The following is a 52,715-nucleotide window of genomic DNA, read 5'->3' as shown; positions in this document are numbered from 1 at the left end:
GCCGATGTCCAGAACCCTGATTCGCGGCCATTGACCAGAGCTTCCGGATCATTGGCGGCGCTCCGACGTACGTGCTGACCGATAATGAAAAGACGGTCACCACCATGCATATCGCCGGGATCCCGGTACGCAACCAGCAAACCGTTACCTTCGCCAAGTACTACTCGGTGAGCCTGTTGACGTGCGAACCGGCAGATCCAGCCAGCAAAGGCGGGGTGGAGAACGCGGTGAAAGTCGCCAAAGCCGACCTGGTTCCCAAGGACACGAACCTGCGCGCAGAATATGACTGCTTCGCGCAGCTCGAACAGGCCTGTGATGAGTTCATGGCGATGATCAATGACCGCGTGCACCGCACCACCAAGCGTCAGCCAGCGGTGATGCTCGCCGAGGAACGCGCGCAGTTGCACACGCTGCCGGCACAGCCTTTCACCATTGCGTTCGGAGTGAGCCGTATGGTTCCGGCAAAGTCGCCGATGATTTCTTATGAAAACGTCCAGTACTCAGTTCCATACCGGTTGCTCGGCGAACAGGTGTGGGTGCGCACCCGCGGGATGGGTGCGAGCGCCGAAGTGATTATCGTGCACCTTGGTGCAGATGGGCCGACCGAAGTTGCTCGGCATGCTCAAGGAAGCCCGGGAGTGATGCAAGTGAACGGGTCGCACTTCCCTGACCGCGAAGAGAAAGTCCCAGGCGTGAAGCGTCCCAAGGCCCGAAGCCAGGCTGAGAAGGAATTCCTCGCCTTGGGCGAAGGCGCCCATCAGTGGTTGATGGCCGCCGCTGCCGCCGGTGCTGAACGGGTGAATTTGAAGATGGCTGAAGCAGTGACGTTGGCCAAACTCCAAGGATCAGCCCCGGTGGACCGCGCGCTGGGTTTGGCTGCGGCGAATGGGAGGTTCGGGCACAGGGATCTGCTTTCCATTCTTGAATCAGCTGCACCCGGGCAGCTGCGCCGTCAAGCTCCCGAACAGCAGTCGTTGAGCCAGGGAGCCTCGCCGTGGGCTGACTACGGCTCCTTATTGAAGGAGGCGAACTAGCTGATGATTGCCACGAATGCCGGTGCACCGCCGTTGGCTGAAGAGTTGGAACAGCTGATGCGGCAGTTGAAGATGCCTCACGCCAGAGCTTTAGCGCCAGAGCTGCTGGCCACGGCGAAGTCGCAGCGGTGGGACCCGGCGGAGGTGCTCAAATCCTTGTTGGAGGAAGAAATCAGTGGCCGGGCACGCTCGATGCTCGCTACCCGACGCAAAGCCGCAGGCTTCCCTACGGGGAAGAGCTTCGGGTCGTGGGATCCGTCGCTTTCGACGGTCCCGTTGCCGACGCAGCAGGCGTTGCGCACGTTGGAATGGGTGCACCGCAAGGAGAATCTGGTGGTTTGCGGTCCGTCGGGCACGGGCAAGACGTTTTTTCTTGAGGCTCTGGGACAGCAGGCTGTTGAGGAAGGTCGGCAGGTCGCGTGGTTCACGTTGGAGCAGCTGGGCGGGATTGTTCGTTCGCATCGGGTTGATGACAGCGTGAACAAGGCGATCGCGAAGGTTCTGCGTGCTGACTTGATCATTATTGATGATATCGGCTTGCTGGCGGTGCCTGATGATGCGGCTGAAGCGCTTTATCGGGTGGTTGATGCCGCGTATGAGAAGCGTTCCATTGCGTTGTCTTCGAATCTGCATCCGGCGGGGTTTGACGCGTTGATGCCCAAGACGTTGGCTACTGCCATGGTGGACAGGTTGTTGCACCATGCTCATATTTGCCAGACCAGTGGTGAATCGGTGAGGCTTACGCAGGCCATGGCGGGTCAAGGGGTGAGTGCGTTGAGCTAGCTTTTTCTTGGACGGTGGTGAGCGCTATTTCTGGAATTGATCAGTGGGCAGGAATAGTGGCCGCCAGTGGGCATTTTAGTTGGCCATGCATGGGCATTTTTGCTGGCCGCCGGTGGGCAGAAAGTATTGGCCGTTGACAATCATCCAGATGATGTCTGGACAATTGGCCAGGAGCCACCGTGCCTCTTTTCTCCACAAGCTCAGCGATCAAGGACTACGCGAACATCATACGATTATCTGCTACTGGAACGTCTGCGTCCTGTAATTAGTACGTCGTTTGAATCATGTTTGCATGATGCCTCTTTTGTTCTAAAAATCAGGCTCTTGGAACACCTCCAGTAGTCACCCTCGACCGGTCCATGGTCGTCTGTTTGATGAGGATTTGCCGCGATTCCCGGGATTACAGCGCCTTTTTCTGATCAGGATGCTCTTAGTTGGGCCAACTCTGATGGATGACATGCTTTCCTGCATTGGCGGCTGCGGGTTTCTTGCCCCGCTAAGGGCATCAGTCTGGTTCCATCTGAAATAAATGGTGAATCGGCTGGTTTAACGGCTGGCCGATGCTCTCAGCGAGGAGGCCACAGCTGCCACACTGATGTCGAATATCAGCCCGAAAAACGTTGCGAGTAAAGTACTTCAAGACCTTAGCTATGTAGTCGATGGCTTGTGCCCTCGGACGAGGCTAGTTTAGTAAGTCGGGCGCATCGGGCGCATCGGGCGGAGCGTCTACATGCAAATAATTTGTAGCTAGAAATTCTATCTAGTGAGATATACAATGTAGATATGGGAATCAGACAATGGAGGAATGACTTTGCGAGAAGCGCGCTCCCTTATGCAGCGCTAGCCGTAATCTCTAACGAAGATATACATGGCTACGAATTAATAGTGCGGCTCAAGGAGTATGGGTTTGGGCATGTCAAAGGTGGAGTAATGTATCCGATCCTTCGTCGCTTTGAAGATGATGGGCTTCTTGAACATTACTGGGATACGACGTCACATGGTCCGGCAAAAAAGATGCTTCGGCTAACAGATGAAGGTCGGAATGAGTTGTCAGGCGCGGAGAATGCTTGGCAAGACATATCGCGGAGTTTATCGATGATCAGCAAAAGGGGAAAATGATGCTTGACTATGAAACGCGTTTGAAAGCAGCTTTGCGATCTTTGGGTGCTTCTCCGGAAGTGGTCCAGGATGCGCTTTTGAGTCTGCAAAGTTATGGCTCGAAGGAGGACCAGCTCGTTGAAGAATTCGGAGAGCCGGAGGAATACGCCAATGCTTTGATGCCTGATGCAAAAGTTCGTTCCAAGGCTGGTTTCATTATTTCCGGGGTCGTGTTGGCTGTCCTGATATGGCTAGTCCTTCGTCTGGCCAAGGAAGCTGAGTGGATGGCGTTTGAGCCGTATTGGAACTTTAGTTTGCTATTTAGTCTCGGGGCTGTGGTCCTCGGTATTGGTATTGAGTTCATCAGATATTTACGCTCAGGCAAGTAACAAAGGCTCGACTTCCTGATTTTCTAGGAAGTCGAGCCTTTTGTTTGATGGCTAAAAACCAAATACCCAAAGCAATGCATCATAGAGAGCGTTGCCGCTCAATCCACCTGTCGTCACGTAAAGGACGTTTTTTACGTTCGCTGGTACCGAAGTATTCCACCAGTTAACGAATACCGTGCGTCCCTTATTCAGTTGGGACCTGATGGCGTTGTACCATTTGACGTTGGTTCGTTTGAGTACTTGCATGCCTGCTTTGACGGCTAGGCGTATCGCGATTGGTACGGCTGCTGGAGCAGCGACGTTGGTCTGGGTGGATGCGTTTCCGGCGACGCTTTTGCGTTCGGTCGAAGTGAGCTTGCCGGTTGATGCGGTTCCCGACAATGTGGTGCTTTGGGTCGAGGAAACGCTTGTCAGGGTAGTTGCGGATGTGGCGGGTGCGGTTACTGCTGGTGCTGCTGCGTGTGCTCCGGCTGCACCACCCAAAGTCATTGCACTGACGATCGAAATTGACACCAGCGATTTAGTCATCTTTTTCATTGATGGTTCTCCCTATCTAACTTTGACATAAACGGATCTGATTTGTTTCACCTATGGTGCAAGCCTTTTGGTCTTCAACTTGTAGCTGGAGAGCGCTTAGTTGAACCCGAGCACCCATAAAAGAGCGTCGTAGAGTGCATTGATTCCGACCCCGCCCGTGGCGCCGTAGACGATCGTTTTGATTGGACCTGGAACTGTCGTGTTCCACCAGTTTGCGAAGGCGGTCCGCCCTTTGCCGAGTTGGGCTTTGATGGCGTTGTACCATTTGACGTTGGTTCGTTTGAGTACTTGCATGCCTGCTTTGACGGCTAGGCGTATCGCGATTGGTACGGCTGCTGGAGCAGCGACGTTGGTCTGGGTGGATGCGTTTCCGGCGACGCTTTTGCGTTCGGTCGAAGTGAGCTTGCCGGTTGATGCGGTTCCCGACAATGTGGTGCTTTGGGTCGAGGAAACGCTTGTCAGGGTAGTTGCGGATGTGGCGGGTGCGGTTACTGCTGGTGCTGCTGCGTGTGCTCCGGCTGCACCACCCAACGTCATTGCTGCAACGATTGAGATGGATGTTGCGGATTTCAGGAGAGTCTTCTTGATCATGTTTACTCCGCCGATGGGCGGATTCGTTCCGCTTCTCAGAACGATTGATATATGAATCTTTACACGCCTTAAGAGTAAAGTCACGAGTTTTATATAAAAATTTTGGAAAACGATGGTTTGCGATGTCTGGCCATCTTCTTGTTTCAAATACGTTCATATTCGCGTGTAAGTTTGGCCATGAGAATTTTATAGACCGTTTGACTAAGGTGAAGATATTCATTTAGTCGAGAGAACGTATCCCTGGGCTGTAAGTGTCTTTTTCTCGAACGTGCTATGAAGAGTTAGTCGCCGAGGGTAGGTCGATTATGTCGCGGACGAACTCTTGCGTTTGCGGGTAAGTGAGTTCCTAAATATTCGTTGGCTCTGGTTCGACCAGCACGGATGGGTGTCCTGAGAATGGAGAGCTTTGGCATGTTGTTGCTACTTTTCAAAAATCCATAAAACGGGCGTCCGCTGGCGCGGCCGGCTGTTGCCCGGACTGCGTCCGGTCTTTTCCTGTTTTTTGCTGCTGTCCTTCGGCTCAATGATATTGAACTCACTGGCCAGAATTTAACTTCAATCAACGTACATACAACTCCGACAGACAGCTGCTCACGCCGGCCCTGAGCAATAAACTTTGCAATATAAGCCGTTCTGCCGCGGCGAATCCGAATCAATAAACTCGGCGTTGACGCAGCGCATATGGCAGCAATCGATACGCGCTCGGCGGTCTGCACGCATGTCCTGTACCGGCTCAGGAGTCGGAGGGCGGGCAGTGTCTATCAGCTGCACAGGCTGCAACCGAATTGTATTTAGTGTGGCGAAGGGCACCGTCGGATAGGAGCCTATCGATTGGCCCTTAGAAGCCTGGCCCTGTTATAGTTATTGAGTTATCGCAACTGCGAATGACACTGTAATTTTCCCACGGTTTGACCGTGAGGGTTAGAGTTACGGCGATCATAGCGTGGGGGAAACGCCCGGTCCCATACCGAACCCGGAAGCTAAGACCCACTGCGCCGATGGTACTGCACTCGGGAGGGTGTGGGAGAGTAGGTCATCGCCGGGCATATTTTGCCGAAGGTCCCGAGAAATATCTCGGGACCTTCGATGTTTAACCACCGTTCCACGTCCTCCCGTACGGACCGCAAAAGACCGGTTGTGAAACTCTAACGAGTCCTACAACCGGTCTTATTGCTTTCGGAGACTAATCAGCTAGACGCAGGCCCGAGGCGGTGTCGAAGAGGTGCACGTGCTGCCCTAGCGGCAGGATATGCAGTTTCTGGCCGCGGGCAGGCGGGGTGCGGCCGTTGACTCGGACCACGATGGTTTGGCTCTTGCCGCCTAGCTGGGCCGTGCCATAGACATAAGCATCTGCACCCAACTCCTCGACCACATCCACCATCAGCTCTGCACCCTCGCCTGGGGTGGCGAGAGTCAGATCCTCCGGTCGGATGCCCATGGTGGTTGCACCCTGCGCGCCAGGAGCGGGCAAGGAAGTGTTGCCAAAGGCGACCTGACCGTTAGAGGCTTCCAATTCAATGAGATTCATTGCCGGAGATCCGATGAATCCGGCCACGAAAACATTGCGTGGGCGGTCGTAGAGGTCACGGGGAGTGCCAACCTGTTGGATTTCGCCGTCCTTGAGCACCGCCACGCGGTCACCCATGGTCAACGCTTCCACCTGGTCGTGGGTGACATACACGGTGGTGACACCGAGTCGGCGGGTCAGCGATGCGATCTGTGTGCGGGTCTGCACGCGAAGTTTGGCGTCCAAGTTCGACAGCGGCTCGTCCATCAGGAAGACCTGAGGCGAGCGAACGATTGCTCGTCCCATGGCGACGCGCTGGCGCTGGCCGCCGGAGAGCGCCTTCGGCTTGCGGCTTAGATAATTTTCTAGATCCAGCAGCTTTGCAGCTTCGAGGACGCGCTTATTGCGTTCTTCCTTATCGACGCCGGCGATCTTCAGGGCGAAGCCCATGTTTTCAGCGACCGTCATGTGCGGGTAAAGAGCATAGTTCTGGAAGACCATGGCGATATCGCGGTCTTTTGGCGGAACGTTAGTCACGTCCTTATCGCCAATGAGAATTCGCCCGGAGTCGACTTCCTCGAGACCAGCTAGCATGCGCAAGGTAGTCGATTTGCCGCAGCCCGATGGGCCAACTAGAACAAGGAATTCCCCGTCTTCAATCTGCAAATCAATTGCGTCGACTGAAGGCACAAGTGCGCCCGGGTAAATTCGGGTGGCCTTTTCAAAGGTCACAGTTGCCATGATGACAATCCTTTCACGGGCAGGTACGTGCCCGACGATCCGTAGTGAAAGTGATATGGGACACCTTAGTCTCGCATAGAAAGCAGCAATTCCAAAAGTTCGGACAGTATCTCCGGCCCAGAAATGCGGTGCGCGGCCAGTGTAGGGCCTGGACCTACCTTGATTCCGAGGTCCTCACGGGTGAGGATCCGGAAGCCATCCTCGTCGGTGACGTCATCTCCGACGAAGAGCAGCGCATCAACATCGAGAACCTGGCGCAACCATTGCAAAGCCTGTCCCTTGTCGCCTGCATGGACCGAGGCCTCTAGCACGGCCTTTCCTGCCATGAGGCGCACTTCCGGCAAGTGTGCGAGGGCGTGGTTCCCCTCGGCCAAGGCGGCCTCGGCAATGCCAGGACTTTGGGCTTGGCGTACGTGCAGGACGGTAGCCGAGGGTTTGTGCTCCAGATTGACTCCCTCATGCCGCTGCGCGACTTCGCTCAATCGGGCGGTGATTTCCGTGAGGTTCTCCCGCTGGGCATCGGTGAGTTCCCGTTGTTCTGGCGCATCCGGGGTTACGGACGGAACGCGCCGTTCGGCTCCGTGGGAACCGATCAAGTTATCCGGTCTGGGGGCCGGATACACCGCCGTGAGCGATTCAAGGTTCCGGCCGGAGACCACCGCCGTGTGCACGCCGGATTGTCGCGCAAGTTCGTCAAAGGCTTGTGCGGCCCGCGTGGAAGGCCTGGCGTCTTGGGGGCGGTCCACGAGCGGCGAGAGCGTACCGTCGAAGTCCAAAGCAACCAGGATTCGCCGGTGCCCGGCGAAGGTGGAGAGATCGGCGCGTAATTCGGGCGCGAGATTCGGCACTGTCGTTCCGTTCAGACTAGGCGATGTTATTAATGGCTGGCTACGGCGTTGATTTGGTTCGCTCGCGAATTGATTTCGGCGAGTTCTTCCAAGAAGCGAGCGGACCAACGGGTCACGTCATGTTCCAGCAGATGGCGATTCATTCGACGCATGCGTCGTGCCTGTTCGGATTGGTCCATGTTGACCGCCTCGACGATCCTTGCCTTCATGCCATCGATGTCATGAGGGTTGACCAGCACCGCCTGGGTCAACTGATCGGCCGCACCGGTATATTCGGAAAGCACAAGGACTCCACGACCATCCTGATGGGATGCCACGAACTCCTTGGCCACTAGGTTCATCCCATCGCGCAGGGCTGTCACCAGTAGCACATCGGCGGCTAGGTATAGGGCGATCATCTCGCGCAGCGGATAGGAGTGGTGTAAGTAGCGAAGCGTGGTGTGGCTCAGCGTGTCGTGTTGGCCGGTGATCTGGCCGACCATCAGTTCCACCTGATCGCGCAGCTCCATATAGGAATCTACGTTTTCACGGCTTGGGCTGGCTACCTGGATCAGACAGACATCTCCGGCGCGAAGTGCCTGATCGTTGAGCAGCTCGCCATAGGCTTTCAGCCGGTGCCTGATGCCCTTGGTGTAGTCCAGCCGGTCCACGCCAAGCATGATTGTCTTCGGATTGCCCAATTCCAAACGAATCTGTGCAGCGCGGGCAATGATCTGCGGATCACGCGACAGCTTGGCGATTTCTTCGGTGTCGATTGAGATCGGATGGGCCACAGCGCGGCACAGATTCTGAATCTTATGCGTCGACGACGGGGTAGCTTCGTGCCCCTTGGTCGAATAGTCGGTGAACCGTCGCAGGCAGCGTAGAAAATTGGACGCATCGGTCTCGCGCTGGAAGCCGACTAGATCGGCTCCGGCCAGACCTTCCAGGATTTGGGTGCGCCAAGGCAGCTGAGAAAACAGGCTGGCGGCGGGGAAAGGGATGTGCAGGAAGAAGCCGATCTTCAGATCGGGGCGTGCCATCCGCAGCATCTGTGGAACCAGCTGCAGCTGGTAGTCGTGGACCCACACGGTGGCATTGTGCGCGGCGGTTCGCACCACCGCGTCAGCGAAACGTTGGTTGACCTTCTTGTAACGGTCCCACCAGGTGCGGTGGTACTCCGGAGGTATGATCACGTCGTGATAGAGCGGCCAGAGGGTGGAATTCGAAAATCCGCCGTAGTAGAGGCTTAGGTCCTGTTCACTGAGCGGGACCGGAACGAGGTGGATGCTGTCCTTGTCGAACTCTTCGAGCTCTTCGTCGATTCCGCCATGCCAGCCGACCCATGCGCCATCCGCGGCAGCCATGATCGGTTCGAGCGCGGTGACCAGACCGCCAGGAGAACGCTGGAACCCTTGGGTGCCATCCGGAAGCGTGATCCGATCCACCGGCAACCGGTTAGCCACCACTACAAAGTCATGGGAATTGCTTTCCGCTACGCCTGCTAGTTCATTACCCACCGTAAACCTCCTGGCCACGTACTTACTGCGAGAAGAAAACCTCGCAGCTTTGTCGGTTGTAAGTGAATGACCTCTTTGTCAGCTCAACTTCACTGTCATCCCGGATTCCGGATGCTAGCCGGAAGCGGAAGGAAACTGTGTTCCATCACTCAATGTACGTGAGAAGCGGCGCGGATGGGCTTTTAACGCCGAATGAGGCCCAAAGATGAACTTATCCGGCATGACTTGGTTGAAGTCTCAAATAACCCCAAAATGGGGCTTTGCATCATGTTGGCGAATGTTATGCGCAACCTGTGAAGGTTGGGGAATCTGGCAATTACGGGGGAGGGCGGCCATTCCATTGGCTAAGCTTGGAAGCAGATTACAGTATTTCCGTTGAGCCAAGGAACATTCGAACTTATGTCTACAAACAACTCGCGTCCGTCCAAAGCGGAGCGCAACGCTAGCGCCCGTGAAAAGGCCGCGCAGCTGCAGGCTGCTCAGGCCTCGGCCCAGAAACGCAAGTCGCTCTTCGTCAAGCTTGGCGTGCTGGCTGCTGTCGTTTTGGTCGTGGTCCTGGTGGTTGTGCTCATCGTGCAGAATAACAACGCCAAGGTTCCGGACGCCGGAGCCGCGCCTCAGGGCGGCAACGCCGCTGGCGGTATTCTGTTGACGTCGCCGACCACCGTTGCAAATACCTCGGGTGTGAAGATCGACAACACCAAACTTGTCGCTCCCGATTCGAAGCCGGCGACTCCCGAACCACGCGATCTGACCGTGGGCGCCAAGGGCGAGCCGATCAACGTGACCTTGTTTGTTGATGCGAACTGCGTCCACTGTGCTGAATTTGAAAGCAAGTATGGGCCGCAGATGAAGCAGTGGTTGGCGGACGGCAAGATCTCCTTGGAATACCGCAACGTCGGCTTCCTCGATGGAAACTCGCCAACGAACTTCTCCTCGCGTGGGGCCAACGCGCTGGCCTGTGTAGCTGACCAGAGCCCAGCAGCCTACTTGGACTTTGCCAGCGCTCTGTGGGGGCACTACGATCAGGGCGAAATGAAGAATGCTGAGATCTCCGAAATGGCGATTGCCGCCGGCGCTTCAGACTCGGTGAAGTCCTGCATCGACAAGGGAACCTACCGTCCGTTCGTGGAAACTGCAACACTAGCTGCCGGCTACGACGGTGTTTTGGGCACTCCGAGCATCTTCATCCAGGGCGAGGTTATGGACCTTGCCAATCAGGACTTTGTCGAAGCAGTTGAGGCGGCCATCAAGGCCAACGCCTAGACTGCCTAAAGCTGCGTGAACTGTGGTCGATAATTTTCTGCCGCTCTGACACGATTCCCGTGGGGAGTGCATCGCTAGCGGTGCGCTCCCCACGGGTGGTTAACGCCGCCAAAGTCTCGATTCGCAGTCGGGCGCAGTCTTCGGATATTCTTATGCAGTACGCCTCCTTAGCTCAGCTGGCCAGAGCAACGCTCTTGTAAAGCGTAGGTCATCGGTTCGAATCCGATAGGGGGCTCGGATGGCCCTCGCCGATGTTCAAGCTTGAACATCGGCGAGGGTCTTTTATTTCCCAACCGCATCTGCGGATCGACCGTGGCTTGCCCCGAAAAATTCGCATTCTTTTGGTGTCTCACAGTTTCTGGGCAACTCAGGGCGCTAAACTTCAGGTGTATTTCCTTGTCGATTCTGGCGCCTGTACGGTGGCACCAAAACGACCGAACAATATCTCAAGGAGTTTTGGCATGGCCGGTGGACTCGTGGCTCTTCTGGATGACGTCGCAGCCCTCGTAAAGGTCACGGCGGCGTCACTCGACGACATCGCTATGGGAGCTGCGAAGGCAAGCACCAAGTCGCTTGGAGTCGTCATCGACGATGCGGCTGTCACCCCGCAATACGTGGCCGGGCTATCGCCCAAGCGGGAGCTTCCGATCATTTGGAAGATCGCCGTTGGGTCAATCCGGAACAAGATGCTGTTCATCCTTCCGGTGGCTCTGATCCTTTCGCAGTTCGCTCCGTGGGCGCTCACCCCGATCCTGATGCTCGGAGGTGCCTATCTTGTTTTTGAAGGGGCCGAAAAGCTGCTTGAAGCGATGGGCGTGGTCAAGCACCACACACCGGGCGGCAAGGAGGGAGTGCGCGACGAAAAAGCGATCATCGGCGCGGCGGTGCGGACAGACCTCGTGCTCTCAGCGGAGATCATGGTCATCTCGCTGAACGAAGTGTCCCACGAACCATTCTTGAATCGCGCGCTAATCCTGATTGTGATCGCTATCCTGATGACCGTGGTGGTCTATGGTGCGGTGGGGCTGATCGTGAAGATGGATGACATTGGACTGCACATGGCGCAGAAGGCATCCAAGCTGTCGCAGAAGGTTGGCCGTGGCCTGGTCAAGGCCATGCCGATCGTGATGTCGATCCTCGGCAAGGTAGGTGTGGTGGCGATGCTCTGGGTCGGCGGCCACCTAATTCTGGTCGGGATGGACGAGCTGGGCTGGCACGCCCCCTACGGTTTTGTGCATCATATGGAACTGCTGGTGCACGAGGCTACCGGTTCGGCCGGGGCGATCTTGGGCTGGGTGACGAATACCGCCTTTTCTTGCATCGCCGGATTCTTGATTGGTTGCGTGGTTGCCGCCGCTGTCGTGGGCATCAACAAGCTGCGTGCCAAGCACTAACGAGCTTTGCAGGCCGGCCACGTAGAATAGGCAGATAAGAAACTTGCCCCGCCGTAAAACCTGCCAGTCGCGAAGTCTGCCGGTGTTTCGCACGGTGTGCGGCGATCGTCTTGGCCCTGCCAAAACGTCTGGTGGCCATGGAAAGATCGATGTGTGTTGAAGAGCAAGATAAATATTGTAGGGAGCGCCGCTCGGCATGAGCGGGGCGCCTACTTCACCCCCGAGCCGGTAGCCCGGTTCATGACCGAGTGGGCGCTAGGCGAACAGGGTCGTCGTGTGCTTGAACCCTCATGTGGCGAAGCCCAATTCTTGGCGACCGCTGCCCAAGTCACCAACGATGGGCGCGGCGCCAGCGAATTATTCGGGGTGGAGCTTCACGAGCCTTCGGTGCTGGCGGCACGCGCAATCCTCGCGGAACAAGGCGCACAGGCTAGGATCCAGCACGCAAATTTCTTTGATATCCCAGGCACCGCGGATATGGATGCGGTGATTGGCAACCCCCCGTACGTGCGTTATCAGCTGCACCGCGGAGCCCAGCGCAAGATCTCGCGCGAAGCCGCACGGCGCTCCGGAGTCGAGCTGAACGAGCTTGCCTCCGTGTGGGCGGCCTTCGTCGTGCACGCCACCAGCTTCCTGAAGGTCGGCGGTCGTCTGGCCCTAGTGCTCCCGGCAGAGCTGATGTTCGTGAACTATGCGGGGCCCGTGCGTGCAATGCTGCTTGAACGTTTCGCCAAGGTGCATCTCGCGGTCTTCGAACAGCGGCTATTCGTCGACGCGCAGGAAGAAGTGGTGCTGTTGCTTGCGGAGGGTTATCAGACCGGTTCCAGCGACTCCTTCAGCCTGCACCAATTTCGTAATGCCAAGGATCTGATTGGACTCGGCGAGGGAGCAATCCACACTCCGAAGCGTCCAAGTGACCGTTGGACCGGGTCCTTGGTGACTTTTGAAGCTCAGGGGATACTCAACCAGGCGCATGCTACCGGCGGGTTTATTGATCTGCAGGGCTGGGGAGAGACCTCGCTGGGCGCGGTGACCGGCAACAATAAATGGTTTACGCTCAGCCCGGCGCGGGCCGAGGAATTAGGTTTGGACGCGAGCGACCTGGTGGAAATATCGCCTCCCGGTTCTAGGCATCTTCGCGGCTTGGAACTAGACGCTAAGCAATGGCAGCGACTCGGGGAGCACGGCTTGGCGACCTTGATGTTCCGGCCCCAGGGTGGCGCCTCCACCGCGGGAGAGCGCTTAATTGGCCGCGGCGAGCTGGAGTCGGTGGACCAAGCCTATAAGTGCCGGATGCGTACTCCCTGGTGGCGGGTCCCGTTGTTGTCGGTGCCTGATCTGTTCATGACCTATATGAATGCTGACACTCCCCGGCTGACGACTAACCATGCAGGTGTGCATCACATCAATTCAATCCATGGGGTATACCTCGGGGCCGATGTGCGTGAGCTGGGACGTGAGCTGCTGCCTCTGGCTTCGTTTAATACCTTGACTATGCTGGGTGCCGAAATGGTGGGACGCTCCTACGGGGGAGGCATCTTGAAGCTGGAACCCGGCGAGGCGGATAAGCTTCCAGTGCCCTCAACCCAGTTGGTCGCCGAGCATGCAATACCGCTGCGATCCATCAAAAACGAGGTCCGCGAACATCTGCTGCATGGCCGTAAGCAAGAAGCTACGGAGCTGGTAGACGAAATAGTGTTGGGAATGATGCTGGAGCTAGACGCTGCCGCGATCGGTGCGCTACGCGGCGCACGCCAAGACATGCTGGAACGACGCAAGTCCCGAGCTAAGGCAGTGGAGAACTAATCATGGGATCAGGCACAGTCGAGAAATCCCTGGCCTTCGCCGAATACGACGCGACGTTGATATCTGCGCTCAAAGATTCGCCGTGGATCCTTAACGGCGCCGTCACCGAGGAGTTCAACCCTTCTTTCGACGTCCTCGAGCGGTTGCTAAGCATTCCGGTGCGTTCTAAGGCCGCGACCCGTTCCGGTCGTTTTGCCCAGGGCGTCGACGCTTGGCTAGCCCATGAACTCCGCCGGGCGGGGTTCGACGCAGACCTCGTCTGGCCGCGCGCGGAAGCGCCACGGGTGTTGTCTTCGGACATCCTCGAATTGCTGCGCAAGCTCCCCGAACGGCTCTCCGACGAGCTGCATGAAGCAATCCTGGCCGGCAAGGCCGGAAGCACCGACGCCAGGATTCTGGGCCGCGCCTACATGAAGCAGACCGACGTGGTGATGACCCACTGGTCCACGGGACCGGAGTTGCTATTAAGCACCAAGGCAATGACTTCTTCCTTCGGCAAGAACCTGTCCAATCGGTACGAAGAAGCCTACGGGGACGCGGCCAACCTGCGTGCCCGCTACCCGCTGGCAGCCGTCGGCTTCTACTTCGTGCAACGCGCCACCATTTTAGAAACCGAACCGGCAGCTTTCCGACGTACCGTGGACATGATCCGCAAGCTGCGCGATTTCGGCGATGGCTTTGGCTATACAGCGACCGGACTTTTGCTTGTGGACTGGGATGACAGTGCCGAGCAGCCAGAGGTCAAGGCGGTGCACCACCCGGTGCCCGAAGATGTCGGCACCGCTCAGTTCCTAAATGCCATGGTTGACTCGGTGTTGAAAGTTACTCCGATCGACTTGCATGAGTCGGCGCGCGCTCGCCGAGCCGGTGAGGTCGTGCCAGTGCCAGGGCATGAGCTCGTCGATGAGCTACAAGAAGCGCTCTTTTAGCTCATCTGGTTGTGTGAACTTGTGGCGAATGCCAAGAGCTCGGCAAAGGTCGAACCGAGTGGCCAGCCAGTGTGCTGGAGGCGATGTCACGCTGCGGTGGGGGAGACAACCAATCCGATGCGAGAGCAGTGGCGCGATAAATGTACTTGGTCCGCCCGTCGGATTCGAAAGTTCGTTCGCGTTCCCATCGCTCGGAGCGTTCGTAGGCTGCCCAGGAGCTGGGATTTGCCGAATCGATGACGGTGATGGGTATGCAGCCTGCCTGCACCACATACTCCAGGCGTAGGTCTGTCACTTGCTGGCGTATGCCTTGGCGCCGATATTCCGGGCGGACCGCCATGCAACCTAATTCAAGCGCGCCCATGGCGCTAGTTGGAGCCAGCACCGCGTCGTGCACGACTCCGGCTGCGACCAGAACACCTGAGTCACGGACGCTGACCACACAACGTGCGCGGTCAATTTTTTGATTCCATCGATCATCAATTTCCGGATACAAAGTCGCCATCTCGGTGCGTGCGGCACCAGCAGGAGCTGTTGATGACAGGGCATAGCGAAGGGTAGGGCGCACTGGGAACCGTCCTAAATGCTAAGACGAACGAACTATCTGGCTATTGCTGTTGTGTGGGACGCAGAGCAATGGGTTTCGTTGGCCTTCAGGGGACCGCAGCCGGTGGCTTACGGCAACGTCCTTGCAGGGCCCAGTATGAGCTCGAGGAACTAAAAAAATTATGCATTCAATCTCTGCTCGTTAGCAAGAGAAAATAGGGGCAATAAAGTGAAATCTAGATAAACGAAAGGCACTATTATTTTAGGTCTGCCGTAGTCGGCTTTTCTCTTGAGCTCCTGCCCTAGGACGGTGGCGTGATGGGCGACGTAGCCGCTAGCTGTGGGGCAGCTGGCGCCGATTTTGCGGCCAAGGCAAAGACCGCTAAGATCGTTTAGGTGCTTGACCGGGAGGTTGACGCAAAGATGGATCTTTAGCTCAGTTGGTTAGAGCGTTCGCCTCACACGCGAAAGGTCGCTGGTTCGAGTCCAGTAAGATCCACCAAATAAAGAGAAAACCACCGNNNCGGTGGTTTTCTCTTTATTTAACTGCTTTTAGTGGATCGCGCGTAGCCGGTGGTTATTTGGCGAGTAACTCGTGAACCAGCGGTTTGACTTCGTTGCCAAGCAGCTCGATGCTCTCGAGCATGGTCTCGTGTGGCAAAGAGCCTGCCGAATATTTGATGTCTACTCGACTTAGTCCGAGGCTTCTGGTGACCTTCGCCATCTTGGTGGCGACGGTCTGCGGACTACCGGCCATCATGGAACCTTCAGGCCCCATAGCGGCCTCCAAGCGCATTTTGCTAACCGGCGGCCAACCGCGTTCGGCGCCCAAGCGATTCATGGTGCGCTGATAGTGCGGCCACAACAGTTCGAGAGCTTCCGCATCGGTCGGTGCAACCAATCCGTGGAAGTGCGCACCCACCTTTTGAGGTTGCTTGCCCAGCTCTTTCAACGCGCGGTGGTAAAGCTGAACTAGCTGCTCGAAGGCTGATGGCTGGCCGCCAATGATTGCGAGAAAGAGTGGAAGGCCGTGGCGAGCGGCGCGAAGTACCGACTGCGGGCTGCCGCCGACGCCCACCCAAGTGGTGAGCGCATCGTTTTCCAATAGCGGGTACAGCTGTTGGCTGTTCAAAGCGCCGCGGTGTTCTCCAGACCAGGTCACGGGCTCTCCGGATCGGACCTTAGCCAGGAGATCGAGTTTTTCTTCGAAGAGAGACTCATAGTCCTCGAGGTTGAGCCCAAACAACGGGAAGGACTCGATGAAGGATCCGCGTCCGGCGATAATTTCGGCACGTCCCTGCGCGATGGCATCGAGCGTTGCGAAGCGCTCGTACACCCGAACCGGGTCATCGCTGGAGAGCACCGTTACCGCGGTACCGAGGCGGATCTTGTCGGTGACTTGCGCCAGCGCCGCGAGAATTATTTCCGGCGACGATACAGCATAATCGTCTCGGTGATGTTCACCAACGCCGAAGAAATCAAGGCCAACTTCTTCGGCCTTCTGCCCTTCGACGATGACGTTGCGAATAACCTGAGCGTGCGATAACTGCTTGCCCTGCTGGTCTTCGGAGAGATCCCCGAAAGTTTCAACACCAATTTCAGGCCGGAGGCTTGTTTGACCGATGGAACTCACAATGATCCTCTTCTCTTAGATTTCCATGCAATTGCATCTAAATGGGTAACCAGTCCACCGATAAATTTATTTCCGACAGCAAAAATGCCAGATGTGTTCAGGGATACTCGGCCTATTTTGATTCCATTCTCCCGCTTTACTTGCCGTGGTTGTATCGTGAGGATGACGAATAGAACAAGAGCCTAGGGGGAGTGATTCGTGGCGCAGCAAGACCATGGTGAGAAGCACGCGGATTCGAAAAATCCAGGAGAAGATCCTTCGCCATTGGCCGGGTCGCTACCTCGTATTTCGACGAGTGAAATCAACATGGGGCACCTTCCCGAGACGGCGTCTTTTGAGACGACCATGGCCTCCGAGCTACCGCTAAATACCGCGGTAAGTGCGAGCGTTGCGTCAGCGGACGTGGCGGATATCGAGTCGCGTACCGGCCAGGTCTACACCTCTGATGACGGCATTACACTGATGCCTACACGGGCCAACCCGGTGGCTCGCCGTTTGCTGGCAAAAATGTGGATCTCGGATACGCCGCCGACTGAGGCGCTGAAGGTCGTTGACCGATTGCGCGGCACCCCCTACGCGAACCCTAGGGTCAACGTCGATCAAGATGCTTCGGCGCGGCGAACCATGGAGTTTGCGCTGGACCTTGGCGAAACGCTGATTCGCTATGGGGCTGGTGCTTTGGAAGTGGAAACCAGCATCATCGCGGTGACCGCAGCCCTAGGGCTTAGCCACCTAGACGTGGATATCACCAATCAATCGTTGCACCTGAACTACAGCCCGCCAGAAGCTGAGAGCTACTCTATCCTGCGCGTGGTGCGTTCGTACACTACGAACTACGCGGGCATGGTGATGGTGCACGAGCTGGTTTCGGACATCATCGCTGGTGGTGTTTCGCGGACCGAATCTGCCAAGCGGCTTAAAAGGATCACACGGAAGCCGAAGCCTTTCCCGCGTTGGTTCGTTGCGGTTGGCCAATCGGTTTTCGCCGCCGCCTTCGTCCTGTTCATCGGCGGTTCATGGCTCGGTGCACTCGTCGCGATGGCTTCGTCCTGGCTGATCTCGCAGATAGGCCGGTATGGATCCCGATGGCGGGTCCCAGAGTTCTTCACCGTGGCGACCTCGACTTTTACCGTCACCGGAATAGCCTTGCTTAGCCATCAGGTCCACGCACCATTGGATCCGGCGTTGGTAGTCTCTGGTGGCATCTTGCTTCTGCTGCCTTCTGGCAGATTTGTTTCGGCGCTGCAAGACGCAATCAATGGCTTTCCGGTCACCGCGGTCGGACGTCTATTTTCCGCTGGGTTGACCTATACGGCAATACTTTCCGGGATCTCCGCGGCGTTGGTGGTTTCATCCGTATTGGGCGGGGACAAGGTGGATGTCCATAAAATCGTCGCCACCGATTATCCGACATGGATGCTGATCGCCTTGGTAGCAGTCGCCATTCTGGCCGGTTCGGTCACCGAGCAGACCGCACAGCGCTTGTTGCTTCCTACCGCGTTGATCGCGGTCGGCGGCTATCTGGTGCTGCTCTTGGCGGAGCAGGTCGGGCTTGGCGCTCGGGCAACGCCAGCGGTGGTGTCCACGGCCATTGGCTTCGCTGCGCGCTTCCTGGCGGACAAGCTGAATTCACCTCAGCTCGTGATCGCAGCCCCCGCGGTCATGTTCATGCTGCCTGGCCTGATGATCTTCCGGGCCATGTACGGCATCGTTTTCGAGGTGGATGAAATGTTCGCCGGCCTGGTGGAAATGTTCAACGCGTTTGCAATCATGCTGTCCATCGCCGGTGGTGTGGTCTTCGGCGACACACTGTGCCGTCCGCTGACCTCCAACGCACGGCGCGAACGCCGACGCATCCGCCGCCGCTAGCCGGCCGGCAGTTTCCATTCAATAGGCGCCTGGCCGATTTCGGCCAGGCGCCTATTGATTTGCGAAAAATGCTTTGACCCAAAGAATCCACGTGAAGCGGACAACGGGGAAGGATGAGCGCTGCGAAGCTGGGGCATATTGTTCATCAGGGTACCAAGCTTCTGTGCGTGGGCACCCCACAGAACAGCCACCACCGGCACCTTGCGGGCATTGAGCGTAGCGATAATCGCTTCAACTACCGGTGCCCAGCCAAGCTTCTGGTGACTGCCGGCGTTAGACGCAGTCACAGAGAGAACCTGATTGAGCAGCATGACCCCTTGCTCATGCCAGGCGCCGAGGTCTGGATGCCCAGCTTCGGGCACGCCAAGATCTACGAACAGCTCCTTGTAAATGTTGCGCAAGCTACGCGGCAGGGGGCGCACGTTCTTCGCTGCGGCGAAGGCCAAGCCATTCGCCTGTCCGGGCGTCGGATAGGGGTCTTGACCCATGATCAGGACTTTGATCTCGGCTACGGGTAGCGATAGTGCGCGCAACATCACCTCTGGGGCCGGGAGTATCTGCTCGCCAGCCTGTGAGCGTGCCGCCAACTTACGTGCGATTTCCTGCAACACGCCATCGAGCGGTTCCAAAGTGGAAACCCAATCCGCGGCGATAAACCCGCGACTTGCCAGCGATTTTGCACCAAAGAAGAAGGGGAAGTCTTCGGTGGAATATGCCGGCGGCGCGGTAGGCTCGGGAGCGTCGAAAAGGGCGGGCTGCTCGTTGTTCATGGCAACCATTCTGCCGGTTTTCCGGCGCGGTTGTGCCGTGTTACACGGCACGGCGTTGGTTGATTGGTTAGAATATCGGTGGTGTGTCCACCACGCGTGGATAAATATGCATGAATAAACCCGACTTTTCGAAGTTCTAGGATGAGGTGAACGTATGGCTGGCAATGAGGTTTTAGTGGATTTCGTGATGAACCCCGATTCCGAGCTGGACGAGCGTTCGCAACAGATCTTGAACATGGAGAAGCTGTGGTGGAAGTATGCCGGAGCCAAGGAACAAGCTATTACCAAGCAGTTCTCTATCTCGCCGACAAACTACTATCAGCTACTCAACCAGCTGATCGACACGGATGCGGCGATGGCCTATGACCCAATGCTGGTAAAGCGGTTGCGTAGACTTCGATCTACTAAGCGTCGTGTGAGCGGTACCGTCGGCGGGGAACGCTAAGTTCATAGCCGGCCTCGGCCAGCCAGACCTCGAGCAAGGACAAGAATGACCAACTACCCACGTGACGAATTCGATCGCGTTCCGGAGTTTAGTACCCGCGTTGGGTCGCATCACGCCCACGGCTGGGCGCAGTCTGCCGCCGCCAAGGGCAAGGACAGCAAGCTTCGTTGGGTAGTTCTGTCCGCGATTGCGGTGTTGTTGATTGGTGGTGCCGGATTCTTCTTTGGTCCAGGCGTTGCCGATCGTCTAGCAGGGTCCGAACCGAGGCAAACCTCGGCACCGGCGGAGAGCGAAGGCTCTTCTGACCAAAGCGAAGCCGCATCCGAAAGCGCAACTCCGTCTAGCACCATCGATGACGCTGACGTGTTGTACGGACAACTCATCGGCGTGTACAACGGCGCAAGTATTGCAGGAGCTGCAGGGGCAGGCGAAGAATTGCTTGCCGAGGCTGATTTCACGAATATCGTGACGGATAATTGGACCCGAGACGCCGAGACCTCGACGGTGTATTACATGTCCGAGGCCTACCGGACCACCGCGGAAAAAGCCGCCGAAGTCTTGAACATCGATGAGGTTCTGCAGACCCGGAACATCCCCAACCGAGTTTCGGTCGTCCTTGGCGCTGACGATACGTTGAACTCGAAGTAATAATTAGCTTCGCTCACAGCCGATCAGCTTGCACTCGCCATGCGAGAGTGCCAATATTTGTATTAGCACTCATGCGTTACGACTGCTAATGCCGATCGGTTGTTCGTTTTAGAATCGAACCCTTTCGTCTCGGCGGTTGCTCAACGCACGGAGCGTGAAGAATACCTCAGATAGCGAGAGCTAATCCGAATTGTCGGCCCGATGCCGGCAACGGTGTGCTCGTCCGTCGCGGGCGCTGTCTGTCGGTTGCATTTTCGCAAAATCGTCCCCGAAAGGACCGAAAGCCACTATGGCCAAGATGATTGCATTTGACGAGGAAGCACGCCGCGGACTTGAGCGCGGCCTGAACATTCTGGCGGACGCCGTTAAGGTGACCTTGGGCCCACGCGGCCGCAACGTTGTTTTGGAGAAGAAGTGGGGCGCACCCACTATCACCAACGACGGTGTGTCCATCGCCAAGGAAATCGAGCTCGAGGATCCATACGAGAAGATCGGTGCCGAGCTCGTCAAGGAAGTTGCCAAGAAGACTGACGACGTCGCCGGTGACGGTACCACCACCGCTACCGTGCTCGCTCAGGCTCTGGTCAAGGAAGGCCTGCGCAACGTTGCTGCCGGCGCCGACCCAATCGCGCTACGCCGCGGCATCGACAAGGCTGTAGAAGCCGTCACCGCCGAGCTGTTCACCGCTGCTAAGAAGATCGAATCCAAGGAGCAGATCGCTGCTACCGCTTCGATCTCCGCTGGCGATCCAGAAATCGGCGCACTGATCGCCGAAGCACTGGACAAGGTTGGCGAGCAGGGCGTTATCACCGTAGAAGAGTCCAACACCTTCGGCCTTGAGCTGGAGCTGGCCGAGGGCATGCGCTTCGACAAGGGCTACATTTCCGCATACTTCGTCACCGACGCTGAGCGTCAGGAGACCGTGCTGGAAGACCCTTACATCCTGATCGTCAACTCGAAGATCTCCTCGGTCAAGGATATGGTTTCCTTGCTGGAGAAGGTCATGCAGTCGAACAAGTCGCTGCTGATCATCGCCGAAGACGTAGAGGGCGAAGCACTGGCCACCCTGATCCTGAACAAGATCCGTGGCCTGTTCAAGTCTGTAGCCGTCAAGGCTCCAGGCTTCGGCGATCGTCGCAAGGCAATGCTGACCGACATCGCACTGCTGACCGGTGGCCAGGTTGTTTCCGAGGAAATCGGCCTGTCGTTGGACACCGTTGGCCTCGAAGTTCTGGGTACCGCCCGCAAGGTCGTTATCACCAAGGACGAGACCACCATCGTTGAAGGCGGCGGCGACGCCGACGCTATCGAGGGCCGCAAGGCGCAGATCGCAGCCGAAATCAAGAACACCGATTCGGACTACGACCGCGAGAAGCTGCAGGAGCGCCACGCAAAGCTTTCCGGTGGTGTCGCTGTGCTGAAGGCCGGCGCCGCAACCGAGGTGGAGCTCAAGGAGCGCAAGCACCGCATCGAAGATGCTGTGCGTAACGCTAAGGCAGCTGTTGAAGAGGGCATCGTCGCCGGTGGTGGCGTGGCTCTGATTCAGGCAGGCGCCGCAGCATTCGCCAAGCTTGAGTTGGAAGGCGACGAAGCCACCGGCGCGAACATTGTTCGTGTTGGCATCGAAGCACCACTGAAGCAGATCGCACTGAACGCCGGCATGGAGCCAGGCGTAGTCGCCGACAAGGTCAAGGGCCTGCCAGCTGGCCACGGCCTGAACGCTGCCACCGGTCAGTACGTTGACCTGCTGGAAGCCGGCGTCAATGACCCAGTGAAGGTGACTCGTTCGGCCCTGCAGAACGCTGCATCTATCGCAGGTCTGTTCCTCACCACCGAGGCAGTCGTTGCAGATAAGCCAGCTCCTGCTGGCGCTGCCATGCCAGGTGGCGACGACATGGGTGGCATGGGCGGAATGGGCGGCTTCTAAGCTTCCGTACTTCCCAGGCACCTGTCTCGCAGGACAACCTGAACCCGAGGGCTTGCTTCACCACGAAGCAGGCCCTCGGGTCGTTAACCGGCAAGCAGAGTGCGTTTGAGCGTTCTCAGGCTTGCACGTGGAGTCGGTCAAGCTCGGCCTCAAGGTTCGCCCGTGCTTGTTTTTCCCAGCGTTCCTGAGCAGACGCGGTGCAATACAGCCGGTCTTTTCGCAGGAGCTCACGAAGAATGCTTGCTCGGCCTCGGGCAAAGTCTGCTGCCGGCACATGATCGTATTCGTCCCGGATAGCTTGGGCATAGCGTTGATAGGCCTTGGCTGGTCGTGCCAAAACCTCTAGGTCTGCGTCGCTGAGCAACGCTCCGAGCAGATCGCCTTCGGCAGGTCGATGCTCGATGGTCAGCAGAATCAATTGTTGAACCTTGGCAAGAGCCCTATCGGTAATCAGCCCATGCAAGCTGCGCGCTGCTAAGTTTGCAGAATCTTTTTCGTCCTCGGCGGTGCCATCGTAGACGGCATCATGAAACCAAGCAGCCAACTCCAATATTTGCCGATCCTGCGCCTCAACCTGTGTGCCGCAGAGCCAGTCCAATGACTCAAGGACCGCGAGCAGGTGTACTCGATCGTGATAGCGGCGGTGCTTCTGGCTCCAGCGAAGCAATAAATCCTCAGCCATGGCCCGTTGCCCGGGCAAGGTCCGCTCCCACCGTTTCAGCAATGCGGGATTGAGCCGTTCGGGGCGGAACCGGGCAGGGATCCGAAGTCCGGAATGGACTAAGGCGCGGACCAAGTCGCTACCAGAGACTTCCTGGGCTCCGGCCGCCACGAACTCTTCGTAGCGTTCCTGCGGCACATCATAGTGGTCCCTGTCGAAGGCTCTCTGCCGGATGCCCATGCGGCTGGCGAACTGGTGCAGCTCCAGCAGCGAGGTGTCGGAGACTAAATGGGAAAAGAGTGTCCCGTGAGCGGGCCAGCGTGGCGGGTCGATCAGTATGCTCATGATCTAAGCGTACCGAGGGACCCGCTCCAACGGCTCAGTAGCGGAACAGCGAGGTGTTGACCTGTTCGACTTCTTCATACTGCATGGACGCATGGTTTAGCGCCGTTGCGATGCTGCTCAAGGCCTCTTCGATGCGTACGTGAGTGCTGCGCCATTCGGCCACAATCGACTGGAAGGAAGCGGCGGCCGAACCCTGCCAGGTGCTTTGAAGCTGATCCAGATTCATCTGCATCGTGGAAACTTCGGAGCGCAACCTGTCGATGGTGTTCATGACCGCCTGCGACTTGACCTGCATTTCGCCGGTGTTGGTTGAAAAGGTACTCATGGGGTGATCCTGCCTTACGGGGAGATCCGATAGATGAGATCACCATAGGGCGGGCAGCACAAGCGCAGCGCGAAGCTCCCACATACTGTGGACAACATAAACGCGGGTTCTAGTCCTCGTCCTGCTGCTCGTGGTCACGCGGCTCCTGCATCGGCACATAGGGCAGGCAGATGGCCATGGTTGCGCCCCCGCCAGGAGTTTCGCTCAGCGCAACCGAACCGCCGTGCTGCTGGACGATCGCGGCGACGATCGCCAGCCCCAGGCCCGAGCCGCCGGTTTCGCGTTGACGCGAGCTATCGGTGCGGTAGAAGCGCTCGAAGATACGGTTTGCGTCATCCTCTGGAATGCCCGGTCCGTGATCTCGAATCTCGAGCACCGCATCCATGGCACCTGCCACGAGAGAACGAACTCCCACGGCGATCTCGATAGCTGAGTCTTCGGGGGTGTAGCGCAGTGCGTTGGTGATCAAATTGGCAATGACCTGGCGGATGCGCGCGTCATCGCCGACCGTGCTGGCTGGAGAAGGATACTTGGTGTCCAATCCGACCAAGGTAACTTTGCGTAGTGGCGCTCGGACCTTGGTGTCCTCGGCGGCGTCCTGTCCGAGTACCAGCAGGTCGACCGATTGCTTTTCGAGGGGGCGCTGCTCATCGAGCCGGGCCAGCATAAGCAGGTCTTCGACCAGGTGAGCCATGCGTTTGGATTCGGCTTCGATACGTCCCATAGCTGAATCCAGAGCTTCGGAGTCGGCAAGTCCCCCATGACGGTAGAACTCCGAATAGCCTTGGATGGTCACCAGGGGGGTGCGCAGCTCATGAGAGGCGTCTTGGATAAAGCGACGCATTTTGTTTTCCGAGGCCTCACGGTCGCGGAAGGCCCGCTCGATCTGTGCAAGCATTGCGTTCAAGGAGCGGGAGAGTCTGCCGACTTCGGTCTCCGGCGGATAATTGCGTACACGCTGGGACAGATCTCCCTCGGCAATCATGGCTGCGGTGCGTTCAACGCGGATCAGCGGAAGCAATGACCGGGAGGTTAATCCGTAGGCGATCATTGACATGAGCAAGGTCGCCAACAGGCCGGTAGATAAGACGAGGATAGCGGTCTTTTGAACCGTGTCATTAACGTTTTCCAACGGAAGCGCAATGAAAACATTCATCTCGCTGGTAGGCAGCGGAACGATCATGGCACGCCAGCCGGCCGAGCCGGAGTGGATGCCCGGAATGGTTACCGGTGCCCATGGTGTCTTAGCCAGCTCCGCCATTTGCGTTGGGGCGAGTAGAGGAGTGTCACTGGTGTTACCGGGGGTAACCCGGCTTCGAGGCATGATGTAGACGATCTTGCCGTTTATATCTCGAATGTCCGCATAGGAGCGGTTCAACCCCAGCAACGTTGAATCGATGCCAGCGTTTCTGCCAGATTGATCATTGTCCAAGGAATACTGGTAGGCCTTGTTCAGGCCAAAGCCCATGGTGGGGCCAGCAACGTTGAGCTGATCATCGATCTGGTTGGTCATCGAGATGCGAAGTGTGTGTGCGGAGCCGAACGCTGTGGCGCCGACGCCGCAGATCATCAGCGCGCACATCAGCATCACCAATTTGGTGCGCAACGAAGTGCGACGCCACAGCGTTCTAAATGCCTGCATGTAATGACTTTACAATCCCTTGGGCCGCCAAGCGGCATCGGCCCTAGCGGCGGTCCGGGGTGCGCATCAGGTAACCGACGCCGCGCTTGGTCTGAATCAGGGCAGGCCACTCGGGGCGGTCAACCTTGCGACGCAGATAGGAAATGTATGATTCAACGATCGAAGCGTCGCCGTTGAAGTCGTACTCCCAGACATGGTCCAGGATTTGCGACTTGGACAGTACGCGGTTCGGATTCATCATCAGGTAGCGCAGCAGCTTGAATTCGGTAGGAGATAGATCAATGACCTCGCCTGCTCGCCGCACCTCATGTGCGTCGTCATCAAGTTCTAGGTCGGCGACCACGATGGTGGCGTTCTCTTCTTCGCCCGTCGCGGTGCGGCGTAGCACCGCACGAATGCGGGCGACAACTTCATCGAGGCTAAAGGGCTTGGTCACGTAATCATCGCCGCCGACAGTCAATCCAGTGACCTTGTCGCTGGTGTCATCGCGAGCAGTCAGGAACAGCACGGGGAAGTGCCGACCGGCAGCGCGTAGCTTGCGGGTGATGGTGAAGCCGTCCATGTCTGGAAGCATGACGTCCAAAACCGCGAGATCTGGTTCTTCTGCTTCGACGGCTGCGAGAGCCTCGCGGCCGTTGGCTGCGGCGACCACTTGGAAACCGGCGAATCGCAGGGAAGTTGATAGAAGTTCGCGGATATTTGGTTCGTCATCCACGACAAGGAGTTTGGCCTCTGGGGTTTTTGCACTCATAAACCCAGTGTGCACGCGAAGACTGGGAGTCGACTGAGAGCCGTCTGGGAGAGAGGGCTAGCCGTTGCGGCGTTTTCGGATGTTACCGATGATGACCACGCCGGCCAGGATGAAGGCGAGAGGCAAGCCGAAAACGCCGAATGCCATGATGATCGGCGGGATTGAAATTTCCTTGAAATACAACACGAGGACCGCCGCGAGGGACAATGCCGAGAGGACCGCGAGTGTAATTGCGGTGCGGGAAATGACGGTCAAGGTAATCGATGAAGCGCTCACGGCTATTAACGATACAGCGCTTCTAATGCAGCCGCCGTGACTCAAGGTGAAGTTGCGGGCCTCAAGGTGTCATAATCTAAGGTATTCGACTTAATTCGAATCCGTACGTTGAGCACCCGGTAGAAGTAAATGCACGACCCGGATGAATGCTCCATGGATCCGGAGATATGAAAAGGCGTAGCGTGAAGTAAATTAGTTGCACTGATATGCGCTGCAGCACGAGAAACGAACGAGGTAAGGGATCATGCCTAGCGGCAAGGTTAAGTGGTACGAAAAGGCCAAGGGCTTCGGATTCATTACCACCGAAGATGGTAAAGAGATTTACGTGAACGCCGCGGCGCTGCCGGAAGGCGTTCATGATCTACGCCCGGGCACACGCCTGGAGTTTGGCGTGGCCGAAGGCCGCCGGGGTCCTCAGGCACTGAGCCTGCGCATCTTAGAGGAAGCTCCGTCGGTGGCTCGCGCCAAACGGAAGAACCCCGAACAGCAAGCTGCAATGATCGAAGACCTGATCAAGGTTCTTGATCAGGTATCCAACACCTTGCGCAAGGGGCGATATCCTGAACAAGCACACGGCAAAAAGGTTGCTACCGTGCTACGCGCGGTAGCCGATGATCTGGACGTTTAAATAATGGCCCGTAAACCCAAGTTAGACACCACCCTCGCGGAAGCGGTTGATGTTGCGCGCAACGCACTCATCGAGATCGCGGCAGAAACGGAGATCGGTGAGTATCTCGGAGCCACGCCCGAAGGTGAACGATTAGTCACCCATCGATTTGTCTCCCAGAAAAGGGGCTATCGGGGCTGGACTTGGTTCGCGACAATCGCACGGGTGCCACGAGCAAAAGCTAAAGATCTAACCGTTTGCGAAGCTGGCATAGTTGCCGGTGAAGACGCACTCCTTGCACCGGCGTGGGTCCCGTGGGCTGAGCGCTTAGTCAAAGAAGAAATCGAGGCGGCGGAAGCCGAGGCCAATGAGCCCAAGGATGAACCCGGCCCTAGTGCGACCGCAACTGAGAACTCCGGCGCAGAGAACACCGCTGCCGAACCTGCTGGGAACGAAACCCAGGAGGACTTGACGGAGTCGACCACTGCCACAGACGAACACGAAGCAACCGGCGAACCGGAGGCGACGTCCGAACAGGGAATCAAAACCCCTGCACGCCGTCAGGTGCGTCGCCGACGCACCGCGCAACGCACGGCGGCTCGTCGCCGCGCAGCCCAGCGTAACCGGTCACGCAAGGAAAGCTAGCGAAACAAGGCTTAAGAAAAGAAAAAGCGATCCGCGGTTTCGCCCCAATGGGGTGAAGCCGCGGATCGCTTTTGCTCGATCAGAATTTAGAGCTGCTCGATGACATAATCAATGCTCTTCAACAGCGCCGCGACATCACTCGGATCGATAGCCACGAAGGTCGCGATACGCAGCTGGTTTCGGCCGAGCTTGCGGTATGGCTCAACATCCACCACGCCGTTGGCGCGCAGCGCCTTGGAGATTTCCGTGGCGTCCACCGAATCGTCGAAGTCGATCGTGGCGATAACGTTTGAGCGGTGATCCGGGTTGGCTACATATGCCGTGGCAACCTTTGAGGCCTCGGCCCACGCGTAAATCTGGCCAGCTGACTCGGCGGTGCGAGCCGCTGCCCACTTCAGGCCGCCATTGGAGTTGATCCACTTGATCTGCGCATCGAGGGTCACCAAGGTGGTCAATGACGGTGTGTTGTAGGTCTGGTTCTTCAGCGAGTTATCCAGCGCAGTCTTCAGATTCAAGAAGTCTGGGATCCAGCGATCGGTCGCTGCGATCTCCTCGATGCGCGCAATTGCTGCGGGGGAGGCGAACGCAACCCAGAGGCCACCGTCGGAAGCAAAGTTCTTCTGCGGGGCAAAGTAGTACACGTCGGTCTGCGACAAATCTACATCCAAGCCGCCGGCGGCGCTCGTTGCATCAACGACGATCAGTGAATCTTCGTTGGCACCCGGAACGCGCTTGACCGGGGCAGCGGAGCCGGTGGAGGTTTCATTGTGCGGCCAGGCATAGAGATCCACGTCAGCTTCGGCAACCGGGCTCGGAACCGAACCAGGCTCGGAGGTGATAATCGAGGAGGCCGCAAGGAAGGGGGCCTTGTCGGTAGCGTTGGCAAACTTCGAGCCGAATTCACCAAAGGACAAGTGCTGAGCTTTATTGCGTACTAGGGAGAATGCTGCGGCGTCCCAGAAAGCGGTGGCGCCGCCAACTCCCAGAAGCACCTCGTAACCCTCAGGTGCGCTAAACATTTCCTTCAAGCCATCCTGCACGGAGGCAACCAGGTTCTTGACCGGCGCCTGACGGTGGGAGGTGCCTAATAGGTCGGCACCTGCGTCGACGATTGCCTGAATTTGCTCGGGGCGAATCTTGGATGGTCCTGCGCCGAATCTTCCGTCGGCGGGCAGAAGGTTCCTTGGAATGTTGATGCCGGTGCTCATCTCGCTCCTCTAATAGCGTTTTGATTGAAGGTGCTGACTTCCCGACTGATCGCGAGCGCGAAGGAATAGTTCAGGATAGTTAAGACGTTTCAGTTAACATCTTCGCAAACTGCGGGAGATGAGAGAAAAACGAGACCGTCGGTTACGACATGCAAACTACGAGGCCGTCGCTGGGATTGTGGCTATACCAAGTAGAGTTGCATACTGACGTTCCGATTTCTTATGCGAACCTAACTGTTGTGACTTCCAGGAGTGGCTAACGTGTCTGACCTAATTGATACAACCGAGATGTACCTGCGTACCATTCTTGAGCTTCAAGAAGAGGAGATCGTGGCTTTGCGCGCGCGAATCGCAGAACGTCTGGGGCATTCTGGCCCCACAGTGTCGCAGACAGTCGCTCGAATGGAACGCGATGGTCTGGTTGTGGTTTCTACCGACCGTCACCTTGCCTTAACCGAGAAGGGTCACGAACTAGCAACAGGCGTGATGCGTAAGCACCGACTGGCCGAACGCTTGCTATCGGACATGATCGGTCTTGAATGGGAATATGTCCATGACGAGGCGTGCCGCTGGGAACACGTGATGAGCGAGCGTGTAGAGCGACGTTTATACGACCTGCTGGGCAAGCCCACGGTCTCTCCGTACGGCAACCCAATTCCTGGGCTTGAAGTCCTTGGGGGGCCCAAAGTAACCGAAATCTCACATGAGGTCGAGAATCTAGATAACGCGTTGCTCTCCGGAAACATTGGCCCGGTGGCCATTGAGCGTCTCGCAGAGCCGATCCAGACCGACCCAATCCTGCTCGGACAACTGAATGAAGGCGGAATTCGGCCCGGTGCGATCGTTAGCTTAGAGCGCGCAGATGACTACGTCGTGGTTCGTGTGCAAGGTGTCGAAGGTGCGCTAGAACTGCCAGTCGAAGTCAGTGCGCACGTTTTCGTACGCACTAAATAAGGTAACGAAATTGTAACTTTTCCGATCGAACGGTAGGGTTATCAAAGGGCGCCAGTGGTTTAACTGGTGCCGATTCCAAGAGTGCAAACGCCGAGTATTGTCCTGCCTCTTGGATGCGAAATGATTTTTAAGGGCAATAGCGGGGAACCCACTCATTCGACGAATACTTCGTCTTGGGGTGAAGTCATGCCAACAGGCAGGACCGGACCAATCTCAGGGCCGAACCCGACAGCTAACTTCGCAGGTGTAGATATGAGAGGAATGTTTTGGCAGAAACCAGGACGACGGGTCGACGCCGTGCCGCAGACGTCGAGATCGATGCGATCACTGAGATCGCAGCGGCCGCCACAGAACGATCCGTTGGCCGCCGCGCATCACGCGCAGCCGCTGTCGAAGCAGTAGCAGTTCCAGAGCCGCTTTGCGCCGATTATGTCGGGCGCCGCTTTGAGTCTGGTCAGCGTTACGGCATTGCGCCAACGCAGAAAACTCTTGCTACCCAGGATGTTGACGGAAACGTCATTGCCCTACCTACAGCAAAGCCCGTTGTTGCACCTGAAGGCGTAGTAGCAAGTAATGAAGAGCTCGTTCAGAGCCTTCGTGCTTCACCAAAAAGGACTTCACGACTTGGGTTTACCCACAAGATCGCTGCCGTTGCCGCGGTATCGGGTTTGGCACTAGCCGCGGTTTCTCCGCAGCTCAGTAGCGCTGTGCCTGAAGAGGGTCCGGTGGTAGCGGGCGCGCAGCGCACCGCAACTTCCGCAGTGGTTGATGTTAAAGCTCCAAGCGATGCTGGCTTAGATGTGCAGCGTGCGGCTTTGAAGTCCGACATCAACCCCAAGGTGGCCAACGAAGAGAAGCTCTCTGAAATCCTCACCGCTTCCGGTGGCGACATTCAGAAGGTCGGTTCGACCGGTGGATTGCTCGAGCGTCCGGTGGACAGTAACCGCATCACCTCAAGCTTCGGGCACCGCAAGAACCCAACCGGCGCCGGCTTCATGATTCACAGTGGCACAGATTACGGTGTGCCGAGCGGCACGAAGGTTTACGCCGCAGCATCGGGCAAGGTCACAGTCTCCGGATGGGCAGGTCATTCCGGTCAGCGGGTCACCTTGGCCCATGGAAACGGCCTGGAAACCGGGTACAGCCACAACTCGCAACTACTAGTCAACGTGGGCGACACCGTCAAGCGCGGCGATGTCATCGCTTTGGCCGGTAGCACCGGTAATTCCACCGGGCCGCATGTGCATTTCGAAGTAATTGTCGACGGCCAGTTCAAAGACCCTGCCGGCTGGTTATAACGACGTTCGTCACCTTACCGTGATCAAAACGTGACATTTGAAAGATAGTCCTATAGGCTAAACAGCGTGCCAAGGGGAATCCTTGAGCAACATTGCGTGCGAACCGAGCACTGCCAACGCGCAATGAGCAGTTATACACAACTCGTACGGCAGTGACGGGGGAACCAACATCGGGTGGTTAGTTTTGGCTAACAACCCTAGGGGTTAAGTGGAAGAGAAGGAAACTTCAACTCCACCGAGGTAACTCCACTTCGAACCCGACAGCTTACCTCGTAGGTATCAAGGAGAGGCTTTATTGTGACCAAGCGTCAAGCGCCGGGACGCCACCGCGCCCCAGCAGCACGTACCAACCCACTTGCTAGCATTTCGCAGGCAGTGTCCTCGAATGCAGGCTCGGTCGGACGCCAGGCAGCCGTTGTTGCTGCTGCGTCCGGTCTGATCGTCACCCTGGGTGTACCAGGTCAGGCAACAGCCCCACGTGACGTATCAGCTTCCCCGGTTGACACGATCAACCCGGAACGCGTTGCTGTCAAGGCAGTCAAGGTATCCACCAAGAAGGCGGATAACGTCGAGATCGAGCGCGCCAGCTTCACTGCTGAGCCAAAGCCCGAGCCGGTCGTTATCGCTGTCGCTGATGACATCGAGCCAACCACTCGCGAAAACTCGGGCAACTCCGATTCTTCGGGTAGCTCGGACTCCATGGCACCAATGACCCGTCAGAACAGTGGCGGCAATAGCCAGCAGAGTGCGCCAACTGAGACCAAGCAGGAATCCTCCACGCAGGAATCCTCGGCCCCGAGCAAGAACCTCACCGGTATCGCAGCCACGGCTTCGAAGTACTCGGGTGTTCCATATGTCTGGGGCGGAAATACTCCAAGCGGCTGGGACTGCTCTGGCTTCGTGAAGTACGTCTACGCGCAGCACGGCATCAACATCGCTCGTGGCACCTCCGCGATCCTTGGATCTGGCCAGTTCAAGCGCACCAGCAGCCCGAAGCCGGGCGACCTGGTATTCCAGAACGGCGGCGGCCACGTAGGTATCTACTTGGGTGGAGGCCAGATGATTGGCGCGCAAAACCCAACTGTGGACACCATGATTCACTCAGTGACTCGCAACCCACTGTATGGTTACTACACTCTAGCTGGCTAAGCAGCCTGCTCCCATTGGCCATCGAACATAATGTTCGGTGGCCAATGGTCGTTTAACCGGGTGAACTACGGGCTACTTCGCGATGAAAATCAACGAATATCTTCCTAATCTTGAAGCCAAATCGGCAATATATCGCATAGGCTAACGGCAAGAGAACTAACTGCGACGAGCTTGTCGTCATCAACTTCTAGTGATGCACACAAGCCCATTGAAGGAAATATGCGAATGCGAACGTTGGTTTTGAACGCAGGTTATGAGCCATTAGCCGTGGTGACTTTCCGTCGCGCCTTGCTCCTTGTGCTTGCCGAAAAAGCGACAATCATTTTGCAAGATCATGAGTCACCTGTGCGCAGCTCGCACGGGGACTTACCGCGCCCCACCGTAATCGTGTTAAAACGATATGTGCGACGCCCCTACAGGAACATGAACCATGTGACCCGTAGGGGCGTTCTTCGTAGAGACCACTTCCGCTGCGCCTACTGCGGGAAAACCGCCAACACCATCGACCACGTAATCCCGCGCAGCAGAGGCGGGCAGAACACCTGGGAGAACCTCGTGGCGGCCTGCTTGTCGTGCAACAGCCGCAAGGCCGACAAGATGCTCTCGCAATTGGGGTGGCAATTGTTGCTCACACCGCATCAGCCACGGGTGGGAGGGCACCTGGTTTCCGGACTTGACCATATTGATTCTTCATGGACTCAATACCTTCATGCCGGCTAGGAAATATTCGCTCTCCGTGAGATGTTGAGACGTTAGTACTAATCTGAACAAATCACGGAGGTAACTCGTGAGTATGGAAGGCGCGGCGTGGAGTACGCTGTGGCAGCTCTCAAGGAGCGAACAGCGACGTGCATATCGTCCAGAGACCCCGCGGCGTGTTTTTGACTTCGCACTCAGCTATAAAGCACGTTTGATAGTCTTCGTAATCTTCTCTGTATTATCAGCGGCAATTGCTGTCATCACTCCAGTGCTTGCCGGACGAGTCGTTGACGCAATCGTGGCGCAAGGCAGCTGGGAGACCGTGCGGAACTTGGCGATCGTTATGGTGGTAGTCGCTGTTTTCGATTCAATATTCGCAATGCTCGTACGCTGGCAGTCCTCTAACCTCGGTGAGCAAATCATCTTTGACCTTCGCACCAAGGTATTTGACCATGTGCAGAAGATGCCAATCGCGTTTTTCGCGCGAACTCGCACCGGAGCACTGACCTCCCGGCTCAATTCAGATGTTATCGGAGCGCAAGCCGCCTTCGCAGGTACCTTGTCCGGAATCGTTTCAAATGCCGTTGCACTGATCCTGACCGCTATCGTCATGCTCACGACCTCCTGGCAGGTTACGCTCCTGGCGCTGGTCCTTTTCCCGCTGTTCCTGCTGCCGGCAAGACGCTTCGGAAAGTCTCTTGCCGGGCTGCGCAAGGAGTCGGCAGACCTGAACGCTTCAATGAGCACCCAGATGACCGAAAGATTCTCGGCACCCGGAGCTACGCTGATCAAACTCTATGGGCGTCCCAACGAAGAATCCGAGCAATTTGGTTTGCGGGCTGCGCGAGTACGCGACATCGGCATCAAGATGACCATGCGGCAATTCGCATTTGTGACGGTACTAGGGCTGGTCGCGGCGCTGTCACTGGCCCTCGTGTACGGGCTGGGCGGCTTCTATGCATTGCGTGGCGAGATGGCGGCAGGTGACGTGGTAGTGCTCGGGATGCTCATTATCCGCCTGTATACGCCGCTTACGGGACTTGCTAACGCCCGCGTGGAGATCACCAGTGCGCTAGTTAGCTTCGACAGGGTGTTTGAGGTGCTAGACCTTGAACCGCTGATCAAAGACGCCCCGAACGCGATTGCGCTTCCGGCAGAGCCTGTGGCAGTGAAATTCGATAAGGTGAACTTCGCTTACCCCAGTGCCGAGGAAGTTTCGCTAGCTTCGCTGGAAGATACTGCGGTGCTAGATAAACGCGGTGGCGAGGAGATTCTCCACGATATTTCCTTCGAGATTCAGCCCGGTCACACCGTCGCGTTGGTTGGCTCTTCCGGCGCTGGTAAATCGACCATCGCGCAGCTGCTCGCACGGCTCTACGACGTGCGTGGCGGTGCTATCACGCTCAACGGACACGACCTGCGCGATATCACCCTCAAATCCCTATATGGAGAACTGGGAATGGTCACCCAAGACGGGCACCTGTTGCACGAGACCGTACGCTCTAATTTGTTGCTGGCAAACCCTGGCGCCAGCGAAGAGCAATTATGGGCGGCATTGGAAGACGCGCAGTTGCGGACCCAAATCGAGACCCTCCCGGACGGGCTTGCCACGGTGGTTGGGGAACGCGGATACCGGCTATCTGGCGGAGAACGCCAACGCATGACGATCGCCCGGATGATTCTGGCCAATCCGGGGCTGGTCATTCTCGACGAAGCAACTGCGGCTTTGGATTCACGCAGCGAACTTGCTGTGCAACTGGCGCTGTCCCAAGCGCTGGAAAACCGCACGGCATTGGTCATTGCCCATCGGCTTTCAACGATCCGGCAAGCGGATCAAATCTTGGTGATCGACGGTGGACGAATCGTTGAACGTGGAACGCATCAGAGCTTGCTAAGCAAACAAGGCGCGTACTCAAAGTTCTATGAAACTCAGTTCAATTCGGTCCAGGAACCGGATCGTAACTAAAGCAGTTTTTGCGCCATGCTCCTGCGCTATGCGGAACTCGTGGCGATACCAGAGAGCCGGCTGCGGACACCATTGAAAATAGTTCGAGGTCGGCCCTCATAGCCACGTGACAAACTTTTCTGCATATCTGCTCATTAGTGGGGTGCGTTTCTCCGAGCAAGAAGGGTAGGCAATACGTGCTGGCGTAATAGTGGGGCGATGTCATCACGCAATAGGGCTTCGTGGGGGTGGATCCACATTAGCTCTTCGAGTTCGGCTAATGGTTTGGGGGAACCGTTAAATCTTGCGCCGAACAAATAGGCTTGTATCGAGGTGTCTGCTTCATTGGCCGCCGGTCCAAGCCATTGGCCGTACTCTGCAAAGTCTTTTTCCTCGAACTTCACTCCTAATTCCTCATGTACCTCGCGCATCACGGTCTCTAAGGGTGTCTCGCCCTTTTCTGGTTTTCCGCCGGGTTGCATGAATTTTGAAGTCCCACGCTTCCGAACAAGAAGAATTTGTCCCTGATCGTTGATTAAACACGCTGCCGAGATAGTTAAATTTTTCATCACCAAAACACAATATCGCGTGTGAAAACTCGTGACGAATGGTAACGTGCATTATTGGATCTCCAACGTTTTTAGTTGAGTAACGTCGTGATTAGAGAACTCGCAGTTTCAGATCGTACGACGACGTCTTGGCCGGATGTTGGAATAGAGAGATCGATCCATCAAATTTATAGATCTATGGAGCTTTAATGCGACGGGGAACAAACTTAGGCCGCCTTGGCGATTTTAACCAGGCGGTTATCCTTGAATCCATCCGACGAGCCCCGGACGGCATCAGCCGTGTGGAGCTCGCAGGTTCGACGGGACTTTCACCACAGACAATTTCAAACGTCGTGCGTCGTCTTCTTGACGATGGCATCGTTCGCGAAGACCGAACCATTGTGTCCGGTCCAGGTAAGCCGAGAACCGTTCTGGAGCTAGAGGGAAACCGATTAGTGTCCATCGGCATCCATCTTGACCCAAGCGTGCTGACTTTCGTGGCCATGAACCTGCGCGGCGAAGTATTGCGTGAGCGCAGTATCGATGTACCGAATCTCGAAGTAGCCACGGAAACCATCCAGCTGATGGCAGACACGGTCAAGGAATTGATTTCCGAGATTCGTGTGCCGAAAAAGCACATCGTCGGTGTCGGCATTGCCGTACCCGGACCGGTTAACGTCGAAGACGGTGTGGTGCTCAACCCACCGCTGCTCGATGGCTGGGCAGATGTAGAGCTGGTCAACCCACTACGTAAGCTGCTGCGCTTGCAGGTAATCATCGAAAAGGACACCATCGCATCTGCGGTCGGTGAGCTTTGGCAGTCCAAGGAAGAGAAATCAGATGATTTCGTCTTCGTTTACTGCGGCCACGGCTTCGGTGCAGGTATCGTGATCGACGGCGAAGTCCACCACGGTTCGAGCAACAACGCTGGTGAAATTGGGCATTACTCCACCGGACGCAAGGCCGTCGCATGCGAAGAGTGCGGTGCCGACGATTGCTTGGCTGCAGGCACCTCCTACGAGTTCATGGCTGCCCAGGCTAAGGAACGCGGGCTGGAACTGCCGACCTATGAAATCATGGGCCCGGAGCAGCGCTCCGAGGGTATCAACCGTCTGACCGAACTTGCGCTGGAAGGCAACGCCGTCGCCAAGGAACTGATCATTGAATCGATGATTCGGGTGGGTGAAGTCGCCGGACAGCTGGCCAATGCGCTGGACGTCCGCGAGATCGTCTTCGGCGGTCCACAGTGGGACAAGGTTCGCGAGCTCGTCGCTGATGAAGTCGATGAAGCCGTTCAGCGTCGCTTCGGGCTACGTGCAGTCCACGAGGTCGGTACCCGCACCTCGAGCCTTGGCTCGCAGGTTGGCGCCATCGGTGGCGCGTGCGTCGTCATGGATGCCTCGCTCTCGCCGAAGGCTACCGCACTGCTACTGCGCTAAGTCGTTCGACAAGATCAATATAAAGTTGAGGTCCCGCTCCGGTAGGAGCGGGACCTCAACTTTTTATTGGTGCCCCTGGCCGGAATCGAACCGACGGCCTACCCTTTAGGAGAGGGTCGCTCTATCCTACTGAGCTACAGGGGCGCAGGCGCTAGGCGCGCCATCAACACTATCCTACTAGGAAGTTGATGATGAATTTGTCAGGATGAATGCTGTCGAATCTCAGCCATTTTCTTAATCATCGCCTTGTTCGCACGACGAGCCGCCAAGCCAAAGACTAGCGCGGCCGTGATGAAAAGCGTGGCCCACCGGATCGTGGTCAGGATTGAAGCGAGCACGACGGTGCTTTCGTTGAGTTCCGCGCCGAAGAGCGAATCAATGGCAAAGTTCTCCCACAGGTCGGTCACCGCAAACAGCAAGGGTGCCAGCCACGCCAGCCAACGCATCTGACGGTTGGGAATCCAGCGAATGAAGATCAGCATGGAAAACAGCCCGGTCAGCAACGGGAACAGCAATCCGGCGGTCTTATGAAGGTAATTTAGCTGTCCGGTGGCATCCGAATCCATGGCTGCACGTAGCGCTTCGATATCCGAAACCGTGTAGCCGAAGACACGCTGATCTGGCATGGATAACCCGTTACTGAGGTCGGTCATCTGGTGCATCGTGAGCAGGTGGTAGTACACAAAGAGGAACACGCACGTGACCAACCCTGCCGAGATCAACAGCATCGGATTGGAAGTAGATTCACGTTGTTGCGCAGAATCCCGCAGTCCTTGACCGAGCTTCTTGGCCTGCTCATCCTGGAAATGCGCTGGCTTGCGATACTCTTTGCTTTTCTTAACGTTCTTTGCCATACCTTCCATTATGCCGGGTAGGTCTGCGAAACCATCGCAGAGCCCACGTAGACTGGCATTACCATGGATTTCCTTAACGATGACTTCGCCGCGGAGCCGGCACAGCGCACTTTACCGACGCCCGAAGAACTGTTGCTGGGGATGAACGAACAGCAAGACAAGGCAGTTCGTTATCACGGCGGCCCGCTCTTGATCATTGCTGGTGCTGGTTCTGGTAAGACCCGCGTGCTGACTCATCGCATTGCGTATTTGCTAGCTACCGGACGGGCCCGACCGCACGAAATTCTTGCTATCACCTTCACCAACAAAGCCGCTGCGGAAATGCGTGAGCGCGCTTCCGAACTGATCGGTGAAGATCAGGCAAAAAAGATGTGGATCTCCACCTTCCACTCCTCCTGCGTACGCATTCTGCGCCGTGAGGCTGCAACTATCGGTTTGAAGTCGAACTTCTCGATCTATGATTCAGCCGACTCCCTGCGCTTGATTACGCTTATTGCCAAGGGGTTGGATATTGATCCGAAGCGGTTCACGCCCAAGGCCATCGCCCACAAGATCTCGTCGTTGAAGAACGAACTTATCGACGAAGAAGATTTCGCCTCCACCATGAACACCAATGATCCATTCGCGCGGTCCGTGGCAGAGGTCTATCGAGGCTATACCCGACGGCTGCGCGCGGCGAATGCGATGGACTTTGACGACCTGATTGGGCAGGTCGTTTACATGTTTCGGGCCTTCCCAGCGGTGGCGGACAACTATCGCCGTCGCTTCCGCCACGTGTTGATTGACGAGTATCAGGATACGAACCACGCGCAGTACTCCTTAGTCCGAGAATTAACCGGACCCGATGGGCTGACCCGGCCGGGAGAACTAACGGTAGTCGGCGACTCTGATCAGTCGATTTATGCGTTTCGGGGAGCGGATATTCGCAATATTGTGGAATTCGAAAAGGATTACGCAGACGCCGCGACGATCAAACTCGAACAGAACTACCGTTCCACCCAGAACATCCTCTCGGCAGCGAACGAAGTGATCAAACGCAACCCGGACCGCAACGACAAACGCCTTTGGACGGCCAGCGGGGACGGCGACCAGATCACCGGTTACGTGGGAGAATCCGAGGGGGACGAGGCGCGCTGGATCGCGGAGGAGATCCTTCGGCTCAATGACGAAGAAGACGTGCGACCGGGCGATGTAGCCATTTTCTATCGCACCAACGCACAGTCCCGAGCGCTCGAAGAGCAGCTCATGCGCGTTGATTTAAAGTACCGGGTGGTTGGCGGCACCCGATTCTACGACCGCAAGGAAATCAAAGATGCGCTGTCTTATTTGCGAGCCTTGGTGAATCCCGAAGACGACATTAACGTTCGCCGCATCCTCAACGAGCCCAAACGCGGCATCGGCGACCGAGCCGAAGGGGCGGTAGCAGCGCTAGCCGAACGCGACCGGATCTCATTTATGGAAGCGTTGCGCCGTTCCGATGAAGCCCCAGGTCTAGGCACTCGTGGCATCAAGATGACCGCAGCTTTTGTGTCCTTGATGGACGATTTGAAGACTGTTGCAGAAGGCTCCGGCCCGGCCGAAGCGCTGGAAGCGGTACTGGAGCAGACCGGATACCTCGAAGTTCTTCGAGCGTCGAGCGATCCGCAGGATGAGTCCCGGGTAGAAAACCTTGCTGAGCTCGTTGCGGTGGTCCGCGACTATGTGATTGATGAGCCGGAGGGGGGACTGGAAGGGTTCTTGGAGCGCGTGGCGTTGGTGGCCGACGCAGATCAGATTCCCGAGGCGCCTACAGATAGCGAAGGCGCAGAAATGGCGGCTCGTGAAGGTGTGGTCACGCTAATGACGCTGCACACCGCGAAAGGGCTGGAATTCCCGGTGGTGTTCCTGACCGGCATGGAACACGGAGTCTTTCCGCACCAGCGTTCCATGACGGACGAGAAGGAATTGGCCGAGGAACGACGTTTAGCGTATGTGGGGCTTACTCGGGCTAGGGAACGGTTGTACCTGACGCGAGCCGAACAGCGTAGCTTGTGGGGACAGTCGCAATATAACCCTGCGAGTCAGTTTCTCGACGAAATTCCTTCCCACCTGTTGGACTGGAAGCGGGAAGGAGGCACGCCTTCGGGGTGGGGTGCGAGTAACGGAACGGTGAATTTCGCCACGAGTCGGTATGACCGTGGATCTCATTGGGGTGCCGGCAATGCTTCGAATTTTGCATCTCGTGGGCATAACGCAGCTCCGGTGGCCAAGCAGCGCGTGCAGCAGAACAAAGAAATTGTCATTCCAAAGGTTGGCCAAAACGTGAAACATTCTGGCTTTGGCTTGGGCGTTGTTATCGCGATCGAAGGTGTCGGTGATAAGACGGTTGCAAAAGTGCAATTTGCTGACTCGGAAAAACGGCTCCTATTGCGTTACGCGCCATTAGAAATGGTTGACTAACCGGAGATTCTTTGGCGCGCGCTTTGAGGTTTCTTGAAACCGTCGACAGGCTGCCCAACGGTTCTCTACAGCCTGTAAAAGTGGGAAGTTTGTAAAAGTAGGGATAGTCTGAGAGGTGCGCACGGCTACGGCGCCGTATGACTGCCGATAGTTACGTTGCGCTCTCTAGGGCGTGGCATGGATTTCGATTTATGGCCATGCCGCGAGTCAGCATGAACTTCGAACGAAGGACACAAACCCGTGGACCTGTATGAGTACCAGGCGCGCGATCTATTCGAGGCACACGGGGTTCCCGTGCTTGCCGGTATCGTCGCTTACACCCCGGAAGAAGCCAAGGCCGCAGCTGAGAAGATTGGCGGCGTTGTAGTAGTTAAGGCTCAGGTCAAGGTTGGTGGCCGCGGTAAGGCTGGCGGCGTTAAGGTTGCCAAGACCGCAGATGAGGCTTTCGAGCACGCTTCCAACATTCTCGGTATGGACATCAAGGGCCACACCGTCAACAAGGTCATGATCGCCCAGGGCGCCGACATTGCCGAGGAATTCTACTTCTCGGTACTGTTGGACCGTGCAAACCGTAACTACCTGGCCATGTGCTCGGTAGAAGGTGGCATGGAAATCGAGGTGCTCGCAGTCGAGCGTCCGGACGCACTGGCAAAGGTTTCCATTGACCCATTGGTAGGCATCGATGCTGCCAAGGCTGCTGAGATCGTCGCCGAGGCCAATTTCTCTGAAGAACTGCGCGCAAAGGTCGCAGATACCATCCAGAAGCTCTGGGTAGTTTTCAAGGAAGAAGACGCCACCCTCGTTGAGGTGAACCCACTGGTGAAGACCGGTGCCGGTGACATCGTTGCACTGGATGGCAAGGTTTCCCTTGACGAGAACGCTTCCGAGGTTCGCCACCCAGCTCACGAAGAGCTTGAGGACAAGGGCGCAGCCGACCCGCTGGAAGCAAAGGCAAAAGACGCAGGCCTGAACTACGTCAAGTTGGACGGCGAAGTAGGCATCATCGGCAACGGTGCAGGTCTAGTCATGTCCACCTTGGACGTTGTGGCCTATGCTGGCGAAAATCACGGCAACGTGAAGCCAGCTAACTTCCTAGACATCGGCGGTGGAGCCTCTGCCGAGGTCATGGCCAACGGCCTGGACGTCATCCTGAACGACCCCCAGGTCAAATCAGTCTTCGTGAATGTCTTCGGTGGCATCACCGCGTGTGACGCAGTCGCAAACGGCATCGTTGGCGCGCTGAACACTTTGGGCGATTCCGCCAACAAGCCTCTGGTTGTTCGCCTCGATGGCAACAACGTTGAAGAGGGTCGTCGTATCCTGGCCGATGCCAACCACCCATTGGTGACCCTGGCAGCAACCATGGATGAGGGCGCCGATAAGGCTGCCGAGCTCGCCAACGCAGCGAAGTAAGAGGGATAAGCGAACAATGAGCATTTACCTGAACAAGGACTCCAAGGTCATCGTCCAGGGCATCACCGGCGGCGAAGGCACCAAGCACACCGCCCTGATGCTCAAGGCTGGCACCAACATTGTCGGCGGCGTCAACGCCCGCAAGGCTGGCACCACCGTCACCCACGGTGACCAGGACATCAAGGTATACGGCACCGTGGCTGAGGCCAAGGCCGAGACCGGCGCAGACGTATCGATCGTCTTCGTGCCACCTAAGTTCACCAAGGACGCCGTCGTTGAAGCTATCGAGGCCGAGGTTGGCCTCGTCGTAGTCATCACCGAAGGTGTTCCAGTGCAGGACTCGGCCGAGTTCTGGGCGCTGGCGCAGTCGAAGGTTGACGCCGACGGAAACCAGATCACCCGGATCATCGGCCCTAACTGCCCAGGCATCATCACCCCAGGTGAAGCACTGGTCGGCATTACCCCGAACAACATCACCAAGAAGGGCCCAATCGGCTTGGTATCCAAGTCCGGCACCCTGACTTACCAGATGATGTTCGAACTGCGTGACCTGGGCTTCTCCACCGCCATCGGCATCGGCGGTGACCCAGTCATCGGTACCACCCATATCGACGCCCTGGCCGCTTTCGAAGCTGACCCAGAGACCAAGGCCATCGTGATGATCGGCGAGATCGGCGGCGACGCTGAAGAGCGCGCAGCCGACTACATCAAGGCCAACGTCACCAAGCCAGTTGTTGGCTACGTGGCTGGCTTCACCGCTCCTGAGGGCAAGACCATGGGCCACGCTGGCGCCATCGTCTCCGGCTCGGCAGGTACCGCTCAGGCCAAGAAGGAAGCTCTCGAAGCTGCTGGTGTGAAGGTAGGCAAGACTCCTTCGGAGGCTGCCGTCCTGTTGCGCGAAGTTTTCGCGGCTCTCTAAGCCTTAGGAAATTCGCAGACGCGAAAAAGCCCCATGGCATCGGTTTTCGATTCCGTGGGGCTTTACCTGTACTCGGACTATGTCCTAGCCGCGTAGGCCAGCAGCTGCGTCCGTGTCGACCCTCAAGAACGAGGAGCCGATGACCGCGAAAGCACCAGGTATCAATAGCATCCGGTGTTTTGGGTTATAGAAAATTTCCTCGAGCGGCGAAGCGATAACTCGCCGGACCTTTTCCAAGAGCCGCTCATTGTCCAGAGACAGACGCTCCTGCTCGGTTTCAATCACCACACGATCTCGTTCAGTGCTCACCGATGCGCTCATCCAGTCGTCACTCGGTGTACTCAGAGTCTCCGATTTAATCAGGGACACGGTTATAACCGCCTTCATCTTGCGTTGTGCCACCGGAGAAGACCTCCGGGGCTTGCCTCTTTGCCTGCGCTCAGTGTGGCAGAGAACACGCAACTAGACATATTGAATATAGCGCGATTCGCTGGTAAAAGCCCGTCAAACAGCGCAGATGTAATAAAGCTGTTATTCGAGCAGCCCGCGAATATCCTGAGCCGTCAAAGCCTTGGAGAATCCATCGGCTTCGTCCATAACCGTGGAGATCAGCTTCCGCTTGGACTCTTGGAGAGCAACAACCTTTTCTTCGATGGTGCCCTGGGCAATCATCCGGTAAACCATCACCTGGCGGGTTTGCCCGATTCGGTGGGTGCGGTCGATCGCCTGCGCTTCTACGGCAGGATTCCACCAAGGATCAAGTAAGAAGCAGTAGTCAGCTTCGGTCAAGTTCAAGCCAAAACCGCCGGCCTTCAACGAGATCAGGAACAGCGGTGCCTCCCCGTCCTTGAACTGCTCAATGACCTTCGCACGGTTGCGTGTGTTGCCGTCCAGATACACGTACGGAATACCTCGTGCTTCCAACTTTGCCGCAAGGACCTTTAAGTAGGAAGTGAATTGCGAGAATACCAAGGCTCGGTGCTGTTCGCTAAGCACATCCTCAAGCTGTTCGAAGAGTGCTTCCAACTTAGAGCCCGGGATCTCGGCAAGTTCCGGGTCAACCAGCGAAGGTTCCAATGCAAGCATGCGCAGATGGGTCAGCGACTGGAAAATCGTAAAGCGGTTGCGGTCCAGATCCTCAACAAGGTGCAAGATCTTCTGCCGCTCACGGTTCAGATGCGTGTCGTACACATGCTGGTGCTCTTCGCTCAGACGCACCAAGACCTGCTGTTCTTGCTTGGCGGGGAGATCCAAGACGACAGATTCCTTGGTGCGGCGCAGCATGAAAGGTTTCACGCGGCGCTGCAGCAACTTCAGGGTTTCCTTATCGCCTAGCACCTCAATGGGGCGGGCAAACTGGCGGTTGAACCGGCTGGTATTCATGAACAGCGATGGAGAAGTCAACGAAAGCAGCGCGCCGAGCTCGGCGAGGTTGTTCTCCATTGGCGTGCCGGTGACCGCCAGCTTGAAGTTCGTCTGGATATTCACCGCGCTGCGATGGGCCTTGGTCGAACGATTCTTCACGAATTGAGCCTCGTCCAGGATCAGGCCAGCGAATCGCTGGGATTCGTACATCTCATCGTTGAGCCGGAGCAGCGTGTAGGTGGTCAGGATGACGTCATAGTTGGCCACTAGTTCGTTCAGCTCGCGTTCGGAACCGAGGGTACCTTCAACGGTGATCACGCTCAGGCTCGGAGCGAACCGTTTGATCTCCATCTCCCAGTTGGAAACAACGGAGCTTGGAGCAACGACGAGGAAGGGAGCACTGTTCCGCTGAGCGGCCGGCAGCTGCGCCACATGCTTCGGGTCATCCCAGAGTTTGCGTGCGTGAAGCATTAACGCGATGGTTTGCAGGGTTTTTCCCAGTCCCATGTCGTCGGCAAGAATGCCGCCAAAACCGCCTCGGTACAGGCGCGCAAGCCATTGATAGCCCTCGATCTGATACGGGCGCAAGGTGGCATTGAGCGTATCGGGCACATCGGCCTCTTCACCTTCGGCCACACGCAGGAGCGAACGCATGCGCCCGATAAATAGGTCGGCGCCTTCGATTCCCTCGGCAAGCTCATCAAATTCATCGAAGAGCGAGACCTGGAAGACCGAGAGCTTCAGGTCGGCATCCTTGGGTTTGTCATTCAGCGCCTGAGCCTCATCGACCAGCGACTTCAGCTTGGCAAATAACGGGTGGTCCAGTGAGAACCAGGTGTTATCCGGAAGCTTGACCTTCATGGCACCGCTGGTGAGCGCCTCGAGAATGGTGGAGAACGGTACTTCATGGTCGCCTACGGCGATCAGCAAGCCCAAATCAAGCCAGTCGTTGCGTTCGTGGCTCACCGCGTTGATCTTCAGCCGTGGAAGTTCACGTAGCTGACGGTAAACCGGGCGGATGCCTTCTTCGGTGATCTTCATGACGGACAGGCCATGCAGGGCCGGCAGCAGCTCCGAAACAAATACAATCATATGCTCACCGGAGAAGAACTTCGAGTCCAGGTCGTGGTTGCTGGTGCCTGTGTGTCGCTCGAAGACGTCATTGACCGTGCTGCGCAAGGAATCTTCGGCCTGGGCGTCATAGACCTCGCGGTCGTTGGGCACTCCCGGGTAATGGATCTGGAAATCAATGGTGGCAGATTCCTTGATGCTGCCATCTTCCTTTTCCTCACGCATGAATTTCACCTCGGCGTGGACCATCGGCGGGGCAAGTGCGGGAAGTACCAGATCCTTGCTTATGCTGCGCAGATTGAAACGGCGCGCAAGGCGCGCGTACGAACCAGCGAAAAAGTCCTGCATTTGATCTTCGGGAACCTGCAAGGGTTCGCGATTCTGAAACCAGCGGCGGTGCTGAGCGGGAACTATCTCTTGACTTGGTGCCAACCAGATTTGTTCAGGTGCTTCCAACTCAACGTAGAACCCGTGGTCCGCGATCGTTCCACTGGGAGTCTCTGCGTTGAGTGTTAGGCCCTGACCTGCAATGTTCAAATGTCCAGCCACGGTGAGCGATTTGTCCTGCCCGAGGTCGGCGAGCAGCTCAAATCGGGACTGGCGGTCAATATTCACGCTGGTCTCATTGCGGGTGCTAATCAGTTCGATGCCAAGATCTTGAGCTTCGCCAAGCATTGGCCAGAGCAGATCCGAGGCATACTCATCGAGGAACAACCAGTCTTCGTCGACCTTAAACTGCAGCTGAGTGTTGCTTCGTGCTAGCGCAGCAAAACGGGTGAACCAATGGTGCTGATTGCGCAGCATATTCCAGCCGTAGGTCTTGAACGCAATGGTAGTCCAGCGCAGCTGTCCACGAACCCAGCGTCCCTCGGAATTGCGCACCATGGGGCGAACACCCAAACGGAAGCGTTTGTTGCGCGTCGGGTGGGGGACCGCTCCCGAAGGCATCCACTGCTGTTGCTGGGAGGTATTTTTCGAATCAAAGACCATGAATTGCAAGGCCATGGCCACGACCGGGTCATTTGGTGACCCTAATAGTCCGTCTGCGGGCCCCGGCTCGGGTTCTTCAAACCAGGTGTTCACTTGCTGGGACCAAGCGGTAACGGTCTTTTGCTCTTGAACGACCGCCGGGCGGGGCAGCTTGGCGATCTTATTGGCGGTGAGCGACAGCGCCGCGATATGCGGGCAGATCGAGCCTTTGTCGCAGCTGCAGTCCGAAGCGTCGATGGACCAGCCCGAAGCGCTGCGAATCACCGTGAGAGTGGGGGAGAACATCTGACCATCTTCGAGGACGGTACCCGAGATGACACTCGCAGTTTCATCAAAGGCGACGTCAGTCACTGATTCGTCGTTCTTGGCAAGTTGTTGCCCGAAGAAGAATGGAACGTCACCCAAGTACGCCAGTAGGTGCCTTGCGTCAATGAGTGGTGGCACAGAATCAGTCATCCTCTCATCGTTTCACGTTCGGGGCGTAGGTGAAAGTTGAGGACGCTAACTGTGAATAATCACTTGTGTTCAAGGTAGCGTAGATGCATGTCTCATGTGTGGCCTTATCTCCCCGCCAGAGCGGTCAATGTCACCACAATGGTTGAGTTCGACAGGCTGGCAGCCGAAGCCATCGAAACTCAAGCATCGCTTGCCCGAAACTGGCGCGTTCATCGGGTTGATCTTCGAACCAGGGACTCGGTTTTAAGCGCTCTGGACCTTGCCAACTGTCTTTTTATTGATTGCGTCTATTCCGATGCCGGACGTTCGCTCGTAGAAGCAACCGGCGGGCTATGCATGAGTACCGGAACGCAGCTGCCGTTCAATATTTATGAACGTGGGCTCTACTCCCCGCTAGAGCTCTATGCGGGGATCAAAGAAGCCCCCTACTCGCAGGTGCCCGACGCGCAGATCTATACCTATTCGCAAGCGAATTCTCCGGCTGAGTTTTCGCCCGATGACAGCACAATGGCAACGACTTTGCATGATCACCATATTGGTCAGGCGATGTTGAGCGCTGTTTACGATGGGGTATTTGCCAAGACGCCCATGATCGGGATCATGGGCGGGCACGCGGTAGCACGTGGCACGCAAGAATTCGCCGATGCAGTGCGGCTCGGTGCGATGCTAACCGGCCAAGGCTATTCGATTGTTACCGGTGGGGGACCAGGGGCCATGGAAGCGGCAAACGCCGGCGCGTGGCTTGCAGACTATGACAAAACGGCTACCGGCAGAGCCGTGGATATCCTCGCACAAGCTCCAGACGCGATCCGTCATCGGACTGCCTGGGCGCGTGCAGCATTGCGAGTGCGTGAAGAATACCCCAGCACGAGAAATTCAATGGGAGTGCCCACCTGGTTTTACGGCCATGAGCCACCAAACCTGTTTGCCACGCATATAGCAAAGTTTTTCACGAACTCGATTCGCGAAGCCATCCTGCTCGAACAGGCAAACGGCGGAATCATTGTGCTTCCCGGTGCTGCCGGGACAGTCCAGGAAATATTCCAAGACGCCTGCGAAAACTACTACGCGACCGGCGCTCGCGTCGCTCCCATTGTGTTGGTGGGCCGCGAGCATTGGACACGGAAGCTACCGGTCTGGCCTTTGCTGCAGGCGCTTGCCGCCGGGAGGGCCATGGAAAGCAGAATAGCTTTGGTGGACACCGTGCAAGAAGCCGTCGAATTCATTAAAACAATGACTCCATTGCGGCGCCGCACGCGGTTCTAACAACGATAGTGGCCGGTGCCTCAAGCTGTGTCATGTTGGGGCAACGGCCAGCAGTCTGCTTTTGGAGCTAAGCCACGGTGGTGCCGAAAAGCAAGCCCAAGCAGTAGGTTACAGCGGCCGCACCCAAGCCAATGGCCAGCTGACGCACGCCACGTTTGAGCGGGGACGCACCGGATAGCAGGCCAACGACGCCGCCGGTGAGCAGCAACGCGATGCTGACCAAAGCGACCGCCACGCTCACCGCAGCTAGCCCGGTGAGCCCAAAGATGTAGGGCAGGATCGGAATGACTGCGCCCGAAGCAAAGAACATGAACGAAGAAATGGCGGCTCCCGGTGCCGAACCAAGCTCCTCATGTTCGCGTTCCAGTTCCGCGCTGCGAACTTCTGGATGGAGTGAGAAGGAGGGGTTGCAATCGCAGGTAAACAGCCCCATGCGTTCTGCCGCGCGGTGTTCGGCGTCCTCATTGTTCATGCCACGTGCTTTGTAGATCAACACCAATTCATTGGCGTCAAGATCGAGGTCACGGGCGGCAGAAAGCGTGACTTGGGTAGGGCGCGACGCGGTGAGAAGCTCACGTTGGGAACGGACTGACACGAATTCCCCGGCAGCCATGGACAGCGCGCCGGCCAGCAGGCCGGCAATTCCGGAGAAGAGCACGAGGGACGAGGCCACACCGGTGGCGCCGATGCCCATGACCAAGGCCAGATTCGAAACGAGCCCGTCATTTGCGCCGAACACCGCGGCTCGGAAGTTGCCGGACAGCCGGGATCTGCCGGCCGTAGCCAAAGCACGGATGACTTCCTCATGCACTTGCTCATCCGCGGCCATTTGCGGCGCGGCATCCTGATCGGTGGCGTAAGGAGAGTTGCCTTCGGCACGCTGGGCCAGCGCCAAGACAAACACCGAACCGAAATGCCGGGCCATGAAACGCAACATGGTGCGCCGCATCGACGGACGGACCGGGCGCACGTGTTCACCGAGCTTAGCGCGCCAGTAATTTTCGTGGCGTTCTTCCGCTTCGGCTAGCCCACGGAGAATCTGGCGTTCTTGTCCGGTGCGCTTTTCGGCCAGTTCACGGTAGATCGCACCTTCGGCGACCTCATCGGCCATGTACTGGCGCCAGCGGCGGATCTGCGCCTTGGATGGTTCGGGAATTGAGGTTGGGGCCATCACGGGGATGAGTCTCCTGCGGCAGAATTGGATCATTCACGGGCAGATGATCCGGGTTAGGTTCAACCCCCTAGTTTAGTGAGTGAGTCGAGCACTGGGAATTTGGCAAGACTAAATACCTTAGCGGCGCCAGGGTTTTGCCCTCGGGCTGCCACGAATACCGAAAGTTCCTCGCGCTGCCTGTCGAAGCTCGGCGGACCCACGGTTCTGGCTAGCAATCGGGTGAGCAGGTGCGGGTCGGTGACGTAGTAGCTGACCCAGACTCCGCGAAGCGGAAACTGCACCTGGCCGGTTTGCAGGTCAATAATGGGAAGGACGTTTGAAGCCATAACTATCGTGGACCCTTAAAAGAGCTCTTGCCCGTAGCCGGTTGGAGTACGGACCGCTTCTTCATCCGAACCACCCATGAACCTGGGGTTGGTGTGCGGCCAGTCGGAGCTTGGCGCCGCATCTCGTGAAGCAACACCACGATGCTACACCCGTGGGCTGTCCGGATGCGTAGTGAGACGTCATACTCGGCTCTCGCGGGCCTCATGGGAAGCAGAGCCGAGCACCGGGAGGTGCACGGACCGCGCCCACAAGAACCCTGCGCTTGGCGCAGGCGAAGGTCGCCGGGCGGGGATCTGGACATCGGGCACTACCGGTGGCTGGCCCGGTGACCGATCTCCGGCAAGTGGCTCCCCTCCCGACCCGCCGTCGATGCCGCCAGGCCTGCCCGAGCCGCGCGGGAGTATCGCTGCGCAATATGCCGCTCAGGTCCAACGCCTCTGGTCCGTTGGGACCAACGCCAGGCTACGGACCGGCAGTTTCACCAGGTGGTGCTCCTAGTCGCTGGGCTCGGTCAGGGCCATCCGAGCTAGCGCGAGCCTATGCGGCCTGTTAGAGGCGGTGCCCTGCCAGAGCTATGAGCAAGATTTGGCGAAGAATCGTTGTTAGGACTGCTCGGCGATTCGCTGCAGCGAGGAGCGTTGTTCCTTCCATTGCTCAGCGCTGAATCCAGGGATATTTCTCGCCTGTTCGCGCAGTCCTACCTGTCCGTCGAGAAGCTCTCGAACGATATCGAGATGCCCGGCATGCCGGGAGGTCTCCGCGATCATATGAACAATAAGATGCTCCACGGTGGTATGCCGATGCACGGACCACCAGGGGACCTCTGCCGGGGATTCTAAGTTCAATTCGTCAAGCGCGTGTTCGGCAAATGCGATGGATTTTCGGTACAACGCGAGAACATCTTCTACCGAGAAGCTGGCCGGAGGCAGGAAGTCGATCTGCGGTTCATCGCTTTGCAGTAGTTGAAGCACATGCCGATCGTTGGGCACACGACCTAGGCACTCGCCGAAATAACCGTATTCGGTGATTGCTAGGTGGTAGATGACACCAAGCATGTGGGTTCCGGTATCCGTCATGGGGCGGCGGGCCAACTCCTCGGAGAGTCCCTGGCACTTCCAGAGCACGGTGTTGCGGGCCTCGTTCAAGTAGGTCCGAAGCCTCTTGGAGGACGGATTGCCAGCGGTATCCATGTGCCGAGTCTAGTTTCTTGGCGATTGAATAAACAGCGCCGGCGCATTGAGGGATTGGTTGCTGACTTCAGGACTGAAGCGTGAGCTCGGCGCAGTTCTCGTTGCCTATTGGTAAACTGACGCAGTGTAGGAACCTGAACCGGATTGGTTTAGCGGAATTGTAGGCCGGGTGCTGCCAATCTAGGGCTGCGCCGGTGTCAAAATGGTGGGAGAGCATGAAAACACTGCCCGTAGAGCCCACCGGCTCGTCGATTAATATCGGTGCCCGTTTGCGTGGGGTACGCCAAACCCGACGAATGACCATCGACCAGGTGGCTGAAATGTCCGGACTGACCAAGGGGTTCTTGTCTCGCGTGGAGCGAGACTTGACTAGCCCGTCGGTATCGACATTGCTTAGGCTCTGCGAAGTATTGGGCTTAGAAGTCGGGCAGCTCTTCTCTGTACCTGAAACCAAATTGGTCAGGTTGGAGCACGCACCGCGAATCGCCTTGGGCGGTCAGGGGATCACCGAACAGCTGGTCACTCCCCGCGCCGAGACCCGGGTGCAGATGATTAGGGCAGAGGTCGCGCCGCAGGGCTCGGGGGAGGCCGAGCTGTATTCGGTGGATTGCAAGGTGGAAGTTCTGCACGTGATTTCCGGAGAATTTACCTTGGTTCTGCCCGAGGACCGCATTGAACTGCAAGCGGGCGATACGGTAACCTTCCCGGGCCGTGAGCCGCACAGTTGGGAAAATACTTCGGACCGGACCGCCGTAGTGACCTGGACGCTGTTGCTCTGACCAAAACCGCATTGCGCTTTTGAAGGGCTTGCGCGTTTTCCGTCCGTGCCGGGTTTCGGCCGGGCAAAGCCCAAAGCGTATCCTTGACATAGCGTCAACAACTTTTCTCGACGCCGATAAATAACCGAAGGGAGCTCCGTGACGGAAAGCGAGCCACGGGCTGAACTGGTCGAACTGCGCTCCGCGAGCTGGTGGATGTCTGCAATTCTCGGTGTCTTAATTGGTGTGACCATGACATTGATCCGCACTCAACGTTATTTTTTCATCGCCGGGGCGGCGATTCTGGCGGGGGTCATCCTGGTCATCGGCTTACGCACTATTCACCGCCGTTCTCAATACCCGCAGATGGCACAGGCGAAAACCTCTTGGGTATATGCGGTGTGGACGCTGGTGCTACTAGTGCTTGCGGGGCCTGTCCAGCTGGTTTACGTGGCGGATGAACTCGACGAGATTGCAATTAAGTCCTTCGTGCTTTCGGCAGGTTTCTGTTTTGGGTTCCATGAGGTGGACCGGGCATTGGTAGCGAGCAGCAAGAAGTCCTTCGAAAGCTAGCTGCTGAACTACACGCACGCATTGGAAGGGTGAAATGTCTACCGAAAACCTTGCGGTCGGCATAGACATCGGCGGGACGAAGATCGCCGGCGGCGTGGTCGATGGCCACGGCCGGATTCTTCGCCGGAGCTTCCGCCCTACTCCGGGCCGGAGCGCAGCATTGACCGAAGATTCTATTGCCGAGGTAGTCAGCGAGCTCAGCGACGGGGATACTCATATGCCCGTGGGTGTCGGGGCCGCCGGCTGGATTAACCGAAGTGGTTCGCATGTCCTCTTCTCCCCGCATCTTGCATGGCGTGATGAGCCGGTGCGTGAACGCCTCGAATCGAAGATGAACCGCAAGGTCGTCCTGAATAATGATGCCGACGCCGCGGGGTGGGCCGAGCATCGTTTCGGGGCGGCACGAGGCGAGGAGCTGAGCGTCTGCCTGACCCTTGGCACGGGTATCGGCGGCGCCATCATGTTCGGCAACAGTATTCTGCGCGGCAGTTTCGGCGTCGCCGGGGAGTTCGGGCACCAGACTTTGGTGGTGGACGGCCACCGTTGCCCGTGCGGAAATCGAGGGTGCTGGGAACAATACGCGTCGGCCAACGCACTGGGACGTGAAGGGGCAGAGCTTGTCCGGCTGGATTCTCCGCGGGCATATAGTTTGCGTGAAGCCTGCCAAGCGGACCCCGGCAAGGTGAGCGGAGCGATGGTGACGGCGCTGGCGGTCAATGGCGACCCTGCCTGCATGGAGCTCATCGAAGAGATGGGTCGATGGCTCGGGAGGGGAATTTCGAATCTTGCGGCTGTGCTGGATCCTGGCGTCGTGGTCATCGGCGGGGGGCTAGGGTCTGCTTCCACTTCCCTGGTCGAACAGGCGGAGGCCTCCTACCGGCAGCTGCTGCCGGGGCGAGGCTACCGGCCGTTTGCTCGCATCGTACGAGCCGAGCTTGGCTCCGATGCCGGGCTGATCGGTGCTGCGGACTTGGCCCGGTGGCACGGGTGACCCGCTGCCTGCGACTACGCGCTATTCGCTTCATCGCATTTTCATGTTCCAAATCAGAGACCTGATCCCGCAACCCAATTGGTGTTGCGGGATCGCTGTTTTAACCAGCAGAACCGGTTTTTTGTGGCTTCCTTGGTGATTGCACCTTGACGGTCAGCGCACCGATAAATAGCATGG

47 protein-coding genes, 3 tRNA genes, 1 rRNA gene, 1 pseudogene and 3 riboswitches are annotated in these 52,715 nt (G+C 57.3%); of the genes and pseudogenes, 30 read left to right on the top strand and 22 right to left on the bottom strand.

Annotation, left to right across the window (positions count from 1 at the left end; genetic code table 11):
• The first annotated feature begins 71 nt into the window (after positions 1-71).
• From CIK76_RS18640 to CIK76_RS18625, 3 genes are all read left to right on the top strand, one after another.
• A complete protein-coding gene (locus tag CIK76_RS18640; RefSeq protein ID WP_096289247.1) occupies positions 72-1,034 on the top strand; it encodes a hypothetical protein in 963 nt (320 codons plus the stop codon).
• Between the two features lie 45 nt (positions 1,035-1,079).
• Positions 1,080-1,817, top strand: a complete 738-nt coding sequence (gene istB, locus CIK76_RS18635; RefSeq protein WP_275542578.1) for an IS21-like element helper ATPase IstB — start codon at positions 1,080-1,082, stop codon at positions 1,815-1,817.
• Positions 1,818-2,884: 1,067 nt separating this feature from the next.
• Complete coding sequence (locus CIK76_RS18625; protein WP_176484317.1) at positions 2,885-3,304, top strand: hypothetical protein; 420 nt, start codon at positions 2,885-2,887, stop codon at positions 3,302-3,304.
• Between the two features lie 51 nt (positions 3,305-3,355).
• Here the strand turns inward: CIK76_RS18625 and CIK76_RS19215 are convergent, their stop codons facing one another.
• Both CIK76_RS19215 and CIK76_RS18615 read right to left on the bottom strand, forming a co-directional pair.
• Positions 3,356-3,841 carry a hypothetical protein gene (locus CIK76_RS19215; protein ID WP_141393629.1) on the bottom strand — a complete coding sequence of 162 codons (486 nt, stop codon included), beginning with the start codon at positions 3,839-3,841 and terminating at the stop codon, positions 3,356-3,358.
• Between the two features lie 96 nt (positions 3,842-3,937).
• Positions 3,938-4,579 (bottom strand): hypothetical protein, encoded by a 642-nt coding sequence (locus CIK76_RS18615; RefSeq protein ID WP_141393628.1) that lies wholly within the window; start codon positions 4,577-4,579, stop codon positions 3,938-3,940.
• A 781-nt stretch (positions 4,580-5,360) separates the two neighbouring features.
• Between CIK76_RS18615 and rrf the strand changes: the two genes are divergently transcribed.
• A 5S ribosomal RNA gene (gene rrf, locus CIK76_RS18610) occupies positions 5,361-5,477 on the top strand.
• A 138-nt stretch (positions 5,478-5,615) separates the two neighbouring features.
• Here rrf and ugpC read toward each other — a convergent pair.
• The 3 genes from ugpC to CIK76_RS18595 form a co-directional block, all read right to left on the bottom strand.
• Positions 5,616-6,680, bottom strand: a complete 1,065-nt coding sequence (gene ugpC, locus CIK76_RS18605) for a sn-glycerol-3-phosphate ABC transporter ATP-binding protein UgpC (protein WP_096289235.1) — start codon at positions 6,678-6,680, stop codon at positions 5,616-5,618.
• A gap of 65 nt (positions 6,681-6,745) precedes the next feature.
• Positions 6,746-7,528, bottom strand: a complete 783-nt coding sequence (gene otsB / locus CIK76_RS18600) for a trehalose-phosphatase (RefSeq protein ID WP_176484316.1) — start codon at positions 7,526-7,528, stop codon at positions 6,746-6,748.
• Between the two features lie 29 nt (positions 7,529-7,557).
• Entirely contained in the window at positions 7,558-9,027 is a 1,470-nt protein-coding gene (locus CIK76_RS18595; protein WP_096289231.1) for a trehalose-6-phosphate synthase, read from the bottom strand.
• 399 nt (positions 9,028-9,426) lie between these two features.
• Here CIK76_RS18595 and CIK76_RS18590 point away from each other — a divergent pair, with 399 nt between their 5' ends.
• From CIK76_RS18590 to CIK76_RS18570, 5 genes are all read left to right on the top strand, one after another.
• Positions 9,427-10,293, top strand: a complete 867-nt coding sequence (locus CIK76_RS18590; protein ID WP_096289229.1) for a thioredoxin domain-containing protein — start codon at positions 9,427-9,429, stop codon at positions 10,291-10,293.
• A gap of 161 nt (positions 10,294-10,454) precedes the next feature.
• Positions 10,455-10,528, top strand: a tRNA-Thr gene (locus tag CIK76_RS18585).
• Positions 10,529-10,754: 226 nt separating this feature from the next.
• On the top strand, positions 10,755-11,687 hold the full coding sequence (locus CIK76_RS18580) for a DUF808 domain-containing protein (protein ID WP_096289227.1): 933 nt from the start codon (positions 10,755-10,757) through the stop codon (positions 11,685-11,687).
• Positions 11,688-11,840: 153 nt separating this feature from the next.
• On the top strand, positions 11,841-13,493 hold the full coding sequence (locus tag CIK76_RS18575) for an N-6 DNA methylase (protein WP_176484315.1): 1,653 nt from the start codon (positions 11,841-11,843) through the stop codon (positions 13,491-13,493).
• A 2-nt stretch (positions 13,494-13,495) separates the two neighbouring features.
• Positions 13,496-14,422 carry a hypothetical protein gene (locus CIK76_RS18570; RefSeq protein ID WP_096289223.1) on the top strand — a complete coding sequence of 309 codons (927 nt, stop codon included), beginning with the start codon at positions 13,496-13,498 and terminating at the stop codon, positions 14,420-14,422.
• A gap of 1 nt (position 14,423) precedes the next feature.
• Here CIK76_RS18570 and CIK76_RS19210 read toward each other — a convergent pair whose 3' ends face one another.
• Complete coding sequence (locus CIK76_RS19210; RefSeq protein ID WP_141393627.1) at positions 14,424-14,990, bottom strand: GNAT family N-acetyltransferase; 567 nt, start codon at positions 14,988-14,990, stop codon at positions 14,424-14,426.
• Between the two features lie 403 nt (positions 14,991-15,393).
• On the opposite strand from CIK76_RS19210, the gene CIK76_RS18565 reads away from it, so the two are divergent.
• Positions 15,394-15,470 (top strand) — tRNA-Val (locus CIK76_RS18565).
• Between the two features lie 75 nt (positions 15,471-15,545).
• On the opposite strand, the gene CIK76_RS18560 is transcribed toward CIK76_RS18565, so the two are convergent.
• The gene (locus CIK76_RS18560) at positions 15,546-16,601 is read right to left on the bottom strand and encodes an LLM class flavin-dependent oxidoreductase (protein WP_255248546.1); all 1,056 of its coding nucleotides are present in this window, start codon (positions 16,599-16,601) and stop codon (positions 15,546-15,548) included.
• A 198-nt stretch (positions 16,602-16,799) separates the two neighbouring features.
• Here CIK76_RS18560 and CIK76_RS18555 point away from each other — a divergent pair, with 198 nt between their 5' ends.
• Entirely contained in the window at positions 16,800-18,470 is a 1,671-nt protein-coding gene (locus tag CIK76_RS18555) for a threonine/serine exporter family protein (protein ID WP_255248545.1), read from the top strand.
• On the opposite strand, the gene CIK76_RS18550 is transcribed toward CIK76_RS18555, so the two are convergent.
• The gene (locus CIK76_RS18550) at positions 18,467-19,240 is read right to left on the bottom strand and encodes a uracil-DNA glycosylase (RefSeq protein WP_255248544.1); all 774 of its coding nucleotides are present in this window, start codon (positions 19,238-19,240) and stop codon (positions 18,467-18,469) included. The genes CIK76_RS18555 and CIK76_RS18550 overlap by 4 nt on opposite strands.
• Positions 19,241-19,394: 154 nt before the next feature.
• Here CIK76_RS18550 and CIK76_RS18545 point away from each other — a divergent pair, with 154 nt between their 5' ends.
• From CIK76_RS18545 to groL, 3 genes are all read left to right on the top strand, one after another.
• On the top strand, positions 19,395-19,685 hold the full coding sequence (locus CIK76_RS18545) for a DUF3263 domain-containing protein (RefSeq protein WP_096256066.1): 291 nt from the start codon (positions 19,395-19,397) through the stop codon (positions 19,683-19,685).
• Between the two features lie 45 nt (positions 19,686-19,730).
• Positions 19,731-20,333: a LytR C-terminal domain-containing protein gene (locus CIK76_RS18540; RefSeq protein WP_096289219.1), complete on the top strand. Its 603-nt coding sequence runs from the start codon at positions 19,731-19,733 to the stop codon at positions 20,331-20,333.
• A gap of 289 nt (positions 20,334-20,622) precedes the next feature.
• A complete protein-coding gene (groL, locus tag CIK76_RS18535) occupies positions 20,623-22,260 on the top strand; it encodes a chaperonin GroEL (protein ID WP_096289217.1) in 1,638 nt (545 codons plus the stop codon).
• Positions 22,261-22,375: 115 nt separating this feature from the next.
• Here groL and CIK76_RS18530 read toward each other — a convergent pair whose 3' ends face one another.
• From CIK76_RS18530 to CIK76_RS19205, 5 genes are all read right to left on the bottom strand, one after another.
• Positions 22,376-23,266 carry a DUF4031 domain-containing protein gene (locus CIK76_RS18530; protein WP_096289215.1) on the bottom strand — a complete coding sequence of 297 codons (891 nt, stop codon included), beginning with the start codon at positions 23,264-23,266 and terminating at the stop codon, positions 22,376-22,378.
• Positions 23,267-23,300: 34 nt separating this feature from the next.
• Positions 23,301-23,591: a WXG100 family type VII secretion target gene (locus CIK76_RS18525; RefSeq protein WP_096289213.1), complete on the bottom strand. Its 291-nt coding sequence runs from the start codon at positions 23,589-23,591 to the stop codon at positions 23,301-23,303.
• Between the two features lie 109 nt (positions 23,592-23,700).
• Positions 23,701-25,233, bottom strand: a complete 1,533-nt coding sequence (locus tag CIK76_RS18520) for a HAMP domain-containing sensor histidine kinase (protein WP_096289211.1) — start codon at positions 25,231-25,233, stop codon at positions 23,701-23,703.
• Positions 25,234-25,276: 43 nt separating this feature from the next.
• Positions 25,277-25,984, bottom strand: coding sequence for a response regulator transcription factor (locus CIK76_RS18515; RefSeq protein WP_096289209.1), 708 nt, complete (start codon positions 25,982-25,984; stop codon positions 25,277-25,279).
• A 57-nt stretch (positions 25,985-26,041) separates the two neighbouring features.
• Entirely contained in the window at positions 26,042-26,260 is a 219-nt protein-coding gene (locus CIK76_RS19205) for a hypothetical protein (RefSeq protein ID WP_141393626.1), read from the bottom strand.
• Between the two features lie 244 nt (positions 26,261-26,504).
• On the opposite strand from CIK76_RS19205, the gene CIK76_RS18510 reads away from it, so the two are divergent.
• Together CIK76_RS18510 and CIK76_RS18505 are read left to right on the top strand one after the other, a co-directional pair.
• Positions 26,505-26,888, top strand: coding sequence for a cold shock domain-containing protein (locus CIK76_RS18510; protein ID WP_096289207.1), 384 nt, complete (start codon positions 26,505-26,507; stop codon positions 26,886-26,888).
• Positions 26,889-26,891: 3 nt separating this feature from the next.
• Positions 26,892-27,512 (top strand): DUF3027 domain-containing protein, encoded by a 621-nt coding sequence (locus tag CIK76_RS18505; RefSeq protein WP_096289205.1) that lies wholly within the window; start codon positions 26,892-26,894, stop codon positions 27,510-27,512.
• A gap of 86 nt (positions 27,513-27,598) precedes the next feature.
• Here the strand turns inward: CIK76_RS18505 and serC are convergent, their stop codons facing one another.
• Positions 27,599-28,720 (bottom strand): phosphoserine transaminase, encoded by a 1,122-nt coding sequence (serC, locus tag CIK76_RS18500; RefSeq protein WP_096289203.1) that lies wholly within the window; start codon positions 28,718-28,720, stop codon positions 27,599-27,601.
• A 261-nt stretch (positions 28,721-28,981) separates the two neighbouring features.
• On the opposite strand from serC, the gene CIK76_RS18495 reads away from it, so the two are divergent.
• The 5 genes from CIK76_RS18495 (at position 28,982) to CIK76_RS18475 (ending at position 34,786) form a co-directional block, all read left to right on the top strand.
• Complete coding sequence (locus CIK76_RS18495; protein WP_096289201.1) at positions 28,982-29,674, top strand: metal-dependent transcriptional regulator; 693 nt, start codon at positions 28,982-28,984, stop codon at positions 29,672-29,674.
• Positions 29,675-29,752: 78 nt separating this feature from the next.
• A riboswitch (cyclic di-AMP (ydaO/yuaA leader) is annotated at positions 29,753-29,938 on the top strand.
• Positions 29,939-29,940: 2 nt separating this feature from the next.
• Positions 29,941-30,972, top strand: coding sequence for a M23 family metallopeptidase (locus CIK76_RS18490; protein ID WP_096289199.1), 1,032 nt, complete (start codon positions 29,941-29,943; stop codon positions 30,970-30,972).
• A 124-nt stretch (positions 30,973-31,096) separates the two neighbouring features.
• A riboswitch (cyclic di-AMP (ydaO/yuaA leader) is annotated at positions 31,097-31,266 on the top strand.
• 3 nt (positions 31,267-31,269) lie between these two features.
• Positions 31,270-32,121: a C40 family peptidase gene (locus CIK76_RS18485; RefSeq protein ID WP_255248543.1), complete on the top strand. Its 852-nt coding sequence runs from the start codon at positions 31,270-31,272 to the stop codon at positions 32,119-32,121.
• 225 nt (positions 32,122-32,346) lie between these two features.
• The gene (locus CIK76_RS18480; RefSeq protein WP_096289195.1) at positions 32,347-32,841 is read left to right on the top strand and encodes an HNH endonuclease; all 495 of its coding nucleotides are present in this window, start codon (positions 32,347-32,349) and stop codon (positions 32,839-32,841) included.
• A gap of 67 nt (positions 32,842-32,908) precedes the next feature.
• The gene (locus CIK76_RS18475) at positions 32,909-34,786 is read left to right on the top strand and encodes an ABC transporter ATP-binding protein (RefSeq protein WP_096289193.1); all 1,878 of its coding nucleotides are present in this window, start codon (positions 32,909-32,911) and stop codon (positions 34,784-34,786) included.
• A gap of 134 nt (positions 34,787-34,920) precedes the next feature.
• On the opposite strand, the gene CIK76_RS18470 is transcribed toward CIK76_RS18475, so the two are convergent.
• On the bottom strand, positions 34,921-35,334 hold the full coding sequence (locus CIK76_RS18470; protein ID WP_176484314.1) for an NUDIX domain-containing protein: 414 nt from the start codon (positions 35,332-35,334) through the stop codon (positions 34,921-34,923).
• A gap of 188 nt (positions 35,335-35,522) precedes the next feature.
• On the opposite strand from CIK76_RS18470, the pseudogene CIK76_RS19955 reads away from it, so the two are divergent.
• Both CIK76_RS19955 and CIK76_RS18465 read left to right on the top strand, forming a co-directional pair.
• Positions 35,523-35,687 (top strand): annotated as a pseudogene (locus CIK76_RS19955) (winged helix-turn-helix transcriptional regulator); the annotation flags it as partial.
• An 81-nt stretch (positions 35,688-35,768) separates the two neighbouring features.
• On the top strand, positions 35,769-36,752 hold the full coding sequence (locus CIK76_RS18465) for an ROK family protein (protein WP_255248548.1): 984 nt from the start codon (positions 35,769-35,771) through the stop codon (positions 36,750-36,752).
• A 67-nt stretch (positions 36,753-36,819) separates the two neighbouring features.
• Here CIK76_RS18465 and CIK76_RS18460 read toward each other — a convergent pair.
• Both CIK76_RS18460 and CIK76_RS18455 read right to left on the bottom strand, forming a co-directional pair.
• A tRNA-Arg gene (locus tag CIK76_RS18460) sits at positions 36,820-36,896 on the bottom strand.
• Between the two features lie 56 nt (positions 36,897-36,952).
• Entirely contained in the window at positions 36,953-37,606 is a 654-nt protein-coding gene (locus CIK76_RS18455; RefSeq protein WP_096289189.1) for a hypothetical protein, read from the bottom strand.
• Positions 37,607-37,669: 63 nt separating this feature from the next.
• Here CIK76_RS18455 and pcrA point away from each other — a divergent pair, with 63 nt between their 5' ends.
• From pcrA to sucD, 3 genes are all read left to right on the top strand, one after another.
• Positions 37,670-40,045 (top strand): DNA helicase PcrA, encoded by a 2,376-nt coding sequence (gene pcrA, locus CIK76_RS18450; RefSeq protein WP_096289187.1) that lies wholly within the window; start codon positions 37,670-37,672, stop codon positions 40,043-40,045.
• A 240-nt stretch (positions 40,046-40,285) separates the two neighbouring features.
• Entirely contained in the window at positions 40,286-41,458 is a 1,173-nt protein-coding gene (gene sucC / locus CIK76_RS18445; protein ID WP_096289185.1) for an ADP-forming succinate--CoA ligase subunit beta, read from the top strand.
• Positions 41,459-41,474: 16 nt separating this feature from the next.
• A complete protein-coding gene (sucD, locus tag CIK76_RS18440) occupies positions 41,475-42,377 on the top strand; it encodes a succinate--CoA ligase subunit alpha (protein WP_096289183.1) in 903 nt (300 codons plus the stop codon).
• 84 nt (positions 42,378-42,461) lie between these two features.
• Here the strand turns inward: sucD and CIK76_RS18435 are convergent, their stop codons facing one another.
• Together CIK76_RS18435 and CIK76_RS18430 are read right to left on the bottom strand one after the other, a co-directional pair.
• Positions 42,462-42,686, bottom strand: a complete 225-nt coding sequence (locus tag CIK76_RS18435) for a hypothetical protein (protein ID WP_141393625.1) — start codon at positions 42,684-42,686, stop codon at positions 42,462-42,464.
• A gap of 222 nt (positions 42,687-42,908) precedes the next feature.
• Positions 42,909-46,247 (bottom strand): DEAD/DEAH box helicase, encoded by a 3,339-nt coding sequence (locus CIK76_RS18430; RefSeq protein WP_176484313.1) that lies wholly within the window; start codon positions 46,245-46,247, stop codon positions 42,909-42,911.
• Between the two features lie 99 nt (positions 46,248-46,346).
• On the opposite strand from CIK76_RS18430, the gene CIK76_RS18425 reads away from it, so the two are divergent.
• The gene (locus CIK76_RS18425) at positions 46,347-47,525 is read left to right on the top strand and encodes an LOG family protein (protein WP_096289177.1); all 1,179 of its coding nucleotides are present in this window, start codon (positions 46,347-46,349) and stop codon (positions 47,523-47,525) included.
• Positions 47,526-47,592: 67 nt separating this feature from the next.
• Here CIK76_RS18425 and CIK76_RS18420 read toward each other — a convergent pair whose 3' ends face one another.
• The 3 genes from CIK76_RS18420 to CIK76_RS18410 form a co-directional block, all read right to left on the bottom strand.
• On the bottom strand, positions 47,593-48,696 hold the full coding sequence (locus CIK76_RS18420) for a VIT1/CCC1 family protein (RefSeq protein WP_096289175.1): 1,104 nt from the start codon (positions 48,694-48,696) through the stop codon (positions 47,593-47,595).
• A 62-nt stretch (positions 48,697-48,758) separates the two neighbouring features.
• A complete protein-coding gene (locus tag CIK76_RS18415; protein WP_096289173.1) occupies positions 48,759-49,025 on the bottom strand; it encodes a hypothetical protein in 267 nt (88 codons plus the stop codon).
• A gap of 18 nt (positions 49,026-49,043) precedes the next feature.
• A riboswitch (SAM riboswitch) is annotated at positions 49,044-49,156 on the bottom strand.
• A 472-nt stretch (positions 49,157-49,628) separates the two neighbouring features.
• Complete coding sequence (locus tag CIK76_RS18410; RefSeq protein ID WP_096289171.1) at positions 49,629-50,216, bottom strand: DinB family protein; 588 nt, start codon at positions 50,214-50,216, stop codon at positions 49,629-49,631.
• A gap of 215 nt (positions 50,217-50,431) precedes the next feature.
• On the opposite strand from CIK76_RS18410, the gene CIK76_RS18405 reads away from it, so the two are divergent.
• The 3 genes from CIK76_RS18405 to CIK76_RS18395 all read left to right on the top strand — a co-directional run bounded on the left by CIK76_RS18405 (position 50,432) and on the right by CIK76_RS18395 (position 52,538).
• Positions 50,432-50,995, top strand: a complete 564-nt coding sequence (locus CIK76_RS18405) for a helix-turn-helix domain-containing protein (protein WP_096289169.1) — start codon at positions 50,432-50,434, stop codon at positions 50,993-50,995.
• 138 nt (positions 50,996-51,133) lie between these two features.
• On the top strand, positions 51,134-51,547 hold the full coding sequence (locus CIK76_RS18400) for a hypothetical protein (protein ID WP_096289167.1): 414 nt from the start codon (positions 51,134-51,136) through the stop codon (positions 51,545-51,547).
• A 34-nt stretch (positions 51,548-51,581) separates the two neighbouring features.
• A complete protein-coding gene (locus tag CIK76_RS18395) occupies positions 51,582-52,538 on the top strand; it encodes an ROK family protein (RefSeq protein ID WP_096289165.1) in 957 nt (318 codons plus the stop codon).
• The last annotated feature ends 177 nt before the right edge of the window (positions 52,539-52,715 follow it).

It is taken from the genome of Glutamicibacter sp. BW80 (assembly GCF_002332385.1).
Taxonomy (GTDB): Bacteria; Actinomycetota; Actinomycetes; order Actinomycetales; family Micrococcaceae; genus Glutamicibacter.
The sequence above is the reverse complement of the archived record's forward strand: the minus strand, read 5'-3'. Positions and strand labels throughout refer to the sequence as shown.

Excerpts from the sequence above, each read along its gene's own strand:
- CIK76_RS18530 (WP_096289215.1), bottom strand. The coding sequence starts at position 23,266 with ATGAGCATACTGATCGACCCGCCACGCTGGCCCGCTCACGGGACACTC.
- pcrA (WP_096289187.1), top strand. The coding sequence starts at position 37,670 with ATGGATTTCCTTAACGATGACTTCGCCGCGGAGCCGGCACAGCGCACT.
- CIK76_RS18515 (WP_096289209.1), bottom strand. The coding sequence starts at position 25,984 with ATGAGTGCAAAAACCCCAGAGGCCAAACTCCTTGTCGTGGATGACGAA.
- CIK76_RS18420 (WP_096289175.1), bottom strand. The coding sequence starts at position 48,696 with ATGGCCCCAACCTCAATTCCCGAACCATCCAAGGCGCAGATCCGCCGC.
- groL (WP_096289217.1), top strand. The coding sequence starts at position 20,623 with ATGGCCAAGATGATTGCATTTGACGAGGAAGCACGCCGCGGACTTGAG.
- serC (WP_096289203.1), bottom strand. The coding sequence starts at position 28,720 with ATGAGCACCGGCATCAACATTCCAAGGAACCTTCTGCCCGCCGACGGA.
- CIK76_RS18455 (WP_096289189.1), bottom strand. The coding sequence starts at position 37,606 with ATGGCAAAGAACGTTAAGAAAAGCAAAGAGTATCGCAAGCCAGCGCAT.
- CIK76_RS18410 (WP_096289171.1), bottom strand. The coding sequence starts at position 50,216 with ATGGATACCGCTGGCAATCCGTCCTCCAAGAGGCTTCGGACCTACTTG.
- CIK76_RS18480 (WP_096289195.1), top strand. The coding sequence starts at position 32,347 with ATGCGAACGTTGGTTTTGAACGCAGGTTATGAGCCATTAGCCGTGGTG.
- CIK76_RS18540 (WP_096289219.1), top strand. The coding sequence starts at position 19,731 with ATGACCAACTACCCACGTGACGAATTCGATCGCGTTCCGGAGTTTAGT.
- sucD (WP_096289183.1), top strand. The coding sequence starts at position 41,475 with ATGAGCATTTACCTGAACAAGGACTCCAAGGTCATCGTCCAGGGCATC.
- CIK76_RS18550 (WP_255248544.1), bottom strand. The coding sequence starts at position 19,240 with ATGAACAACGAGCAGCCCGCCCTTTTCGACGCTCCCGAGCCTACCGCG.
- CIK76_RS18590 (WP_096289229.1), top strand. The coding sequence starts at position 9,427 with ATGTCTACAAACAACTCGCGTCCGTCCAAAGCGGAGCGCAACGCTAGC.
- CIK76_RS18545 (WP_096256066.1), top strand. The coding sequence starts at position 19,395 with ATGGCTGGCAATGAGGTTTTAGTGGATTTCGTGATGAACCCCGATTCC.
- CIK76_RS18470 (WP_176484314.1), bottom strand. The coding sequence starts at position 35,334 with ATGAAAAATTTAACTATCTCGGCAGCGTGTTTAATCAACGATCAGGGA.
- CIK76_RS18395 (WP_096289165.1), top strand. The coding sequence starts at position 51,582 with ATGTCTACCGAAAACCTTGCGGTCGGCATAGACATCGGCGGGACGAAG.
- CIK76_RS18405 (WP_096289169.1), top strand. The coding sequence starts at position 50,432 with ATGAAAACACTGCCCGTAGAGCCCACCGGCTCGTCGATTAATATCGGT.
- CIK76_RS19215 (WP_141393629.1), bottom strand. The coding sequence starts at position 3,841 with ATGAAAAAGATGACTAAATCGCTGGTGTCAATTTCGATCGTCAGTGCA.
- CIK76_RS18570 (WP_096289223.1), top strand. The coding sequence starts at position 13,496 with ATGGGATCAGGCACAGTCGAGAAATCCCTGGCCTTCGCCGAATACGAC.
- ugpC (WP_096289235.1), bottom strand. The coding sequence starts at position 6,680 with ATGGCAACTGTGACCTTTGAAAAGGCCACCCGAATTTACCCGGGCGCA.
- CIK76_RS18510 (WP_096289207.1), top strand. The coding sequence starts at position 26,505 with ATGCCTAGCGGCAAGGTTAAGTGGTACGAAAAGGCCAAGGGCTTCGGA.
- CIK76_RS18520 (WP_096289211.1), bottom strand. The coding sequence starts at position 25,233 with ATGCAGGCATTTAGAACGCTGTGGCGTCGCACTTCGTTGCGCACCAAA.
- CIK76_RS18580 (WP_096289227.1), top strand. The coding sequence starts at position 10,755 with ATGGCCGGTGGACTCGTGGCTCTTCTGGATGACGTCGCAGCCCTCGTA.
- CIK76_RS18505 (WP_096289205.1), top strand. The coding sequence starts at position 26,892 with ATGGCCCGTAAACCCAAGTTAGACACCACCCTCGCGGAAGCGGTTGAT.
- CIK76_RS18425 (WP_096289177.1), top strand. The coding sequence starts at position 46,347 with ATGTCTCATGTGTGGCCTTATCTCCCCGCCAGAGCGGTCAATGTCACC.
- CIK76_RS18525 (WP_096289213.1), bottom strand. The coding sequence starts at position 23,591 with ATGAGTACCTTTTCAACCAACACCGGCGAAATGCAGGTCAAGTCGCAG.
- CIK76_RS18415 (WP_096289173.1), bottom strand. The coding sequence starts at position 49,025 with ATGGCTTCAAACGTCCTTCCCATTATTGACCTGCAAACCGGCCAGGTG.